At 60.4% G+C, this 57671-nt stretch carries 46 protein-coding genes and 2 pseudogenes (2 of these 48 only partly in view); 12 read left to right on the top strand and 36 right to left on the bottom strand.

Features of this window, described 5'->3' with window-relative positions:
- From HU748_RS02395 to HU748_RS02340, 12 genes are all read right to left on the bottom strand, one after another.
- Positions 1–141, bottom strand: partial view of a glycosyltransferase family 4 protein gene (locus HU748_RS02395; protein ID WP_186719055.1) — the 5' portion only. 879 nt of this gene lie to the left of the window's left edge; 141 of the gene's 1020 nt are visible here — the first part of the coding sequence; its start codon is at positions 139–141; the stop codon falls past the left edge of the window.
- On the bottom strand, positions 138–1103 hold the full coding sequence (locus HU748_RS02390) for an NAD-dependent epimerase/dehydratase family protein (protein ID WP_186719107.1): 966 nt from the start codon (positions 1101–1103) through the stop codon (positions 138–140). The genes HU748_RS02395 and HU748_RS02390 overlap by 4 nt, the downstream gene beginning before the upstream one ends.
- A 9-nt stretch (positions 1104–1112) precedes the next feature.
- Positions 1113–2240, bottom strand: coding sequence for a UDP-N-acetylglucosamine 2-epimerase (non-hydrolyzing) (gene wecB, locus HU748_RS02385; protein ID WP_186719053.1), 1128 nt, complete (start codon positions 2238–2240; stop codon positions 1113–1115).
- The gene (locus tag HU748_RS02380; RefSeq protein WP_186719051.1) at positions 2233–3243 is read right to left on the bottom strand and encodes a polysaccharide biosynthesis protein; all 1011 of its coding nucleotides are present in this window, start codon (positions 3241–3243) and stop codon (positions 2233–2235) included. The genes wecB and HU748_RS02380 overlap by 8 nt, the downstream gene beginning before the upstream one ends.
- A gap of 90 nt (positions 3244–3333) precedes the next feature.
- Positions 3334–4191 (bottom strand): SDR family oxidoreductase, encoded by an 858-nt coding sequence (locus HU748_RS02375; protein WP_186719049.1) that lies wholly within the window; start codon positions 4189–4191, stop codon positions 3334–3336.
- A gap of 2 nt (positions 4192–4193) precedes the next feature.
- A complete protein-coding gene (locus tag HU748_RS02370) occupies positions 4194–5447 on the bottom strand; it encodes a glycosyltransferase family 4 protein (protein WP_346655451.1) in 1254 nt (417 codons plus the stop codon).
- Positions 5437–6555, bottom strand: coding sequence for a glycosyltransferase family 1 protein (locus tag HU748_RS02365; RefSeq protein WP_346655453.1), 1119 nt, complete (start codon positions 6553–6555; stop codon positions 5437–5439). Before HU748_RS02365 ends, HU748_RS02370 begins: the two co-directional genes overlap by 11 nt.
- 5 nt (positions 6556–6560) lie before the next feature.
- Positions 6561–8531: an asparagine synthase (glutamine-hydrolyzing) gene (asnB, locus tag HU748_RS02360; RefSeq protein WP_186719047.1), complete on the bottom strand. Its 1971-nt coding sequence runs from the start codon at positions 8529–8531 to the stop codon at positions 6561–6563.
- A gap of 309 nt (positions 8532–8840) precedes the next feature.
- Positions 8841–9869 (bottom strand): NAD-dependent epimerase/dehydratase family protein, encoded by a 1029-nt coding sequence (locus HU748_RS02355; RefSeq protein ID WP_186719105.1) that lies wholly within the window; start codon positions 9867–9869, stop codon positions 8841–8843.
- A 56-nt stretch (positions 9870–9925) separates the two neighbouring features.
- On the bottom strand, positions 9926–11203 hold the full coding sequence (gene tviB / locus HU748_RS02350; RefSeq protein WP_186719046.1) for a Vi polysaccharide biosynthesis UDP-N-acetylglucosamine C-6 dehydrogenase TviB: 1278 nt from the start codon (positions 11201–11203) through the stop codon (positions 9926–9928).
- 338 nt (positions 11204–11541) lie between these two features.
- Positions 11542–12672 carry a hypothetical protein gene (locus HU748_RS02345; RefSeq protein ID WP_186719045.1) on the bottom strand — a complete coding sequence of 377 codons (1131 nt, stop codon included), beginning with the start codon at positions 12670–12672 and terminating at the stop codon, positions 11542–11544.
- Positions 12673–12855: 183 nt separating this feature from the next.
- Positions 12856–14082 (bottom strand): hypothetical protein, encoded by a 1227-nt coding sequence (locus HU748_RS02340; RefSeq protein WP_186719044.1) that lies wholly within the window; start codon positions 14080–14082, stop codon positions 12856–12858.
- Positions 14083–14641: 559 nt separating this feature from the next.
- On the opposite strand from HU748_RS02340, the gene HU748_RS02335 reads away from it, so the two are divergent.
- A complete protein-coding gene (locus HU748_RS02335) occupies positions 14642–15436 on the top strand; it encodes a hypothetical protein (protein WP_186719043.1) in 795 nt (264 codons plus the stop codon).
- Between the two features lie 100 nt (positions 15437–15536).
- Here HU748_RS02335 and HU748_RS02330 read toward each other — a convergent pair whose 3' ends face one another.
- From HU748_RS02330 to mtnA, 12 genes and pseudogenes are all read right to left on the bottom strand, one after another.
- On the bottom strand, positions 15537–16556 hold the full coding sequence (locus tag HU748_RS02330) for a Wzz/FepE/Etk N-terminal domain-containing protein (protein ID WP_186719041.1): 1020 nt from the start codon (positions 16554–16556) through the stop codon (positions 15537–15539).
- A gap of 568 nt (positions 16557–17124) precedes the next feature.
- Positions 17125–18177: a Wzz/FepE/Etk N-terminal domain-containing protein gene (locus HU748_RS02325; RefSeq protein WP_186719040.1), complete on the bottom strand. Its 1053-nt coding sequence runs from the start codon at positions 18175–18177 to the stop codon at positions 17125–17127.
- Positions 18178–18367: 190 nt separating this feature from the next.
- Positions 18368–19774 (bottom strand): annotated as a pseudogene (locus tag HU748_RS02320) (MBL fold metallo-hydrolase).
- Between the two features lie 102 nt (positions 19775–19876).
- Positions 19877–20140 carry a lipopolysaccharide assembly protein LapA domain-containing protein gene (locus HU748_RS02315; protein WP_186719039.1) on the bottom strand — a complete coding sequence of 88 codons (264 nt, stop codon included), beginning with the start codon at positions 20138–20140 and terminating at the stop codon, positions 19877–19879.
- A gap of 19 nt (positions 20141–20159) precedes the next feature.
- Positions 20160–20456 carry an integration host factor subunit beta gene (ihfB, locus tag HU748_RS02310; RefSeq protein ID WP_186719038.1) on the bottom strand — a complete coding sequence of 99 codons (297 nt, stop codon included), beginning with the start codon at positions 20454–20456 and terminating at the stop codon, positions 20160–20162.
- Positions 20457–20710: 254 nt separating this feature from the next.
- Complete coding sequence (gene rpsA, locus HU748_RS02305) at positions 20711–22390, bottom strand: 30S ribosomal protein S1 (RefSeq protein ID WP_054893880.1); 1680 nt, start codon at positions 22388–22390, stop codon at positions 20711–20713.
- 124 nt (positions 22391–22514) lie between these two features.
- Positions 22515–23201 carry a (d)CMP kinase gene (gene cmk / locus HU748_RS02300; RefSeq protein ID WP_054893879.1) on the bottom strand — a complete coding sequence of 229 codons (687 nt, stop codon included), beginning with the start codon at positions 23199–23201 and terminating at the stop codon, positions 22515–22517.
- Complete coding sequence (locus HU748_RS02295; RefSeq protein ID WP_186719037.1) at positions 23198–25435, bottom strand: bifunctional prephenate dehydrogenase/3-phosphoshikimate 1-carboxyvinyltransferase; 2238 nt, start codon at positions 25433–25435, stop codon at positions 23198–23200. The genes cmk and HU748_RS02295 overlap by 4 nt, the downstream gene beginning before the upstream one ends.
- Before the next feature lie 173 nt (positions 25436–25608).
- Positions 25609–26703 carry a prephenate dehydratase gene (gene pheA / locus HU748_RS02290; protein ID WP_054893877.1) on the bottom strand — a complete coding sequence of 365 codons (1095 nt, stop codon included), beginning with the start codon at positions 26701–26703 and terminating at the stop codon, positions 25609–25611.
- Positions 26703–27788: a 3-phosphoserine/phosphohydroxythreonine transaminase gene (gene serC, locus HU748_RS02285; RefSeq protein WP_186666643.1), complete on the bottom strand. Its 1086-nt coding sequence runs from the start codon at positions 27786–27788 to the stop codon at positions 26703–26705. Before serC ends, pheA begins: the two co-directional genes overlap by 1 nt.
- Positions 27789–27990: 202 nt before the next feature.
- A complete protein-coding gene (gene gyrA, locus HU748_RS02280; protein WP_186711137.1) occupies positions 27991–30753 on the bottom strand; it encodes a DNA gyrase subunit A in 2763 nt (920 codons plus the stop codon).
- Positions 30754–31011: 258 nt separating this feature from the next.
- A complete protein-coding gene (gene mtnA / locus HU748_RS02275; protein ID WP_186711138.1) occupies positions 31012–32088 on the bottom strand; it encodes an S-methyl-5-thioribose-1-phosphate isomerase in 1077 nt (358 codons plus the stop codon).
- Between the two features lie 109 nt (positions 32089–32197).
- Here mtnA and HU748_RS02270 point away from each other — a divergent pair, with 109 nt between their 5' ends.
- From HU748_RS02270 to HU748_RS02255, 4 genes are all read left to right on the top strand, one after another.
- The gene (locus HU748_RS02270; protein WP_186719036.1) at positions 32198–33523 is read left to right on the top strand and encodes a TRZ/ATZ family hydrolase; all 1326 of its coding nucleotides are present in this window, start codon (positions 32198–32200) and stop codon (positions 33521–33523) included.
- A gap of 64 nt (positions 33524–33587) precedes the next feature.
- The gene (ubiG, locus tag HU748_RS02265) at positions 33588–34286 is read left to right on the top strand and encodes a bifunctional 2-polyprenyl-6-hydroxyphenol methylase/3-demethylubiquinol 3-O-methyltransferase UbiG (RefSeq protein ID WP_112898930.1); all 699 of its coding nucleotides are present in this window, start codon (positions 33588–33590) and stop codon (positions 34284–34286) included.
- A 2-nt stretch (positions 34287–34288) separates the two neighbouring features.
- Positions 34289–34960: an N-acetylmuramic acid 6-phosphate phosphatase MupP gene (mupP, locus tag HU748_RS02260; RefSeq protein WP_186711140.1), complete on the top strand. Its 672-nt coding sequence runs from the start codon at positions 34289–34291 to the stop codon at positions 34958–34960.
- Between the two features lie 49 nt (positions 34961–35009).
- On the top strand, positions 35010–35750 hold the full coding sequence (locus HU748_RS02255) for a YciK family oxidoreductase (protein WP_186666652.1): 741 nt from the start codon (positions 35010–35012) through the stop codon (positions 35748–35750).
- 65 nt (positions 35751–35815) lie between these two features.
- Here the strand turns inward: HU748_RS02255 and HU748_RS02250 are convergent, their stop codons facing one another.
- The 7 genes from HU748_RS02250 to HU748_RS02220 all read right to left on the bottom strand — a co-directional run bounded on the left by HU748_RS02250 (position 35816) and on the right by HU748_RS02220 (position 43650).
- Positions 35816–36682 carry an iron-containing redox enzyme family protein gene (locus HU748_RS02250; protein ID WP_186666654.1) on the bottom strand — a complete coding sequence of 289 codons (867 nt, stop codon included), beginning with the start codon at positions 36680–36682 and terminating at the stop codon, positions 35816–35818.
- A gap of 45 nt (positions 36683–36727) precedes the next feature.
- Positions 36728–39184, bottom strand: a complete 2457-nt coding sequence (locus HU748_RS02245; protein WP_186719034.1) for an EAL domain-containing protein — start codon at positions 39182–39184, stop codon at positions 36728–36730.
- Positions 39185–39306: 122 nt separating this feature from the next.
- Positions 39307–41139, bottom strand: a complete 1833-nt coding sequence (locus HU748_RS02240; protein WP_186711142.1) for an ATP-binding cassette domain-containing protein — start codon at positions 41137–41139, stop codon at positions 39307–39309.
- Positions 41132–41764 carry a DsbA family protein gene (locus HU748_RS02235; RefSeq protein ID WP_186719032.1) on the bottom strand — a complete coding sequence of 211 codons (633 nt, stop codon included), beginning with the start codon at positions 41762–41764 and terminating at the stop codon, positions 41132–41134. Before HU748_RS02235 ends, HU748_RS02240 begins: the two co-directional genes overlap by 8 nt.
- 3 nt (positions 41765–41767) lie before the next feature.
- The gene (locus tag HU748_RS02230) at positions 41768–42700 is read right to left on the bottom strand and encodes a rhodanese-related sulfurtransferase (protein WP_186666658.1); all 933 of its coding nucleotides are present in this window, start codon (positions 42698–42700) and stop codon (positions 41768–41770) included.
- A gap of 118 nt (positions 42701–42818) precedes the next feature.
- Positions 42819–43115 carry a BolA family protein gene (locus HU748_RS02225; RefSeq protein WP_153772849.1) on the bottom strand — a complete coding sequence of 99 codons (297 nt, stop codon included), beginning with the start codon at positions 43113–43115 and terminating at the stop codon, positions 42819–42821.
- A gap of 10 nt (positions 43116–43125) precedes the next feature.
- Complete coding sequence (locus tag HU748_RS02220; RefSeq protein WP_151926280.1) at positions 43126–43650, bottom strand: DUF2059 domain-containing protein; 525 nt, start codon at positions 43648–43650, stop codon at positions 43126–43128.
- 157 nt (positions 43651–43807) lie between these two features.
- Here HU748_RS02220 and HU748_RS02215 point away from each other — a divergent pair, with 157 nt between their 5' ends.
- On the top strand, positions 43808–45202 hold the full coding sequence (locus tag HU748_RS02215) for a class II fumarate hydratase (RefSeq protein WP_186666659.1): 1395 nt from the start codon (positions 43808–43810) through the stop codon (positions 45200–45202).
- A 58-nt stretch (positions 45203–45260) separates the two neighbouring features.
- Here HU748_RS02215 and HU748_RS02210 read toward each other — a convergent pair whose 3' ends face one another.
- Both HU748_RS02210 and pap read right to left on the bottom strand, forming a co-directional pair.
- Positions 45261–46223, bottom strand: coding sequence for a DMT family transporter (locus tag HU748_RS02210; protein ID WP_186719028.1), 963 nt, complete (start codon positions 46221–46223; stop codon positions 45261–45263).
- Between the two features lie 135 nt (positions 46224–46358).
- A complete protein-coding gene (gene pap / locus HU748_RS02205) occupies positions 46359–47852 on the bottom strand; it encodes a polyphosphate:AMP phosphotransferase (RefSeq protein WP_186719027.1) in 1494 nt (497 codons plus the stop codon).
- 132 nt (positions 47853–47984) lie between these two features.
- Between pap and mnmC the strand changes: the two genes are divergently transcribed.
- The 5 genes from mnmC (at position 47985) to HU748_RS02180 (ending at position 55235) form a co-directional block, all read left to right on the top strand.
- Positions 47985–49970, top strand: coding sequence for a bifunctional tRNA (5-methylaminomethyl-2-thiouridine)(34)-methyltransferase MnmD/FAD-dependent 5-carboxymethylaminomethyl-2-thiouridine(34) oxidoreductase MnmC (gene mnmC, locus HU748_RS02200; RefSeq protein ID WP_186711772.1), 1986 nt, complete (start codon positions 47985–47987; stop codon positions 49968–49970).
- A gap of 123 nt (positions 49971–50093) precedes the next feature.
- Positions 50094–51881: an N-acetylglutaminylglutamine amidotransferase gene (locus HU748_RS02195; RefSeq protein ID WP_186667011.1), complete on the top strand. Its 1788-nt coding sequence runs from the start codon at positions 50094–50096 to the stop codon at positions 51879–51881.
- Positions 51882–51884: 3 nt separating this feature from the next.
- On the top strand, positions 51885–53627 hold the full coding sequence (gene ngg / locus HU748_RS02190; RefSeq protein WP_186711773.1) for an N-acetylglutaminylglutamine synthetase: 1743 nt from the start codon (positions 51885–51887) through the stop codon (positions 53625–53627).
- 83 nt (positions 53628–53710) lie between these two features.
- Entirely contained in the window at positions 53711–54895 is a 1185-nt protein-coding gene (locus tag HU748_RS02185; protein WP_186667013.1) for an osmoprotectant NAGGN system M42 family peptidase, read from the top strand.
- A 112-nt stretch (positions 54896–55007) separates the two neighbouring features.
- Positions 55008–55235, top strand: coding sequence for a YheU family protein (locus HU748_RS02180; protein WP_054893888.1), 228 nt, complete (start codon positions 55008–55010; stop codon positions 55233–55235).
- A gap of 152 nt (positions 55236–55387) precedes the next feature.
- On the opposite strand, the gene csrA is transcribed toward HU748_RS02180, so the two are convergent.
- Both csrA and HU748_RS02170 read right to left on the bottom strand, forming a co-directional pair.
- On the bottom strand, positions 55388–55576 hold the full coding sequence (gene csrA, locus HU748_RS02175) for a carbon storage regulator CsrA (RefSeq protein WP_186710158.1): 189 nt from the start codon (positions 55574–55576) through the stop codon (positions 55388–55390).
- A 131-nt stretch (positions 55577–55707) separates the two neighbouring features.
- Positions 55708–56520 carry an SDR family oxidoreductase gene (locus HU748_RS02170; RefSeq protein ID WP_186667015.1) on the bottom strand — a complete coding sequence of 271 codons (813 nt, stop codon included), beginning with the start codon at positions 56518–56520 and terminating at the stop codon, positions 55708–55710.
- A 226-nt stretch (positions 56521–56746) separates the two neighbouring features.
- On the opposite strand from HU748_RS02170, the gene HU748_RS26325 reads away from it, so the two are divergent.
- Positions 56747–56899, top strand: a complete 153-nt coding sequence (locus HU748_RS26325; RefSeq protein ID WP_065862157.1) for a DUF3309 family protein — start codon at positions 56747–56749, stop codon at positions 56897–56899.
- Between the two features lie 102 nt (positions 56900–57001).
- On the opposite strand, the pseudogene HU748_RS02165 reads toward HU748_RS26325, so the two are convergent.
- Positions 57002–57671, bottom strand: a pseudogene (locus HU748_RS02165) (transporter substrate-binding domain-containing protein); its annotated part runs 2381 nt beyond the window's last position; the annotation flags it as partial.

The raw sequence follows: 57671 nt of genomic DNA, 5'->3' as shown, positions 1-57671 counted from the left end.
GCCTCGAGGCGTTGGCACGGTATGAGAGCTGCGCGCATTGGGAACATCGATGACACTGCGCGCCAGCGCGTAACGACGCAACGCTGCCGTCATCAGCAATGACATGATCAGCGCCACTGGAAGACACCACAAAAGCATCATTTCTTGTTGTTTTCCTGATAGTACTTGGCAGCAGACCGCAGCGCGGCATCGACTGAAACGGGTGGTTGCCAACCAAGCAACTCCCGTGTCTTGCCGATATCGACCTGCAACGACCCACACAGGCGTTGCGACAAGGCGCCCTTGCCCACCGATCTTGCCCCCGTGACGAGCACCCAGGTGGGAACCGGCAGCAGACGCGCCGACCTGCCCAGCGCCTTAGCCATACGACGCAGCAGCGCCGTCGTCGACAGATCTTCACCATCACTGACCAGGAATGTCTGATTGGAGGCGGCCACATGTGTCATGCACGTGTGCACCAGGTCCACGAGATTATCCAGTGCAACCAGGCTGCGACGGTTGTCGATGGCACCGAATGGCAAGGGCACGCCTTTGTCCAACCAACGCATCATGGCCAGGAAGTTGGCTTTGACACCGGGGCCGTACACCAATACCGGGCGTATGATCACTACCTCCAGATCGCTCTGCGCGGCCAGCTCACGCAGGCCCTGCTCAGCCTCCATTTTCGACACGCCATAGGGATCGGCAGGGGCAGGTACGTCGTCCGCCCGATAAGGACGCCCAAGTTCCGTGCCCTCTCCATTGACCTTGATTGAGCTGACGAACACGAAACGCCTCACCCCCGCTGCAAGAGCTTGCCTGGCCAGGTTGAGCGTGCCTTCGACGTTGACCTTGCGAAAAGCTGCCAGGGGATCGGATTCGGTATCGTTCATCACGTGCACCCGGGCGGCGGAGTGAATGACCACGTCCACCTCCGCCAGTGCCTCCTGCCAACCATCGTTGACGGTGAAGTCAGCACAGTTCACGACGCGGGCCGTGGGCGGCAGGCTGGCGGTCTTGTCTCGTGCCGCACAGATCAATGCGCAGCCTTCGCTCACCAGGCGTTGCGCAATCGCAGAGCCGACAAAGCCGGTTGCGCCGGTAAGGAAGACACTCCTTGTCACGCCGCCCATTCAGTGTTTCCGCCACACGGTGCGATTGATGTAATCGGTATAACTCAACACCACACGCACGACCTGCTGCGATACCGGCCCCCCCTCATAATCGGCAACGACTGGAATAAGGCGACGTTCACCCTGATGCTGGCTGGTGATCACCTTGACCGCAGCGAGTACTGAATCCGCTTTCAGACCACTCATGATCAGAGTGCCCTCGTCCATGCCCTCGGGACGCTCATGCGCGTTGCGCAATGTCACCGCAGGCAGGTTCAGCAACGACGCTTCTTCGGTGATGGTGCCACTGTCAGACAGCACACAGAAAGCAGACATCTGCAGACTGATGTAATCGAGCAAGCCAAAGGGCTTCACGAAACGGATCAGCGGATCATCCAGGCTTTCGCCCAAGCTTTCTAGGCGCTTGCGAGTCCGTGGATGAGTCGACACGATCACCGGATAGCCGTACTCGCTCACCAGCGCACGCAACGTCGTCAACAAGTCACGCAGGTTTTCCGGACTGTCGACGTTCTCTTCGCGGTGGGTGCTGACGATGAAGAACTTGCCCGCATCCAGGCCGCTGCGCTCCAGTACATCAGAACGCTTGATCTTCGGCATGTAGTGATCGAGCACCTCATGCATGTGCGAGCCGGTCTTGATGATGGTTTCCGGGCGGATCCCTTCTGCAATCAGGTAACGCCGCGCGTGCTCGGTCAGCACCATGTTGATGTCCGACAGGTGATCGAGCACCTTGCGGTTCAACTCTTCAGGCACGCGCTGATCGAAGCAGCGGTTGCCCGCTTCCATATGGAATACAGGAATCTTACGACGCTTGGCCGCGATGACCGAGAGGCACGTGTTGGTATCCCCATAAAGCAGCAGCGCGTCCGGCTTCTCCAGTTCAAACACTAGGTCGGCCTTGGCGATGACCTCAGCAATGGTTTGTGCCGCGGTTTCGCCAGCAGCGCCCAGGAAATGATCGGGCTTACGAATTTCGAGGTCGTCGAAGAACACCTGGTTCAATTCGTAATCGTAGTTCTGTCCAGAATGGACCAGCACATGATGGACCTGTCGATCGAGCTCGGCGATGACCCGGCTCATCTTGATGAGTTCTGGGCGGGTGCCGACCAGCGTCATGACTTTAAGCATTCAGTTGCTCCTTGATGTAGTCGAGTTTCATGAGCAACTGCTTCACGCCTTCGACATCCAGGCGCTCTGTGTTGTGCGAGGTATAGTCGTCCAGTTCGGAGATCTTCTCCTCCCCTTCGACAAAATACTTCTTGTAGTTGAGGTCACGGTTATCCGCAGGCACGCGATAGTAGCGCCCCATGTCTTCTGCCTTGGCCATCTCTTCACGCGAGACCAGCGACTCGTAGAGCTTTTCACCGTGACGGGTACCGATAACCCGAAGTTTGCTGTCGGGAGCGAAGAGCTCGATGAGCGCCTGGGCCAGTACACCCACGGTCGATGCCGGGGCTTTCTGTACGAAAAGATCTCCCTGCTGGCCATGTTCGAAGGCGTGCAGTACCAGATCCACGGAGTCTTCCAGCGACATCAGGAAGCGCGTCATGTTGGGATCGGTCAGGGTCAGCGGCTCACCGGAGCGCATTTGATCGATGAACAGCGGAATCACCGAGCCACGCGAAGCCATGACGTTGCCGTAACGGGTGGCGCAGACTACCGTGCCGCCGACCGGAATCATGCGCGATTTGGCAACCATCAATTTTTCCGACATGGCCTTGGAGATACCCATGGCATTGATTGGGTATACCGCCTTGTCGGTCGACAGTACCACCACACGCTGAACACCACTGGCAATGGCAGCGTTAAGTACGTTTTCCGTGCCCTGCACGTTGGTGCGAACCGCCTCCATCGGGTAGAACTCGCAGGAGGGAACCTGCTTCAAAGCCGCCGCGTGGAAAATGTAATCAACGCCGACCATAGCATGCCTGAGGCTATCGTAGTCACGAACGTCGCCAATATAGAACTTGAGTTTTTCATTGGCGAACGCGATGCGCATGTCCTCCTGCTTTTTCTCATCGCGGCTAAAAATACGAATCTCTCGTACATTTGTATCGAGGAAACGCTTCAGCACGGCATTGCCGAACGAGCCAGTACCACCAGTGATCATCAAGACTTTATTATCAAACATGTTCGAATTTTCCAATTAACGTGAGCCATGCCGCTTGGGGAGATAGTCGACGGGCACAGCAGCATCCAAGCAAATTACGCAGGACAGCGACTATCGTCCTGCCCACATGATTCGAATCAGCTCAGGCCATGGCGGAGCTTCGTAACCCGTTGCCTCACGGAAACGACCACCCTCCAGCGATCGATCGATGACCAGCTTGTCATCCGGCACGATGGTGATGTCCTTGCCATACTGCGCCGCCACGATCTGCAGCAAGTCGAGCTTCGAAATCGGTTGCGCCGCAACATGGTACAGTCCACTCAGGGCTGGCCGGGGCAACACGTAATCTTTTATGACGCGGGCCAGTTCGACCGTCGGCAGCCCGGAGAAGATGGCTTTGGAGAAGCCTCTTACCTCGCCCTCCTGGGACAGAAACCAGTCAACCAGTGATTGGCTCGAGCTCAACTCATGGCCAATGATCGAGGTCCGCAGCGTGATTGCATGCGGCGCATCATGAAGCTCGCCAATGTACTTGGACTTGCCGTACAGATCTTCTGCGTCAGAGGTGTCACTCTCCAGATAGTGCCCTTGCCGCCCGGAGAAGACACAATCGGTACTGACCTGAATGAGCCGCGCATTGGCAAGCGCGCACAGGCGTGAAAGCTGGTGTGGCAACAAGGAATTGATGGGTAAGGCGGTGAGAGGGTCTTTGGCGTCGGCCAATTGCTTGATCAGACCGACACAATTGATGACGACTTCGGGACGCACGCGTTCGAACACGGCGATCAAGGCCTGGGCATCGAGCACGTCGACACCGGTGATCAAGCGGTCAAGGCTAGCCTGCGAGAAGCTTGTCAGAGCCGAAGCACTGCGCAGCGTGCCCCATACCTCGTGGTTATCGTCGTTGTCGAAAACCTTGAATACCGCGTTGCCCAGCATACCGGTAACGCCAAGAACCAAAACCCGCATAATTACTCCTGTTCACCGGACATCTTAAGCATTTTTACCAGAGACTCAACTTGATGACGCATATCGAAATGAGCGTCGAAATAGGCCCTGCCGCCACGTCCCATTTTTTCACGCTCGTCCTCACCGATTGAACGCATTCTTCGAATGGTTTGCGCCAATGCCTCGGCCTGCTCGGCCGGCGTGCTCATGCCAGCCCCTGCGTCCACCACCACCCTCGCCCCTTCCCCATCCAAGCAGGCAATGATTGGTCGACCAGCCGCCAGGTAAGCCTGTACCTTGCTGGGAATCGTCTGGGTGAAGATTTCATCGGCGTTCAGGGTAACAAGCAACGCTCCCGCGCGCTCGAAAACCTGAGGCATTGTATCCATCGGGAAACGGCCAGGCAGAATCAGGTTATCCAGCCCATGAAGGGCCTTCTGCTCCTTTAGCCAACCGAGTCTGCTACCGCTTCCCACCATGACCAGGCGAATCTGAGGCTCATCACTGAGCATGATGGCTGCATCCACGACCGTATCCAGAGCCTGAGCAGTGCCGAGATTGCCAGCGAATACGACGCAGAAATGCTCGTCTAGCGTCCGTATCAACTCTTCAGGCACTTGTGCTGTAGGCGCGACCTCGGTGGCATCGATGCTGTTGGGGTACCACACGATCTTGTCACGTCGTGCGTAACGCGCTACCGGATCAAAAAAGGCCTTGGACTGCACGAATAGCTTGTCACAGAAGGCGTAGATGCCTTTGACGAAACAACCAGCCACTTTCAGCGCCAGCGGGCTCTTGATGTAGCCAGTTGCCGCCAAGCTTTCTGGCCACAGGTCCTGCACCCAGACCGTTAATTGCGCACGCTTGATGTACTTCAAGGCAATGGCCGGAATAACCTGCGTCAATGGAGAAGGGGCAAAGACGAAAATCGCGTCGAACCTGCGCTTGCGCAAGAGGAACGGAAACGCAAACAAACCAATGAAGGCAAATGACAGGTAATTCAGCACAAGCTTCCTGGCACCGCCCTCGCCTCTGGCGTAGAGAGGCACACGAAACACATCCACTTTCTCAAGATAGCGTTCGTGCTGAACGCCCCAGAACCGGTAGCCGGGGAAAAAACGGCCCTCTGGATAATTGGGCTTTCCGGTGGCGACAACCACCTCGTGACCCTGCTCGTGAAGCAGCCTCACGACATCATTGATGATGAATGACTCGGGCCAGAAGTACTGACTGAGCACCAATACCTTCAACGGCTGGCCATGGGAATTATTTTGCATGTGCCACCAATTGGAAAATTTCCGCCCAGGTCGAGGCTGCCGTCTTGGACCAGTTGAAATTCTGGCATTGCAACGCAGCCGCATCGGCAAGGCGTTGGGCGTAATCTGAATCCGACAATACGGCGACGATCGCCCGATTGATGTCATCGGCATCGAAAGGCGAAAAATAGGCAGCCGCTTGCGCACCGAACTCCGGCATCGGCATCACGTCGGAAGACAGCACTGGCCGTCCGGCACCCAACGCTTCCAGCATGATGTTCGGGCAGTTTTCACACGAAGAAGCAAACAATGCCAGTTCGGCATGGTGGTAGTAGGCTGGAAGCTCTGCATAGGGCACTGCTCCCAAGATGATGACTCGCTCGCCTAGCCCCAGGTTATCGATCAGTTCGTGCACCCGCTCTGCACCGGGCATGTCGGACTCGCCAATCAAGGCCAGATGCACCCGATCACGATATTTGGCGGGGAGTTTTGCATAGGCACTCACGACTTCGTAATGGTGTTTGTACACGTCGAAACGGGACACGTACAACATGTAAGACTCGATTGGCAAGCGTCCGGGACGAGGCAACTGCTTGTCGAAGGTTCTGAACTCCTCGCCAATGCCATGAGGGATGGTAACAGCGTTCGGAACAGTCGTGAGATTCTCGATCACGCCACGCGCAAAATCGGAAATGAAGATCGTGAGGTCTGCACCCGACATGCTACGAAGCATAGTGTGGTACAAAAGCCAGCTGCGAATGCGCTGCAAGCCGAATGGAAGATAACCGAGCACGCGTTTATCGAAAGGGATCATGTTGCGGAACATGGTCACCACTTTGCAACCCACTGGCGCCCGGGTGGCGACCACGCCACCCGGGCAGAACAGGACATCGGCCTTCACTTTGCGCAGATAGGACGGCAGCAGTAACTTTTCCCAAGCGGTACGCACCAACGGATTGTTCAGCGAATAGCTGGGCGCATAGCGACTGATGGCCGGGTGCTCTGGCAGCTTGAGATCGGCCGGGGCCAGCACGATGATGCGAAGATTATCGTGCTGCGGAATATGCTTGAGCAAGTTTATCAGATAGGTCTGCCCGCCACCCAATCTGGCAGAAAAGGCATTGATCACGATCTTCAATTGAATACTTCCTTACCAACGTCAGCTGCCTTGAATTGCTGAGGCAGCTGTATTTCCCTGAGCCAAGCCTGAAACATCAGAACATTCCAGATGTTCACGCTTCGATCGAATTTACCCAACAGATGCTCAGTCCACATCCTGCTGACTTTATCGGTGTCCAAATAACCCTCACTGGCCAGCCGCGAAGGGTTCAGCAAGTCCTCTGCCCACGACCGAAGTGGCCCACGCAGCCAATCCCCAAGCGGGATGGAAAAGCCCGCCTTGGGCCGTTCGATCAACTGCCTGGGCACATAGCGATCAAGCACCTTCCGTAACGCCCACTTTCCGACCTTCTCACGCACAAGGAAATGTTCAGGAAGTGAGAATGCCAACTCGGCAACACGGTGATCGAGCAGCGGCGCTCTGGACTCCAGGCTTGAATACATCGTAGCCCGATCCACCTTCACGAGCAGATCATCCGGCAAATACTGATTGACGTCCCAGCGCCTCATGGCGGCAATGCTGCCATTGTCATAGGCAGGAAAACTGTCGAATCCTCCACAGGATCCGCCAATGACCAGATTGTCTTCGGGCTGCCAATGAGACATCAGACGGATATACATCTCTCCCAGGCTGCGAGCCTTCATCAACTGCCCCATACGGTTGACTCGACGCCCGTTGATCGAGCGCTGATAACGCGCTGGTAACATACCCGTGACCTTGTCCCAATCCGACGCCGATGGCATCGCGAGTAGCGAACCAGCGGCGCGGCGCAACGGCATAGGAATTTTGCTGACCTTGTTCCATAGCCCGGCAGTGATCGGATAGCGAGGATACCCGGCGAAAAGCTCATCTCCACCATCGCCAGTCAATGCTACCGTCACATGTTCACGGGTCAGCTTGGACACCAACGTCGTGGGGATCTGGGAGGAGTCAGCGAACGGCTCATCGTATATCTTGGGCAGCAACGGAATCAGAGCCGCGGCGTCCAGCGCCTTGACGTACATCTCCGTGTGGTCGGTACCCAGATGCTCAGCGACGTCGCGAGCATACGGCGCTTCATTGAACGCTTCTTCCTCGAAACCAATGGTGAACGTGCGAACCCGGCTGGAGCTCTGGGCTTGCATCAATGACACCACAAGGCTTGAGTCGACGCCGCCCGACAGAAACGCACCGACAGGGACATCAGAGAAAGACTGCAACTTCACTGCTGCGGCGAGTCGGTCATGAACCTCATTCAGTACCTCATCATCGCTAGCCTGCTCAAATACTCTTCGTGTCTCCTGGGCCACATTGGCGTCAAGCTGCCAGTAGGCACGTGGCTCATTAGCCACGCCTTGAGCTGTAACTTCAAGCATGTGCCCGGGCTGTAGCTTGTAAAGTCCTTGATAGATCGAATGAGGCGCCGGAATGTAGCCAAAGCGCATATATTCGGCGAGCACATTGCGATCAATCTCGAGGTGCTGGGAACACTGGGCTCTTATCGCCTTCAATTCGGAAGCGAAATAGAATTCGTTATGGATGCGCCCATAGTAAAGCGGCTTTTCACCAATCCTGTCCCTGGCCAGGGTCAGCACCTGATTCTGCTTATCCCATACTGCGATGGCGAACATGCCAACCGCTCGACCAAGCGAAGACTCGATGCCCCACAACTCGAATGCTGCAAGCAAAACCTCGGTGTCCGAGTGGCCACGCCAGTCGACATGACTGCCTGCGGACTCGATATCCTTGCGCAAGTCGGCGAAGTTGTAGATTTCACCATTGAAAATGATGACGTATCGCCCACTGACGGAATGCATGGGTTGGTGACCATGCGCGGACAGGTCGACAATCGCCAATCTCCGATGGCCAAGCGCCAGGCCGGTCGATGCATCCGTCCATGTACCTTGGTCATCCGGCCCGCGATGAAAAAGCGGCGCCAGCATGTGCTCCACACGCTCGACCAAGTTGCCTGTGCTTGGCGTTATCAACCCCGCGAAACCACACATGATGTCTACGACCTCTCAGAACCCGACTGCAGTGCGCCGCTCTACAGCACCCGCAGCCTGCATTTAGTACCAGCGCCGCGCATCCGGGCGTTGGTGGCCTTGAAGGAGCACCACGCCCGAATTCATTTCGCGGCTCGTGTGGAATGTCGCCGAACGGCGATCTGACCAGAAAGAACAGGAGAAAAAACCGAATCGAAGCTCGACACGCCCTTTCGATGAGTCTTCCAAACCTGTCTCACGCTGAGGGATCGTCATGCAGCTGAAGCCGAGCAGTGCCCAAAGCAATGAGCCCCTGCCTACGACGACCTATCAATCTCTGAAATATGAAACATACCAGGGCATAGCCTTGGCAATACCTTCATCGATATTGAATAGCGGAAGGTACCCCAATAGGGCCCGCGCCTTTGAAATATCAGCCTGTGAATGACGTACATCGCCCACTCGAAAATCCCGGTAAACAGGCTCTTTGTGGTAAATCACGCCGTTGCCAGCCAAGTGCTTCTTGATGGCATTGAATAGCTGATTCAAGTCTGTTCGACCGCTCACGGCAACGTTGTAGATCTGGTTGCGGGCCCTTTCGTCTTCCGCCACTGCAGCCAGCAGATTGGCCTGAATCACGTTCTCGATAAAACAGAAATCACGACTGGTCTGCCCGTCGCCGTTAACGAACACATCATCGCCACTGATCATCGCCGCCGTCCATTTTGGAATGACCGCAGCGTATGCCCCATCCGGATCCTGTCGCTTGCCGAAGACATTGAAATAGCGCAGGCCGATGGTGGTAAACCCGTAGGTTCGCGCGAAAACCTCGGCATACAACTCATTCACATACTTGGTTACGGCGTAAGGAGATAGCGGCTTGCCAATCACATCCTCTACTTTCGGCAGCCCCGGGTGGTCACCATACGTAGAGCTGCTCGCGGCATAGGTGAAACTCTTGACGCCTGCATCACGCGCGGCCACCAACATATTGAGGAAACCATCAATGTTTGCCATGTTGGTGGTGATCGGGTCAGCGATCGAACGCGGCACTGAACCCAATGCAGCCTGATGCAAGACGAAGTCGACGCCCGCACAGGCCGCGTGGCAGTCGTCCAGCTTGCGGATATCGCCTTGGATGAAAGTAAAGCGGGCCCATTGCACCGGGGAAACCTCAGTCTTGACTTCATCCAGATTGCGCTGATGTCCGGTAGCGAAGTTATCAAGCCCCACCACCTGCTGATCCAGCTTCAGCAGTGCTTCAAGCAAATTAGAGCCGATAAACCCCGCAACACCCGTAACGAGCCATTTTTTAGGCTCTTGCTGGAGCTTATTCATTGCAACTTCGTAGTTATTCATCATTTCCGCCATGCAAGTAGGTTTCCTGACAATCATCTGCGGCGCCATAGCGCACTTCACAGACGCAGATCGGAGGCCTCTGCGGCAAGGAGGTACTTGAGATCGTAAAGGACGTGTTCCGGCTTTCCGAAAGCCCGAATCTGCTCGGCGCCCATCGCCTTGAACTGATCGTGCGCAACAGCCAGGATGATACCGTCATAGGCGCCATTCTCAGGGGAAACCACCGGGGTAATACCGTACTCGTGCTCAGCCTCCGCTACGCTCACCCAAGGGTCGTAGATATCAGCGACAATGTTGTAATCAGCCAACTCCTTGACGATATCGACAACCTTGGTGTTACGCAGGTCGGGGCAGTTTTCCTTGAAGGTGAGTCCCATGATCAGTACCCGGGAGCCATCCACGTGAATCCGGCGCTTGAGCATGGCTTTGACCAGCTGAGACACTACGTAAGCGCCCATCGCGTCGTTCAACCGACGGCCAGCCAAAATGATTTCGGGATGATAGCCGATGCTCTGAGCTTTATGAGTGAGGTAATAGGGATCCACACCGATACAGTGGCCGCCCACAAGGCCTGGACGGAACGGCAGAAAATTCCACTTGGTGCCTGCGGCTTGCAGCACGGCCTCAGTGTCGATACCCATTTTGTTGAAGATCAAGGCGAGCTCATTGATCAGTGCAATATTCAGATCACGCTGAGTGTTCTCGATAACCTTTGCGGCTTCGGCCACCTTAATCGTGCTCGCCTTATGGGTTCCGGCGAGAATGATTTCCTGGTACAAAGCGTCGACTACGTCCGCCGCCTCTGGCGTCGAGCCGGCGGTCACTTTCTTGATGGTTGTTACTCGATGCTCTTTATCTCCGGGATTGATACGCTCCGGGCTGTAACCCGCAAAGAAGTCGACATTGAACGTTAAGCCAGAATACTGCTCGAGTACCGGAACACAATCTTCTTCGGTTGCCCCTGGGTAAACGGTCGACTCATAGATAACGATATCATCCGGCTTCAGTACTTCGCCGATCAGCTTCGAGGCCTTGATCAGCGGCGTCAGATCAGGACGCTTGTACTCATCGATTGGCGTCGGCACTGTTACGATGTAGACGTTACAAGATTCGAGATCTGCGGCATTTGCAGTATACGAAAGATACTCAGCACTTTTGAGCTCTGCGTCATCAACTTCTAAGGTGGCATCATGCCCTGCCCTCAGCGCCTCAATACGGGAAAGATTGATATCAAACCCCACAACGTTCCGGCGTTTGCCGAACTCAACAGCCAAGGGGAGACCGACATAACCCAGACCGATCACAGCGAGCTTGATATTTTTCAGTTCGAGCATTTTTATTTCCAGAAGTTAATCACGTACACTCATCTTTGGTACGAACCAGAAAAAGCACTCAATCCATCGAGATCCACTACTGAAAGCTCTACCTTCACCGCTTGGAAAACCGACGGATTCACAGTTTCAAGGCTCCTGACCGCTGACAGAATACATCGTACAGGCTATCGCACCGAATTTTTCATCTGTTTCAGCGCCTAACCCTACACAGAATCTGAACGCCCCGCTACCGACACCTTCAGGCGCACCGCCACAGACATCTGCAGGCTCAGCATGGCATACCATACACCCTTCGAAACGAGCCGCGACTTCTGGCACTGTCAGCGCTGAGCGAGAGATCACACGCAACCCTCATTCCTCTGCCCGTTTGCAGCGACCTGACGAGCGGCCGCCCTGAGTACGCGGCCAAAGAACCTTCCCACATTGAAAAGCATCAGCAGCAACACAAAAAACATCAGCATGTTCAAGACATACATCGCGCCATACCAAAGCCAATGCATGATCGACGCACTCAGAAGCATGTAAAGCAGATACCGAAAATAGGATCGCCCTTCACTGTGTCGATCAACCAGCAGCAAGAGCGTCATGCTAAATAGCGCATCCAGCATCACGCCCATCAAACCAAAGTTCTCAAAACCGACACCTGCCGCATGCATCCCGCCCAGCCCGTAGATATAGTACCAGTCTGCCGGGTTATCCAAGGTAATGGGTTTAATTGCGCCAAAGAAGCTATAGATGGGAGAGGGCGCCATCGAAACAACCATATCGAAATATGTTTTACCATACCTCAGATGATCGCCATACCAATGATTAGAAAGCTGATCAACCATGGGCAAAACAATAGCATTCCAAGAGTTGTAGAGCAGGTACTGGGCAATATTTCCCTCAGTCAACGGCACATCCATCCTCACCATTGAGATATACACACCGCTCATGAGAACGCCAACCGCTAATATACCAATCAGCATCAACGCCTTAAGCGAAATATATCGGCTCCAGTAAAAAATACTCCCCAGCATCATAGCAACGAACAGCACGACAAAGTCGCGATCGCCTGTCCGGGTATTAGCATATGCATAGCCGATTGCCAGCCCCCATGAAACCAGCAACAACCCAACGCGAGCACGGAGTAACGCATAGGCAAAAAATACCAGGATAGAGCAAACTGCAAATGACTCGATCCCCGTGAACACAGCGAATACCTGCTCAGGCATCAATGTCCGCGCAACGATATAAAGAATCGATACCCCACAGAAAAACCAAGCCAAGTAGCGCACCGACTCGACGCTGACAGCACGCTCTTCGTATACCTTCAGATTAACGCGCTCGGTCAAGTTGACAAAAAACAACGCCACCAGCGAGCCCACCAACCCTATTCCCCAGACGAGCGTGAAACGAAAAATGATTGTGGCATTGACATCAAACGTGTAATTACCAATAGGCCACAAGACGATCTGCTCTGCCCACATCCCCCTCATGAGAGCCAAAAAAGGAACCGAGTAGCATAAGAGATAAAGCGACACCAGGTAGCGCTTGACAGACACACAGTAGAGCAGTGCCCCCAACCACATTAGCAAACATGCAAAAATCCCAACTTCTATCACTACCCACCTCCAGCCCTTATCCCGGCATTAACGCAAAACGCCTACAAATCATCCCTGGCCAATTGCGACATCTGTACGAGAAGCCCATCGCCATCCCAGCACCAGAAGCTGCGCGATCAGAGCCAATGCAAACGCGCTGAACTGCTGATTTGCCGTCATCTCCCCCTGCACCGCATACGCGCCCACGACTGAAAAATAGGCAAGTGCGTAGACCAGCCCCGCTAGCATTACAAATCGGCTTTGATTCGCGCTGTGCATCACTTGCACCAATTGCGTCACCACCAGCCCAAGCCCACCCGCAATCAACGCGTAGGGCAGGAGATCTCCACGGGCGCAAACATGCTCGCCCAGCAAGCACAACCAGACACCCTGTGCGACATAGAGACCCAGAGGCAGTACTACAGCCACGATTGCTCCTGCGGCCAGATAGCTGGATGACTTGCCCATACCCTTGCGCATGAGCCGTACAATCAGGTAGGGGCTTAGCGAGGCAGGCACCACCGTTACCAGCACATAAAACAAGAAGAAGAGGTTGAAGTATCCCACCTCCTCCATCGACACGGCTGCCTTGCCAAAGATAATCATGCAAATGACATGCACGGGCGCACCAAACAACATTCCGCCCCAGATTGCAAAAATACCTGATTTCTGCAAGAACGCTTTGAGCGATACCACAGTCACGGGATGGCAGGCTTCAGCACGATGCGCTCGCAATATAGCCCATGCACCGTAAGCTGGCGCAAATAGCGGCATCATCGATAATACCGACAGCACCGTGACCGGCGAAGCCCCCGCCAGCGCAACAGCACCCACCAGCACGAAACCAACGCCCCCCTGAGCCAATTGAACGAGCGGCCATCGCCTGACTCCGCCCAGCGAAAACATCAGACCGGTCAGCGCAACGTTGAACACAGTGGATGACGCAAAGAGAAATGCCCACCAAGGCATCGCTGACCACTCGAAAGATACTTGCGCCCCCTGGTAAGGAAACAGCCATGCGGCAGTAATCCCCAGCAATCCAGCACCCACTGCCATCAGCAAAACAATGCTCAACAACAGGCATTGATTACCCGACACCCTTTGAGCAATACCATACCTGGAAAGCGCGATTGCGGCCCCTTCCCCAACCACGGAAGCAATCCCTGTAATGACTACATAATAATAGGAAAAGACCCCATAATCAGAAACCCCCAATAACTTTGCCAATAAGAACAGCAAGGCAAACGTCATGAGTTTATTAACCAGAAGAGCCGCTGCGTTAAACGCATTACTCATAACTAACCTCGCCCCCGGAAAACCAGGGACTCCGACCAGACTTCACTAGTGCACAGGCATCTCCGCGATGCCTGACTGTATTTCGACATCGACCTACTCCTCAAGCCCCTGCACTTTGACAGCTTCCCAGCGGCGAACTGCCTTGGCCATCGACCGCCCCCTCAGCAAAGGAACGGCCAATGATACGAAAGAGCAGCTAACGCGACAACCAATTGCCGCCTGAAGACATGGCCGCGCAGAGGGCACTCATGATCGAACGGCGTACACCCGAAAAGCCACTAGCCATTCGGAAACCTCCATGGCGAAAAACCACATACCAAGCAAAAATGCTCAAAAAAGCATAGAAAACCTGCCCTGTGTCGCCAATCTGCCTACAAATGTAGATTACAGAACCCATCGAACAATGCGACTAGCGACACATGTGGAATTGATTTTTTCAAAAAAATCCCCTTGCCCACCGAAAGACGGCTGACAGCAGAAAGTACACCCGATACCATAACGCCCTCTCAAGCGGCGCCATGATTTCGCAAGCAATAGCAATCTTCAACACGGACGGTCAATGAAAGTACTATCAGCGTTAGTTTTTTTGCAGTGTCTGTTACTCCCCGCGGCATGCAAGGCAGATCTAGCCAGCATCCTGATCAAATCCTACGCCAACTCGCTGAACTTGCCGATAACAGATGCAGTAAGAGAATACATCCACAAGAACTCCGACCACGGCGAAGGCACATGGAACCAAGCCCACGGCAACGATCACATTTACGTGATGGATCAACTGTACCGTATTGCCTCTGGCGATACGACAGCGACTCGCCCGGAACTTCTATGCGGTAATCGCGCGACAGTCATGCAGGCACTGCTACAGAATCTCGGAATACGCTCCAGAACAATCTATTTATTTTCCCGCTATTCCGGCTCCTTGATGGGTCATGTCTTCATCGAAGTCATGAACCCCGAAACCGGCGCTTGGGAAATCCATGACCCGGACTACAATGTCGCCTATGAAAACGCCAGCGGACACCGCCTGAGCGTTTCCGAAATGATTGCAGCACCCGAATTCACCGATATTTACCCTGTCAATGCCAACGCAAAAGGCTGGACAGAGACCGGCGCTGATCGCCTGATGATCGGCCAGTTTTTCAACCTGGCACACAGCCCGACGGAGGGTATGCTCTACTATAATCAACAGGCCCTAGACACCGGCCTGGTAGCCGCCGCCGAAAGCTATATCCGCAGCAATTACGGGACCGTCAATTATACTCCCGCGCTGGTGGGTCAGTTTTTGATACGCCCATTGATTGATCTGAAGAACGGGGTTTATACCACTCAAACCTCAGACACTGTGCCGCTCTGAACGTAGCGATCATGAAACCTCATGCGCTACCCCTAGCTTGGTTGGTAGCGCAAGGTTTCGGCCCCACGAATTGCCCGCCCACTCCCGCAGAAGTGCGTGCTTATCGCCTTCTGGCGAGCAAAGCCAACGCCACCAACACACCCAGCGCCAACCCAGCGAGGATACCGAAGACGATTATCATCGCTTTCCGCGGGTTGAGTGGAGTGTCTGGAGATTCCGCCAACCCATCCTGCCAGAACACATCGAAGGCCTGTGGCAACACCTCGAGCCCACGGTAGAACTTCAAAGACTCTTGTTTGGAGCGTAAACCGGCAATGAATGGGTCATCAGAACCACGCTCACGAAGGTTGCTCAACTCCGCTTCCAGCGCCTTGGCGCCACGCATGTACATCAACGAGCCCTCCATTTCACTGGAGAGGTTATTTGAAATGATGGGGGGATTCTCTAAATTCACGGAGCGCGCAACACGCAATGCCTCAGTCAACTGAGCGATTCTATCCTTACGCTGCAACTGAACGGTTTCTCGCTGAGCTGCAATTTCACGCTCAAGACTGTCAGCCTTCGCTTGCGCCTCTCCATGGGCGCCCTTGAGAATTTCCTGCTTTGCACGATCAACGGCCATCCCCGCATAGCGTGTGACCCACTCGACAGCCTGAACAGGATCCGAAAGCTGGCTAAGCACATAGAACCGGTTGGTGCTTCCCGACACCGGCACTACTTTCAGTATCTGATTAAAACGTCGATACAAGGTATCTACCGAACTCGGCGACCCCCCCGACGTTACCATGGGCAGGTAGTACTCTCGAAAGAAATCACGGCGCAACGACTCTGAATGAAGGTGTCTCAAGTAAACAGAGTAGACATCAGTTGGCTCAACGAGCGACAAGCCACTCACGCCACCACGACCATAGTTAAGTGCAGAAACATCATTCCTGCTGGGGGGATCACTATAAAGCCTGGCTTCGTATATTGGAGTGGCAAAGTAAGCATAGGCTGCCGCTAACGCAGTAACTACCAACGTAACCAGTATAATTACCAGCCTCTGCCCCCACAATTTCTTTAACAGCTCGAAAATATCGACCTCATCATCTTTACTCGAGCGCTCTGACTGACTGCGCATTTTATTATTCCATTCTCCAAATAAAAACTCGATACAGATTATTTTTTACTCAAGCAACTTTTGCCATGCCCGCCCACCACGCAGACCACTCCAACCCAGCCCCACGCTGGTCGCCACATCCGTGTGAGCTCGCCAGGCATGCGCTGGCGCAGACACGACCTGAGCGAAGGCCAGCCCTGAGATTGGTTGACAGAATAGCACGCGAGGTATTGCCACCCGCCCAATACACGCTTGCAGGTAGCGCAGCAGCTCACAGGGCAAGATACAGCAATGAGATATCAACATCGGCTGAGAAAGCACTAGAATTTTCGTAGTGCCACAGCATCACGCCTGTCGAATTTGCAAGATCAATCAACGCACGAGAAGCACCGGAAAATCGGGCCCTTGAGCCGAAAAGAGTATAATCATGGCACCAACTCTGCAAAGACTCCCCGCCTCGCAGGCAGCTTGTCATGAGATAGGAACACTTGGTCATGACCGATACAACATCCTTGTCCAGAATGACGATGAGGACGGCATTGTGACAGCTGCCCACCCAAGAAGCCAGTCACTTGGCCGCCTCACCTGATCATAAGCCCGCGCGAAGTTTTCGCTGCCCGACAACCATGTGCGCCATCGCGATCACGACACCCAGGGCAGCTCCGGCGACCAGACCAAGCACGAAGAGCCATACCTTTTTCGGCTTCACTGGCAAGTCGGGCAATTCGGCCACACCATCCTGTCGATAAACCCGCAGCCCATCGACATTTATTTCGAGTGAGCGGTAGAACTCCACAATCTTTTGCCGAGGCCGTAAGTTTCGTATAAAGGGCTCATCCGACGCGCGCTTGGTCAAGTTATCGATCTCAGCCTCAAGCGCCTCTGTTCCGCGCATATACATCAAGGAGCCGTCCATCGCACCTGACACCTCTTTCGACAGGCTGCTGGAGATGACTGGCGGCTTCCGCAGGCCTACCGAGCGCGCCACCCGCAGCGCCTCTTTCAACTGAACTATTCGATCCTCACGCTCCATCCTCGCACCCTCGAGATCAGAAACAATCGCACTCTCGAGATTGCGCGCCTTTACCAAGGCGTCCGCCTTGACGTCTTGCAACACCTGGTCTTGCGCAAGACGCCCCGCCATCTCAGCGTATTGAACGACCCATTCAGCAGCCAAGCGGGGATCAGATGAATCCATGGCAACTGCGTAACGAGAAGGGTCATCATTCGAAGCTAGCGCAATCGAAAGCGTCTTCTGGAAATTCTCGTAGCGCTCATCCTGCGATCCCGAACGCCCCCCCCCCTTCGTACCCGCAAGGTATACATTCTCGAAAAACCTCCTACGCAAGGACTCAGACTGAAGGTTACGCAGATAAACATCATAAACCTCTTTCACCGCCAAGGCATTCAGCCCCGTCTTGCCTCCTCGCCCATAATTAAGTGGCGCAATATCATTCTGCGTCGGAGGCTGTACAAAAACTCTCGCCACGTACATCGGGGTTGCCAGCTGCCCGTAGATCAACGCCGCGCCTGAAACAATAACCGTGGTTACGATGACTATGAGCTTACGCTTCCAAACACCATCAACCCAATCAACTTTAGTTCCCTGGCTATTTACTACATACTCATTTTGATCGTGCATTTATTCTGTTTTCCTCGGGTCTGACCGAATCCCTCTACCTCAGGATTAATGCCACCGCGAAAATCTGCAGGCTCTAGATTAAAGCGTAGCTGGCGTTTTTCGATCGCGTCTGGAGACTACTCAAAAAAATTAGTCGGAAGTAGAGAGGTAAATCACCAATTTAGTTCCCCGCCTTGAAGTGATTGGCGCCCTAGCCGATCACCACCTTCACCTCCTGCCCTTGCGGCAGGCACGCCTGCTTGATGGCCTCCAGCAATGCCCGCTTTGCACCTTGCCTCACCATGCACCAGCCCGCCCCTTTCGCGCGGTGAATGCCCTCCCAGCGCAAAATGAACAAGCCCCCCCTGTCCGCATGGACGGAATACCCTGTCAAACTCATGATCTTTGCTCGGACATCAAACATTCCCCATCCAGATCGACCCGCACGACCCCATCTGCACTATCACAAGCCTGGATCACCGCACCTGGCGCCCCCTGACCTGATATCCAACAAACAATACTTCAAGCCGCCGATCGCCCAACATCGCCTTGAGGTAAGCGAAAATCCTTCCGCCCGAACACATGCCGTTACCTGCAATGACACTCGCAGGCCGCCCAGTGCTGCTCAAGTAGTTGACCACCTGCTGGTGGCGAGCATGGGTGTCAATGCAGATCAGCTGTCCAAAGCTCAACGGGGTGCGCCCCTCATCCATCCGCGCCCCGGCTTCGTCACTCCAGTAATCGTGCAACCGCTGATAGGGCTGGGTGATGCGTTGAGCGAGAGGCGAGTCGAGGATGATGGGCAATTGTGACCAGCTAAAGGCAAAATCACCCGAGGTCACAGCAGGTTCGCCCATCAATGTCTTACGATGGAGAATATCTTCAAGCTCGAACAGCAACTCCTGAGTACGCCCCAGGCTGAATGCCGGAATGAGTAGCGCCCCCATTCTTCAGCGCCCGATCAACGGCAGCCTCCAGCAGCTGTATCCGATCGCTCCGATCAGCATGGAGCCGGTCACCATAGGTGCTTCCCAAAAACAGGATACCGGCGCGCTCAGGTGGCTGCACAGGGTGCAACAATGGATTGCACGGGGCGCCCAGACCACCTGAAAAAACAATGCGTGAACTTGTCTCGTCACCCGGGGAGCGCGTATCACACTCCACATAGGCCGCCCCAGCAAATGGCCAGCACGCTGCAAACGAATGGCGCAAACTACCCCCTCCTGCTCGACACCGCCACGATCAGTCGCTGCAAAAGCGCCAGGTAGCGATCAACCTGGACAGGATCATCACTGATACCCAGCTTGTAGGCATCCTTGAGCACCAGCGGCAGTAGGCGGGCAGAAGGTTCACTACAAATGATGGGACCGCGAAATCCCGCAGCTACGAGCGCAGGGATACGCCCGACATGATCCAGATGAACGTGAGTGATGATGAGCACCTGGATTCCGGCAATGTCGAAGCCGATGGGTGTAAGTTCCCCACCAAGAGGAGCGTCGCGCCCCTGTTCTAGCGCACAGTCGACCAAAAGACTGGCGAGCGGATCGAGGTAAAGTTGGTGGCAGGAACCGGTCACGCTGCGGATGCCACCATGGTGGGAAAGGGACGGAAATGTCATACGACTGCACGCTCAAGCTGGACTGAAAATGAAGCCGCTATTACTTCATTTCAAGCACCAGACGCACAGGTAACACTTCCTGATGCAGCATAGGAATTCGCCTCAATTACCACTCATTGTCGCCTGCCGCGCCGACGCTCGAATCTTGCGCTTGCTGCGCTGCACACCGTAGGCGCCGAGCAACGGACCTACCGCCAGTCCCACCACCAGTGCCGCGATCACCGGCACGGCCACCGGCACCGCCGGCGCCGACCAGCCAAACAGCACCAGCGCTACGGCCTGTTGGTTCTCCAGCACGAAGAACAACACTACAGCCGCCAGCAGCAGCATGAACAACGCCCCCACGGCGCGCTTGAAGTTACGCATCAGATTGCTCCTTCATCGCTCAGGGATGTTCGTGTTCTTCTTCATTAACCCGGTCGCGCAGCTCTTTACCCGGTTTGAAATGCGGCACGAATTTACCCTCAAGACTCACAGACTGCCCGGTCTTGGGATTACGCCCAACCCGAGGCGCACGATAATGCAGGGAAAAACTGCCAAAGCCACGGATCTCGATGCGATCTCCGGTCGCCAGGCATTGGGACATCTGTTCAAGCATGGTCTTGATGGCCAACTCTACATCCTTGGATGAGAGCAACCCCTGATGGGTGACAATACGTTCGATCAGCTCCGACTTCGTCATATTTTTCCCTTCGTTATCAAGCAGCTAGATCATTGCTTAACCAGTTTGTAGCACGCTTGGAAGGATTTGAACAGGGTGCTTCTTGACTTGATAAAAAAATTCAAGAACTAAACATTCGCAGCGCACGCTTCCAACCGCTCAAAGACCTTGCGTCGCAATCGCTGGGCAAGCCTGCCCCCACGTGCATACCAGGAAAATTTTGGACAAAAAAAGGGCGACCCGAGGGTCGCCCTTTTTTACCGATCAAACAGAACTCAGTTCTGCTTGGCCATTGCTTCGCGCAGCAGCGCAGCCATGGTGGTGTCGGCAGCAGCTTCCGGAGCGGTGTTTTTCAGGCTCTGGATAGCTTCGCGCTCTTCAGCATCGTCCTTCGACTTGATGGACAGGCTGATGACGCGGGACTTGCGATCAACGCTGATGATCTTGGCTTCGATCTCTTCGCCTTCCTTCAGGACGTTACGCGCGTCTTCAACGCGGTCACGGCTGATTTCGGAAGCTTTCAGAGTAGCTTCGATGTCGTCGGCCAGAGTGACGATGGCGCCCTTGGCGTCAACTTCCTTCACGATGCCCTTGACGATTGCACCCTTGTCGTTGACAGCAACGAAGTTGGAGAACGGATCGTCTTCCAGCTGCTTGATGCCCAGGGAGATGCGCTCGCGCTCTGGGTCAACCGACAGGATGACGGTTTCCAGCTCGTCGCCCTTCTTGAAACGACGCACGGCTTCTTCGCCGGTTTCGTTCCAGGAGATGTCGGACAGGTGAACCAGACCGTCGATGCCACCGTCCAGGCCGATGAAGATACCGAAGTCGGTGATCGACTTGATGGTACCGGTGATCTTGTCACCCTTGTTGAACTGGCCGGAGAAGTCTTCCCATGGGTTGGATTTGCACTGTTTGATACCCAGGGAGATACGACGACGCTCTTCGTCGATGTCCAGAACCATGACTTCCACTTCGTCGCCAACCTGAACGACTTTCGACGGGTGGATGTTCTTGTTGGTCCAGTCCATTTCGGAAACGTGTACCAGGCCTTCGACACCCTCTTCCAGCTCGGCGAAGCAGCCGTAGTCGGTCAGGTTGGTGACGCGAGCGGTAACACGAGTACCTTCTGGGTAGCGGGAAGTGATAGCAACCCACGGATCTTCGCCCATCTGCTTCAGACCCAGCGAAACGCGGTTGCGCTCACGGTCGAACTTCAGAACGCGAACGTCGACTTCGTCACCAACGTTGACGATTTCCGACGGGTGCTTGATGCGCTTCCAGGCCATGTCGGTGATGTGCAGCAGGCCGTCGATGCCGCCCAGGTCCACGAAGGCGCCGTAGTCGGTGAGGTTCTTGACGATACCTTTGACCTGTTGGCCTTCCTGCAGGGTTTCCAGCAGGGCTTCGCGCTCGGCGCTGTTCTCGGCTTCCAGCACGCTGCGACGGGAAACGACAACGTTGTTGCGCTTCTGGTCCAGCTTGATGACCTTGAATTCCAGCTCTTTGCCTTCCAGGTGGGTGGTGTCGCGCACTGGGCGGACATCAACCAGGGAGCCCGGCAGGAACGCACGGATGCCGTTAACGTCGACAGTGAAGCCGCCCTTAACCTTACCGTTGATAACGCCCTTGACCACTTCTTCGGCAGCGAAAGCAGCTTCCAGAACAATCCAGCACTCGGCGCGCTTGGCTTTTTCACGGGACAGCTTGGTTTCGCCAAAGCCGTCTTCGACCGCGTCCAGCGCAACGTGAACTTCGTCACCGACCTTGATGGTCAGCTCGCCAGCTTCGTTGTAGAACTGCTCGAGCGGGATGACGCCCTCGGACTTCAGACCAGCGTGAACGGTAACCCAGTCGCCGTCGATGTCGACAACGATACCGGTGATGATTGCGCCCGGCTGAAGATTGAGGGTTTTCAGGCTTTCTTCAAAGAGTTCTGCAAAGCTTTCGCTCATTTTAATTCCTGTAAATTCGGGCGAGACAGACGCCCATCGCCACATTCCAGACAATGTGGGTTTCGTTTAAGTAAAGGAAAGCGGGCAGGACGTTGACTGGTGCCCCTGCCTGCTTTCCTGGCGATCAGAGCAGGTCGCGCAATGCGAGCTCGCTTCTGATCCGTTGCAGCACCTGCTCGATGGACAACTCGGTAGAGTCCAGCTGGATTGCATCGGCCGCCGGCTTGAGCGGGGCCACTGCGCGCTGGGTGTCGCGCTCATCGCGCGCACGAATCTCATCTAGCAGACTCGACAGACTAACATCTTCGCCTTTGCCCTTCAACTGCAGGTAACGGCGGCGGGCGCGTTCCTCGGCACTGGCGGTGAGAAACACCTTCAGTGGCGCATCTGGAAACACCACGGTCCCCATGTCGCGACCGTCGGCGATCAGCCCCGGCGCCTCACGGAAGGCACGCTGACGCTGCAGCAGTGCCTCGCGCACCGCTGGCAGAGAAGCGACCATCGAGGCGCCCGCCCCTACCGTTTCGGTACGGATGACATTGCTGACATCCTCGCCCTCGAGAATGATCTGCTGCAGCTTGCCCGGCTCGGCAGCGATGAACTGCACGTCCAGATGAGCGGCAAGCGCCTTGAGCAACTCTTCGTTGGTCAGGTCGACACCATGGTTCGAGGCGTTGAACGCCAGCAGGCGATACAGCGCTCCGGAATCCAGCAGTCGCCAGCCAAGCTCGCGTGCCAGCAGGCCAGCGACCGTGCCCTTGCCCGAGCCGCTTGGCCCGTCGATGGTGATGACCGGCGCCTGCGAATTCACGACTTGCCCTCTTGCGCCACGCGGATGCCAACTTCGGCACAAAGCGCCAGGAAGTTGGGGAAGGAAGTGGCGACGTTGGCGCAGTCGTGAATACGGATCGGCGCACTGGCACGCAGCGAGGCAATACTGAATGCCATGGAGATCCGGTGATCACCGTGACCATGGACCTCACCGCCGCCGATCTGGCCGCCATCGATGATGATGCCGTCCGGGGTCGGCTCGCACTTGACACCCAGGGCGATCAGGCCATCGGCCATGACCTGGATACGGTCCGACTCCTTGACCCGCAGCTCCTCGGCACCACGCAGCACGGTGCGCCCCTCGGCGCAGGCGGCCGCGACGAACAGCACCGGGAATTCGTCGATGGCCAGCGGCACCAGGTCTTCCGGAATCTCGATACCCTTGAGCTTCGCCCCACGCACGCGCAGGTCGGCAACAGGCTCGCCGCCGACTTCACGCTGGTTCTCCAGGGTGATGTCGCCACCCATCAGCCGCAGGATGTCGATCACGCCGGTGCGGGTCGGGTTGATGCCGACGTGCTCCAGCACCAGCTCCGAACCTTCGGCGATGGACGCTGCGACCAGGAAGAAGGCCGAGGACGAGATATCGGCCGGCACTTCGATCCGAGTAGCGGTCAGCTTGCCGCCGGACTGCAGCGAAGCGACAGGGCCATTGCTCTGCACGCTGTAACCGAAGCCACGCAGCATGCGCTCGGTGTGATCGCGGGTCGGCGCCGGCTCGGTGACGGTGGTAGTGCCTTCGGCGTACAGGCCGGCCAGCAGCAGGCAGGACTTAACCTGGGCACTGGCCATCGGCAGGGTGTAATTCAGCGCCTTGAGCTTCTGGCCACCGCGAATGGTCAGCGGAGGACGCCCCTCGGGGCCGGTCTCGACCACGGCTCCCATTTCGCGCAACGGATTGGCCACGCGGTTCATCGGGCGCTTGGACAGCGAAGCGTCACCGGTCATGGTCACATCGAACGGCTGTGCGGCCAGCAGGCCCGACAGCAGGCGCATCGAGGTCCCGGAGTTACCCAGGTAGATCGGGCCAGGTGGCGGCTTCAGGCCGTGCAGGCCGACACCATGGATGGTGACGCGGCCGTGGTGCGGCCCCTCGATGACCACACCCATGTCGCGGAAGGCTTGCAAGGTCGCCAGGGCATCTTCGCCCTCGAGGAAGCCTTCGACTTCAGTGGTGCCCTCGGCCAGCGAGCCGAGCATGATCGAGCGGTGGGAAATCGATTTGTCGCCCGGTACGCGAATCCGTCCGGACACGCGGCCACCAGGTTGGGCCAGGAAGATCAGGTCGTTGGCGTTCATAGCGTCCACATAGGCCCGGCGGGCCAGGATTTTACTGAAATGCTCGCGGGCGACCCGAGCGCGGGTGAATACACCCAGCAACTGGTGCCCGTCCCCTGCATCGACCGCGTCGCGCAAGGCGTCGAGATCGCTGCGAAATGTATCCAGCGTGCGCAGGACAGCGTCGCGGTTAGCGAGGAAGATGTCATGCCACATGATCGGGTCGCTGCCGGCGATTCTCGTGAAATCGCGGAACCCTCCCGCAGCGTACCGGAAGATGTCGAGGTTTTCATTGCGTTTGGCCAGCGAATCCACCAGGCCGAACGCCAGCAGATGCGGAAGGTGGCTGGTGGCCGCCAGGACTTCGTCATGACGCTCGACCGGCATGTGCTCGACATCGGCCTCCAGCGCGCGCCACAGGCGATCGACCAGGGCCAGGGCTGCCGGATCGGTTTCGGCAAGCGGCGTAAGGATCACCTTGTGACGACGGAACAGCGCGGCATTGGAAGCCTCCACACCGCTCTGCTCGGACCCTGCGATCGGATGGCCGGGCACGAAACGCGCCAGACGCTCGCCGAACACGGCCCGCGCAGCACGCACCACATTGCCCTTGGCACTGCCGACATCGGTGATCACCGCAGCCCCCAGGTCGAGCGACGCCAGGCGAGCCAGAACCTTTTCCATGGCCAGGATCGGCACCGCCAGCTGGATCACGTCAGCACCGACACAGGCAACGGCCAGATCCTCTTCGCAGCGATCGACCACACCAAGAGCGACAGCCTGCTTGCGCGACTGGGCATCCAGGTCGACACCGACCACTTCACGGCACAGCCCGCTTTCACGCAGGCCTTTGGCGAAGGAACCACCGATCAGGCCCAGGCCGACGACGACCAGGCGATTGATGAGCGGTGCGGGTTTGTTTACAGCATTAACCACGAGTGCGAACCCTGTTCAGAACAGCAACATGTGCCAAATTACAGCCTACAGATGGGCAGGACGAACCCGAACTATAGGTCCGACGCCACTCTCACGGGCAGCGTGAAACCTGTGGGAGCGGGCTGGTCCCGCGATGGAGCGCAAAGCGCTCCCACTCACGGGCAACAATAAATTCAGAGCACCGCCTTCGGATAAGACCCCAGCACCTTCAACGCCACGGCCTCCTGGCTGATCTTCTCCAGCACCGCCTTGATCAGCGGATCACGGTGGTGGCCGACGAAGTCGATGAAGAACACGTAGGTCCACTTGCCGCTGCGCGACGGGCGGGTCTCGATGCGGGTCAGGTCGATGCCGTTATCGTGGAATGGCACCAGCAGCTCATGCAGCGCGCCTGGCTTGTTGCTCATCGAAACGATGATCGAGGTCTTGTCGTCGCCGGTCGGCGGCACTTCCTGGTTACCGATCATCAGGAACCGCGTGGAGTTGTCCGGACGGTCTTCGATCTTCTCGGCCAGACGGGTCAAACCATACAGGTTGGCTGCCATGTCACCGGCGATCGCCGCCGAATTCCACTCGCCCTTGACCCGCTTGGCCGCCTCGGCATTGCTCGAGACCGCCACGCGCTCGACGTTCGGGTAGTGCGCGTCCAGCCATTTGCGGCACTGGGCCAGCGACTGGGCGTGCGAGTAGATACGGGTGATGCTGTCGGTCTTGGTGTTCTCGCCCACCAGCAGGTGGTGGTGGATACGTAGCTCGACCTCGCCACAGATCACCATGTCGTGCTCGAGGAAGCTGTCGAGCGTGTGACTCACCGCGCCTTCGGTGGAGTTTTCCACCGGCACCACGCCGAAGTTGACAGCGCCTGCCGCCACTTCGCGGAACACTTCATCAATGGCCGCCATCGGACGACTGATCACCGCATGACCGAAATGCTTCATGGCCGCAGCCTGGGTGAAGGTGCCCTCGGGGCCGAGGTAGGCAATCTTCAACGGCTCTTCCAGGGCCAGGCACGACGACATGATTTCGCGGAACAGACGCGCCATCTCTTCGTTACCCAAGGGCCCCTTGTTGCGCTCCATGACGCGCTTGAGCACCGCGGCCTCACGCTCGGGGCGGTAGAACACCGGCTTTTCGCCTTCGGCGAGCGACGCGGTCTTGACCCGCGCCACTTCTTCGGCGCAGCGAGCGCGATCGCTGATCAGCTCGAGGATTTTCTCGTCGAGGCTGTCAATGCGAACGCGCAGGGCCTTGAGTTCCTGTTCGGACATCAGCCGTGCTCCTTCTCGAATTCGGCCATGTAGGCCACCAGAGCTTCCACCGCATCCAGCCCCAGCGCGTTGTAGATCGAGGCACGCATGCCACCGACCGAACGATGCCCCTTGAGATTGAGCAGGCCACGGGCGTCGGCACCGGCGAGGAATGCCTTGTCCAGGCGCTCGTCGGCGAGACGGAACGGCACGTTCATCCAAGAGCGGGCATTGTGGCTGATCGGGTTGGTGTAGAACTCGCTGGCGTCGATGAAACCGTACAGACGGTCTTTCTTCGCACGGTTGCGCTGCTCCATGGCCTCGACGCCGCCCTGCTCCTTGAGCCACTCGAACACCAGGCCCGACAGATACCAGGAGTAGGTGGCCGGGGTGTTGTACATCGAACCATTATCGGCCGAGATCTTGTAGTCGAGCATGGTCGGGCAGGTGCTGCGCGCGCGACCGAGCAGGTCTTCGCGCACAATGACCACCACCAGGCCGCTCGGGCCGATGTTCTTTTGCGCACCGGCGTAGATCAGGCCGTACTGCGACACGTCGATCGGGCGCGAGAGGATGTCGGACGACATGTCGACCACCAGCGGAACATCACCGGTTTCAGGCACCCAGTCGAACTGCAGGCCGCCGATGGTTTCGTTGGAGGCGTAGTGAACGTATGCAGCCCCTGGGGTCAGCTTCCACTCGTTCTGGCCAGGAATGGCCAGGTAATCATAAGGCTTGGCGCTGGCAGCGACGTTGATATTGCCGAAACGGCGCCCTTCCTCGATAGCCTTCTTCGACCAGATGCCGGTCTCGATGTAGTCGGCCGTGGCACCTTCGGGCAGCAGGTTCAGCGGGATCTCGGCGAACTGCTGGCTGGCACCACCCTGCAGGAACAGCACCTTGTAGTTCGAGGGAATGCTCAGCAGGTCACGCAGGTCTTGCTCGGCCTTTTCGGCGATCGCCACGTAGTCATCGCTGCGGTGGCTCATCTCCATCACTGACAAGCCCTTGCCGCGCCAGTCCAGCATTTCGGCCTGGGCACGCTGCAGGACAGCGTCGGGGAGCGCGGCAGGGCCTGCGCAGAAGTTAAAGGCTCGTTTGCTCACATCCACTCTCGCTCTAATAGAACAAAATCTAACCAGCTGGTTCAGCGGTAATCCTGTGGGAGCCGCGAACACCGGCGAAGCCGGTGCCATACATCGCACCGCCTGCTTCGCGGGCAAGCCCGCTCCCACAGAAACCAGACGTTGCCGTCGCTAATCAGTCAAACGGGGCGACCTTGGTCGCCCCGCTCGGGTTTACGCTTGCTTATTCCTGCGGAGCCTCTTCGGCGCCTGCAGCTTCGTCATCTGGCGCATCAGCTTCGACGCCCTCCTCGTCCGTCTCGACGATATCGTCGAGCTCGTCCTCGGACGGCTCCTGGATACGCTCCAGGCCTACCAGCGTCTCGTCGCTGGCCAGCTTGATCAGCGTAACGCCCTGGGTGTTACGGCTCAGGCTGGAGACCTCACCGACCCGTGTACGCACCAGCGTACCCTGGTCGGAAATCAGCATGATCTCCTCGCCTTCCTGAACCTGGATGGCACCGATCAGCAAGCCATTGCGCCCTTTTGTGCCCATGGCAATCACACCCTGCCCGCCACGACCACGACGCGGGAACTTGGACAGCGGGGTGCGCTTGCCGAAGCCACGCTCGGAAGCGGTGAGGATCTGCGCGCCCGACTCGGGGATCAGCATGGAAATCACTTCCTGCCCCTTGCCCAGCTTCATGCCACGCACACCGCGCGCGGTACGGCCCATCTCGCGAACCACGCTCTCGGCGAAGCGAATCACCTTGCCAGCGCTGGAGAACATCATGACTTCCTTCGCGCCATCGGTGATGGCTGCGGCGATCAAGGTGTCACCTTCCTTCAGCTTGACCGCGATCAGGCCATTGGAGCGCGGACGCGCGAACTGCACCAACGGGGTCTTCTTGACGGTACCGGAAGCGGTAGCCATGAAGATGTAGGCACCGGTTGGCTCTGCAACCAGCTCTGGAGTGTCGCCGTCTTCTTCGTCGACTTCTTCCGGCTCGATCACCTCACCCTCGAGCACCGCGTCTTCCACCTCGTCGATTTCTTCGTCGAGGTCGGCGCTCTGCTGCAGGGCCTCGAGGTCGATCTGCAGCATCGCAGTGATGCGCTCGCCGTCTTCCAGCGGCAGCAGGTTGACCATCGGGCGACCACGCGCGGCGCGGGAGGCTTCAGGGATGTCGTAGGTCTTGAGCCAGTAAACCTTGCCTTTGCTGGAGAACAGCAGCAGCGTGGCGTGGCTGTTGGCAACCAGCAGGTGCTCGATGTAGTCCTCATCCTTCACGCCGGTCGCCGACTTGCCCTTGCCGCCGCGGCGCTGGGCCTGGTAAGCGGACAATGGCTGAGTCTTGGCATAACCACCATGGGAAATGGTCACCACACGCTCTTCTTCCGGGATCATGTCGCCGTAGTTGAGGTCGTGACGGGCATCGAGGATCTGGGTACGACGGGCATCGCCGTACTCGGCGCGAATCGCTTCAAGCTCTTCGCGGATCACTTCCATCAGGCGCTGGGCACTGTTGAGGATGCGGATCAGCTCGCCGATCTGCTCGAGGATCTCCTGGTACTCGGCCAGCAGCTTCTCATGCTCCAGACCGGTCAGGCGGTGCAGACGCAGGTCGAGGATGGCCTGGGCCTGTTCAGGCGACAGCCAGTACTTGCCATCACGCAGGCCATACTGCTCCGGCAGGTCTTCCGGACGGCACGAGTCGGCGCCAGCGCGCTCGACCATGACCTGCACTGCACTGGACTCCCACGGCGTACCGACCAGGGCTTCCTTGGCTTCCGACGGCGTTGGCGAGGCCTTGATCAGGGCAATGACCGGATCGATGTTGGACAGCGCAACAGCCTGGCCTTCAAGAATGTGCCCACGCTCGCGCGCCTTGCGCAGCTCGAACACGGTGCGACGGGTGACCACTTCGCGGCGGTGACGAACGAAGGCCTCGAGCAGGTCTTTCAGGTTCAGCAACCGCGGACGACCGTCGATCAATGCGACAACGTTGATGCCGAACACGCTCTGCAGCTGGGTCTGCTGATAGAGGTTGTTGAGCACCACTTCAGGCACCTCGCCGCGACGCAGCTCGATGACGATGCGCATGCCGTCCTTGTCGGACTCGTCACGCAGCTCGGTGATGCCTTCGATCTTCTTCTCTTTGACCAGCTCGGCGATCTTCTCGATCAGACGCGCCTTGTTCAGCTGATACGGCAGCTCGGTCACGACGATCTGCTGACGACCACCCACCTTGTCGATGTCCTCGACCTCGGAGCGGGCGCGCATATAGATGCGGCCGCGGCCGGTGCGGTAGGCCTCGATGATGCCCTGGCGGCCGTTGATGATGCCGGCGGTCGGGAAGTCCGGGCCAGGGATGAACTGCATCAGCTCATCGACGGTGACCTCGGGGTTGTCGATCAGCGCCAGGCAACCATCGATGACTTCGCCCAGGTTGTGCGGCGGGATGTTGGTGGCCATGCCCACGGCGATGCCGCTGGAACCGTTGACCAGCAGGTTGGGGATCCTGGTCGGCATGACCGCCGGGATCTGCTCGGTGCCGTCGTAGTTGGGCACCCAGTCGACCGTTTCCTTGTGCAGGTCGGCCAGAAGCTCGTGAGCCAGCTTGGTCATGCGCACTTCGGTGTATCGCATGGCCGCAGCGTTGTCGCCGTCCACCGAACCGAAGTTGCCCTGACCGTCGACCAGCAGGTAGCGCAGCGAGAACGGCTGCGCCATGCGCACGATGGTGTCGTACACGGCAGTGTCGCCGTGCGGGTGGTATTTACCGATGACGTCACCGACCACACGGGCGGACTTCTTGTACGGCTTGTTCCAGTCGTTGCCCAGTTCGCTCATCGCGTACAGGACGCGGCGATGCACGGGCTTCAAGCCGTCACGCGCATCGGGCAGCGCTCGCCCGACAATCACGCTCATCGCGTAGTCGAGGTAGGACTGTCTCAGTTCGTCTTCGATATTGACCGGGAGGATTTCTTTGGCCAGTTCGCCCATGAGAAGCCTGATTCCTTTTTCTGGTGAAACTTCGCCATATCCATCGGTGGACGAACGAAGCTCGTCGCCGCAGCGTTCGACAGTGCGACGACATACGACAAATCAATGAGTTGTGCCCAGGATCTGCGCAATGAAGACCGCGGAAAAGAGCGGCCTTGGAAACTGTCGAATGGTATCACAAAGGGTTGGCGGGTGGGAGATAGGGCAGGATGCCGCTGAAGCGGAAAGTCCAGACCGCCATCGCCCCCGCGAAAACACTCAATGCAAGCGCTTGCGGCACATCAACTGGGCGATTTTGGCGGCATCCGGTCGCTCGACAATACCCTTCTCGGTCACGATCACGTCGATCAGATCCGCAGGAGTCACATCGAAAACGGTATTGAACACCTCGACATCTGCACCGACTCGCTTCCCAGCCACTTCCAGCAGCTCGTCCGCCTCACGTTCTTCAAGAGGGATGTCATCACCGCTGGCGAGGTTGAGGTCAATGCTGGTGCTCGATGCCACCACCATGAAACGTACGCCATGGTGCATGGCCGAGACTGCCAACTGGTATGTGCCGATCTTGCTCGCCACGTCACCATTGGCCGCGATGCAGTCGGCACCGACCACAACCCAGGTGATGCCTTTGGTCTTCATCAGGTGCGCCAGCGCCGAGTCCGCACACAGCGTGACCGGTATCCCCTCATGGGACAGCTCCCAGGCCGTCAGGCGCGATCCGTGCAACCAGGGACGGGTTTCGGCGGCATAGATGCGCTCGACCATCCCTTCCAGATAAGCGGCATGGATCACCCCCAACGCCGTCCCGAAACCACCGCTGGCCAAGGCACCAGCATTGCCGTAGGTCAGCAAGGTCTGCTCGCTGCCCTGGTGGCGACGGATCTGCTCGATACCGTTTTGCGCCATGGTCAGGTTGGCTTCGCGATCGCTGTCGTGGATCGCCACGGCTTCGGCTTCCATGACTGCGAGCACATCCTCGTCGGGGCGCAGCCGCTGCAGGCGCTCGCGCATGCGATTGAGCGCCCAGAACAGGTTGGCAGCTGTCGGGCGCGCCTCGGCCAGCTCGAGGAAGTCCTCTTCCAGCGCCTGCTCCCAGTCATCGTCCTCGGCCAGGCGTTGACGCAACGCAAGCACCAGCCCATAGGCAGCACTGATGCCGATGGCTGCCGCACCGCGCACCGCCATGCCGCGGATCGCCTGAACCACAGAGGCCACATCGGCGCAGGCCAGCCAGTGCTCGCGGGTCGGCAGCAGACGCTGGTCGAGCAGATGCAGGGTGCCATCACGCCACTGGATGCTGGTCACCTTCTCCGCCGCCAAAAGTCGCTCGCGCATCGCCTCTCCCCGCAATTCACTGATCAAAAGCGGACGATTATAGCGAGCCTCGGGCGCAGACGCTCGGGTATACTGCGCGTTCCATTTAACGGAACCCGGTAGCCTGCCTATGCCTTCAGCCTCCTCGCCGCTCGACCTGCTGCTCGCACCCCGCTGGCTGGTGCCCGTGGAGCCGGCCGGCGTAGTGCTCGAAGGGCATGCCCTGGGCATCCGGGACGGGCTGATTGCCTGGATCGGCCCCCGCGAGCGGGCGCCGCAGGCACTGGAGGTGCGCGAGCTGCCCGACTGCGTGCTCACCCCAGGGCTGGTCAACGCCCACGGGCACGCCGCCATGACCCTGTTCCGCGGCCTGGCCGACGACCTGCCGCTGATGACCTGGCTGCAGGAGCACATCTGGCCGGCCGAAGGGCGCTGGGTCGACGAAGCCTTCGTGCGCGACGGCACCGACCTGGCGATCGCCGAGCAGCTCAAGGGCGGCATCACCTGCTTCGCCGACATGTACTTTTTCCCCCGCGAGGCCTGTGACCGCGTGCACCGCAGCGGCATCCGCGCCCAGGTGGCCGTGCCGTTGCTGGACTTCCCCATCCCCGGTGCGCGCAGCCCCGACGAGGCCCTGCACCTGGCCATCGAGCTGTTCGGCGACCTGCGCCATCACCCGCGCATCAGCGTCGCCCTCGGGCCCCATGCGCCGTATACGGTCAATGACCAGAACCTGGAGAAGATCCGGGTCATCGCCGACCAGCTCGACGCGCCGCTGCACATGCACATCCACGAAACCGCCGCAGAGGTCGAGCGGGCGGTGGCCGAGCACGGCGAACGCCCGCTGGCGCGCCTGGCACGCCTCGGCCTGCTGGGCCCGCGCCTGCAGGCGGTCCACATGACCCAGATCAGCGACGACGACCTGGCCCTGCTGGTAGAAAGCAACACCAGCGTGGTGCACTGCCCGGAGTCCAACCTCAAGCTGGCCAGCGGCTTCTGCCCGGTCGAACGCCTGTGGCAGGCCGGGGTCAACGTCGCCGTAGGCACCGATGGCGCCGCCAGCAACAACGACCTCGACCTGCTTGGCGAAACCCGGACCGCCGCATTGCTGGCCAAGGCCGTCGCAGGTTCGGCCACGGCCCTGGACGCCCACCGCGCCCTGCGCATGGCCACGCTCAACGGCGCACGCGCCCTGGGGCTGGAGGCCAGCATTGGCTCGCTGGAGGCGGGCAAGGCTGCGGACATCACCGCCTTCGACCTATCGGGCCTGGCCCAGCAACCTGTGCATGACCCTGTTTCGCAACTGATCTACGCCACCGGCCGCGACTGCGTGCGCCACGTCTGGGTCGCGGGCCACCACCTGCTCGACGACGGGCGCCTGACCCAAATGGACGAAGCCGCGCTGATCGACACCGCCCGCACCTGGGGAGCGCGTATTCGCGCTGGCAAAGAATGACCGGCCGGCAGCTGCGGCTGCCGCTTGAGACACCTTTTATCGAAGTTTTCAGAGGATCTGTTCAATGAGCAACGTCGACCGCGCCGAAATCGCCAAGTTCGAGGCCTTGGCCCACCGCTGGTGGGATCGCGAGAGCGAGTTCAAGCCCCTGCACGAGATCAACCCGCTGCGAGTCAACTGGATAGACGAGCGCGCCAGCCTCGCCGGCAAGAAGGTGCTGGACGTCGGCTGCGGCGGCGGCATCCTCAGCGAGGCGATGGCCCAGCGCGGTGCTACCGTGACCGGCATCGACATGGGCGAGGCGCCACTGGCTGTGGCGCGCCTGCACCAACTGGAGTCGGGAGTCGAGGTCGAGTACCGGCAGATCACCGCCGAAGCGCTGGCAGAAGAGCTGCCTGGCCAGTTCGACGTGGTCACCTGCCTGGAAATGCTCGAACACGTGCCCGATCCTTCCTCGGTGATCCGCGCCTGCCATCGCCTGGTCAAGCCCGGCGGCCAGGTGTTCTTCTCCACCATCAACCGCAACCCCAAGGCCTATCTGCTGGCGATCATCGGCGCCGAGTACATCCTCAAGATGCTGCCGCGCGGCACCCACGACTTCAAGAAATTCATCCGGCCCTCCGAGCTCGGCGCCTGGAGCCGTGTGGCCGGCCTCGAAGTGAAGGACATCATCGGCCTCACCTACAACCCGCTGACCAAGCACTACAAGCTGGCCAGCGACGTCGATGTCAACTACATGATCCAGACCCTGCGCGAGGAATGAGCATGCGCCTGCGAGCAGTACTCTTCGACATGGACGGCACCCTGCTGGACACCGCGCCGGACTTCATCGCCATCTGCCAGGCCATGCTCGCCGAGCGCGGCCTGCCGGCCGTGGACGACCAGTTGATCCGCGGCGTGATCTCGGGCGGCGCGCGGGCGATGGTCGCCGCCACTTTCGCCATGGACCCGGACGCCGAAGGCTTCGAGGCCCTGCGCCTGGAATTTCTCGAACGTTACCAACGCGATTGCGCGGTCCACAGCAAGCTGTTCGAGGGCATGGCCGAACTGCTGGACGACATCGAGAAAGGCAACCTGCTGTGGGGTGTGGTCACCAACAAGCCGGTGCGCTTCGCCGAGCCGATCATGCAGCAGCTTGGCCTGGCCGAGCGTTCGGCGCTGCTGATCTGCCCCGATCACGTGAAGAACAGCAAGCCCGACCCCGAGCCGCTGATCCTCGCCTGCAAGACGCTTGACCTGGATCCGGCCAGCGTACTGTTCGTCGGCGACGATCTGCGTGACATCGAATCCGGTCGCGATGCCGGCACCCGCACCGCCGCCGTGCGCTACGGTTATATTCATCCAGAGGACAATCCCAACAACTGGGGTGCCGACGTGGTGGTGGACCACCCGCTGGACCTGCGCAAGGTGATCGACAGTGCGTTGTGCGGCTGCTGAGTTGTAAGAGCTGGCAGCACACACAGGGATAAAAAACAGGGAAATTTCAATGTTCGACTACACCGCCCGTCCCGACCTGCTCAAGGGTCGGGTCATTCTTGTCACCGGCGCCGGGCGCGGCATCGGCGCGGCTGCCGCCAAGGCTTACGCAGCACTTGGGGCCACCGTGCTGCTGCTGGGCAAGACCGAGGCCAACCTCAACGAGGTCTACGACCAGATCGAAGCTGCCGGCCACCCACAACCGGTGGTGATTCCGTTCAACCTGGAAACCGCCCTGCCCCATCAGTACGACGAACTGGCGGTGATGGTCGAAGAGCAGTTCGGGCGCCTCGACGGCCTGCTCAACAACGCGTCGATCATCGGCCCACGTACGCCGCTGGAGCAGTTGTCGGGCGACAACTTCATGCGCGTGATGCACATCAACGTCAACGCGACATTCATGCTGACCAGCACACTGCTGCCGCTGCTGAAGTTGTCCGAGGACGCCTCGGTGGTGTTCACCTCGTCGAGCGTCGGGCGCAAGGGCCGGGCCTACTGGGGCGCCTATGGCGTGTCGAAATTCGCCACCGAAGGCCTGATGCAGACCCTGGCCGACGAGCTGGAAGGCGTGGCGCCGGTGCGTGCCAACAGCATCAACCCGGGCGCCACGCGCACGGCGATGCGGGCGCTGGCCTATCCCAGCGAGAACCCGCAGGACAATCCGCTGCCCGAAGACATCATGCCGGTGTACCTGTACCTGATGGGCCCGGACAGCAGCGGCGTGAATGGACAGGCGTTCAACGCGCAGTAAAATCACAGGGACACTTCGCAGCGCTGAACAGCCTGGAAGTGTCCCTTACCCGCTACGACTCCATCTTATCCCGCTAGCGCACGAGCATTAGCCCGTTTTTTCACAGGCTGCTCACGCTGCTTTACAGGCTTGTTCAGTTCCACCTGCTCCACCGGCTTGAGCACAGGCTGCTCATGCTCACTCTCGGATCTCAGGCAACGCTCCAGGAACAGGTACATGCAGTCGTAGCTCTTGCAGATGGCCTTGCGCAGTTGCGCCTGCAATTCCTCGGAAGGGCTCTCGCCCACCAGCGTGCAAATGATCTCCAGCGCCTCCCACGGGTGCGCATCGTCGTACTCGGCGTGCAGGTCCAGCCACCTCATGGCCGCCTTGGATTCCTTGTCACCCTGCTGGATAAAAGACCGCGCGTAGTCCGTCTCGGGATAGACCTTTGCCGACCACTCGCCCGTCGCCCCTTCGATCGCGTAGTTGGTCGCGGCCATCGCAATGGCCAGCGACTCGGTCGCACAGACACGCCAGCACCAATCGTTCAAGCCGTTCAGCTCGGGGGGGACATCCTGGGCCTGCAAGTCCTTCAAGCTAATATCGTGCGCCTTGCACCATTTGACCCAATGGTCGGCATGGTTGAGCTCAACGCGGATATTGCGTATCAACCAGCGCCGCGCCATATCCTCGCCCTGGCTGCGGCCGTAGCGGGTCTTGGTGAGGTTTTGGGCCATGTATAACGAAAACTGTTCGACCACCGGCCAACCACCGACCAAGTACTGACGGATGGTCTTCTTGCTCAGTTTGCCGTCGCTCAAGCGCTGGTAGATCTCATGCTCCACCACCCTTCGCTTGCTCTCGGCACAATCCGAGATCATTTTCTGCGCCCAGTCGGGGTAGCTCTTGGGGTCCATCAATGGACCGATCCGTACGAATGCGTCAATCACTGTCAGCTCCTTGATTCCTTGTGATTTTCCGGACGACTACTACTGTCAGCGGAAGGACCCTGGCGCCCGGTGCAACAAGGGCCTTACTGCAATCCGTTGTCGCTGGAGGCTGTCACAGGTGAACACCTGCGGCCGCTCGATCAGATAACCCTGGGCGAAGTCCACGCCGATCTCCTGCAGCGCCTGCTCGATCAACGGTGTTTCGACAAACTCGGCGATGGTGCGCTTACCCATGACATGGCCGATATGGTTGATCACCTCCACCATAGCCCTGTTAATGGGATCGTCGAGCATATCCTTGACGAAACTTCCGTCGATCTTCAGGAAGTCTACTGGTAAATGCTTCAAATAGGCGAATGACGACATCCCGGCGCAGAAATCGTCGAGGGAGAACTTGCAGCCCAAACCTTTCAATTCGTTGATGAAGCGAATGGCGCTTCCCAAATTGGCGATTGCGCTGGTCTCGGTTATTTCGAAACAAATCATGTGCGGGGGGATCTGGAACTCGGAAAACAACCGCTGCAAATACTCCAAGAACTTGTCGTCGCCAATACTCGTACCCGACAGATTGATCGCGCACATCGCCAGCGGTCGGCTGCGACCTTCGTCCAGCGCCTGGCGAATCACCAGGAACACATTGCGCACCACCCAGCGATCGAGCGCGGTCATCAGGCCATAGCGCTCGGCGGCTGGGATGAAACTGTCCGGCAGGATGGTCCGACCGCTCTCGTCATGCAGGCGCAGGAGAATCTCGAGGTGTCCGGCGCCCATGTCTGGTTTGAGGGGGGCGATTTCCTGGGCATACAGGCAGAAGCGGTTTTCCTCGAGCGCAACGTGCAGGCGCTGGATCCAGGCCATCTCGCCAAAGCGCATCGACAACTCGCTGTCGTCGGCATGGTAGACCTGCACACGGTTGCGCCCCTTCTCCTTGGCCATGTAGCAGGCCATGTCGGCAGCACGCAGCGAGGTCTCAAGCGTGCCGGGCGAATGGGCAATGTGTACCAGGCCAATACTCACGGTGGTGACGAAGGGCCGTCCCTTCCAGACGAAATGCAGGCTCTGCACGGTCTGGCGCAAGTGCTCGGCAATCCGCTCAGCCTGGTCGGGCGGACAGTTTTCCAGCAATACGCCGAATTCGTCACCGCCCAGCCGGGCCAGGGTGTCACCTTCACGCAGGCCTGCCTGCAGCACAGCGCAGATATGGCGCAGCAACTCATCGCCCGCGGCATGCCCGCAGGTATCGTTGACCAGCTTGAACTGGTCGAGGTCCAGGAACATCAGGGAGTGGCGTCCCGACTGACGGGCCAAGGTGTTGAGCGCCTGCTCCAGGCGATACTCGAACTCACGGCGGTTGGCAAGGCCCGTCAGGGCATCGTGGGTCGCCTGCCATGACAGGTTGGCGATGTACTGCCGCTCCTGGGTCATGTCATGCAGGGCGAGGACGATGCCGCTGATCTGACCGTCGGTGTGGATGGGCGACCCCACCAGGTTGACCGACACCGTACTGCCATCCAGGCGCTGGATCAGCCGGGCATGCTCGGCCCCGCCCTTGAGGCTGCCGCTGAGCACCTGCTCGACCAGAGTCAGGCTGTCCCGCTCGGCATTTTCATCGAGCAGGCTGAACAGCGCCGCCAGCGGCAAGCCATGGGCCTGGGAAGCCTGCCAGTGGGTCAACTGCTCCGCGGCAGGGTTCATGTAGACGATGCACCCCTCGACATCGGTGGTGATCACCGCATCGCCGATCGACTCCAGGGTGGTCTGTGCCCGCTCACGCTCTACCTGCAAAGCGCTGGCAAACGCCTGGCGCTGGGACAGCAACCTTGCAGAACGGCGCCAGGCCAGGGCGATGAGAATCAACGCCGTGAGCAGGTTGGTGACCATCAACACCCGCAGCAGCACCCGCGAGCCTTCGCCCAAGGCATCGCTGAATGCCTTGGCGGCCGGCGTCACGCCCTCGTTGATCGAGACGATACGCGCTTTCCAGTCCGCCACCTCACGCTCACTGGCCAGCCCCCGGACGAAGGCCTCACGCATCTGCTGCGCCAGGACATCCAGTTGCCGCAGGTATTCGTCACCCGTGTTCCAGTAGCCGATGGCATTCTGCATGTAACTGATCTGACGGAAGTTGCGGTAGAACCAGATGATCCGATTGACGTCGTCCGGATGGTTACCGCCCTGCAGGATCCCGCGCCGTGCGGCCTCAAGGTCCGGCACAGGCTGGTCGAGGGCCACCCGTAGCTCACGGTCGCCCTGGGGTATGGCAATGGCCTGGCGATAGCGCTGGAAGATGCGTTCGTCCTGGCTTTCGGCATACAGATTGAGGTAATAGATGGCGTCTTTCTGTGCCTTGGACCACAGGCTTTCGCCGGCCACGTACGCACGCATGGCCGAAAGCGAATAAAGACTGAGGCTGCCCAGCAGCACCTGGAAAACCACCACTGCGACGAAGGGCCAGATGATTCCCAGCAACCTTGGCGCCTCGAGAGTCCGATTTCCCTTCATGTAGTCCCTGTCTCAGAGCGGATATGGCACGAATCGACCCAGACAAGCACAGCGTAGGCCATTTGCCATAATTGCGCGGAGCTTTTTGTCGCAGCCAGTGCGCCTGTTGGCGCGCCGCGCGATCAGGACTGCTGCAGATGCCCGTACAGCTTGGCGTACAAGCCGCCTTCGGCGATCAACTGCTGGTGGCCGCCGTCTTCGGCCACATGCCCACCGTCGAACACCAGCACCCGATCGGCCTGTTTCACCGCCGACAGGCGATGGGCAATGATCAAGGTGGTACGGCCACTGAGGAAACGCGCCAAGGCCTGGTGCAGGTTGTATTCGGTGGCCGCATCGAGGGCCGAGGTGGCCTCGTCGAGGATCACCACCTTCGGCTCGGCCAGGACCATGCGGGCAATCGCCAAACGTTGACGCTGACCGCCGGACAGCCGCACCCCCGAACGCCCGACCACACTGTCCAGCCCCTGAGGCAGCGCGGCGATGGTGGCATCAAGCTGGGCAATGCGCAGCGCCTGCCAGCAGGCGTCGTCACTGCACTCGCGGCCCATGGTCAGGTTGGCGCGCACACTGTCGTTGAACAACGAGGGATGCTGCAGCACCACCGCGACATGCTCACGCAGGGTCTCCAGCCCGATCTCCTGGAGGCTCGCACCGCCAAAACGGATGGTTCCGGCCTGGGCGCTGTACAACCCCAGCAGCAGCTGTACCAGCGTGCTCTTGCCACCGCCGCTGGCTCCAACGATGGCCACCTTCTCGCCCGGTGCGATGGACAGGTCCAGGTGCTCGAGCACCGGCTCATCGGCATAGGCGAAGCGCAGGTCGCGCACCTCGATACCCACTGTCGCGTGCCCAGCGAACGGATCACAGGCGGCCGGATACTGCGGCTCGTCCTCTCGCGACAGCAATTCGTTGAGCCGACTCAGCGCACCACCGGCCGCGTAGTAGGCGTACTGCAGGTTGAGCAATTGCTCCACCGGGCCGATCATGAACCACAGGTAGCTGAACACGGCCAGCATCTGCCCGATCGACAGGTCGGAGAACAGCACGGTGAGCATCGCCGCGGCACGGAAAATGTCGATGCCGAACTGGAACAGCAGGCCGCTGGCCCGACCACTGGCGTCGCTCTTCCACTGCGAGGCCACTGCATAGTCGCGCACTTCCCGGGCACGTACTCCCAGGCGCCCGAGAAAATAGCCCTGGCGGTTACCGGCGCGGATTTCCTGGATGGCGTCGAGGGTTTCGCTCAGCGCCTGGGTGAAACGCCCGGTGCTGTCGTTCTCGAGCTTCTTCAGGTGCTTGACCCGCTTGCCCAGCTGCACGGTGAAATAGATCACCAGCGGGTTGAACAGCAGGATCAGCAGCGCCAGCTTCCAGTGCATCCAGATCAGGATCGCCGCAGTGCCGGTAAGCGTCAGCATGGCCACCAGGAAGCGGCTGAGGGTTTCGCCAACGAACTTGTCCAGGGTATCCAGGTCGGTGACCAGATGCGTGGTCACCGTGCCACTGCCCAGGCTTTCATACTCCTTGAGCGAGATTCGCTTGAGCCGCTCGATCAGGCGGATTCGCAGGCGGTACACGATATCCTTGGCCAATCCGGCGAACTGCCTGGCCTGGATCACGCCGAAGGCCAGCGAGGCCAGGCGCAGGCTGAGGGTCGCAACCAGCATCAAGCCGATGTAACCGGCCGCCACCTGCCAATCGGTCGGCAGGAACTGGTTCATCCATTTCAAGGCGGCATCGCCATGACCCAGCAGCACTTCATCGACCAGCAAGGGCAGCAGCAAGGGAATCGGCACGCTGCAGAGAGCAGCGAGCACGGCAACCAGGTTGGCGGTCCACAAGGCCTTCTTGTGGTGCAGGGCCAGGCGGCGGATTTCCGCCCAGCTCAGACGATCGTGCGCAACGGGGGGCTTCCCCGGCACAGGGTCGCTAGACCCTGGCAGATCAAGCACAGGCGGCCTGCTGCAGCCAGCGGCCCAGCAACGGCTGCAGGCGATCGAGCGACTGATAGCCGTTGGTCAGCAAGGCCAGTTGACCATCGCGCTCAGCCAGCAGGGTCGGGAAGCCGGCGATACCCAGGTCCTGAACCCAGGCAAAGTCGGCTGTCGTGGTCGTGCGGGTCTCGACACTTGCGAACGCTGCAGAAAACCGTTCACGGTCGAAGCCTGCCTGCTCGGCCAGGTCCACCAACTGCGGGGCACGGGTGACATCCAGGCCCTGCTCGTAGAACGAGCCCTGGATCAGCTTGAGCAGCGCCCAACCGCGCTCGGCATCGAGTTCACGCGCCGTGACCAAGGCGCGGCAGGCCGGCTCGGTGTCATAGACGAAGCCGTCAGGCATGGCGCCTTCGAAGCGAAACGTCTGACCAGTGGCTTCGGCGACCGCCTGCCAATGCTCGAGGATGTACTTGCGCGTCGAGGCATCCAGCGCGCTGCTGCCACTGCGCAGGCCACCCAACACCAGGCGCGTCTGCACACCGGCTTCCCGTGCCTGGGCGATCAACGCCTCGGCCACGGGAGCGAAACCCCAGCACCAGGAACACATCGGGTCCATCACATGGAGCAGGCGTGCAGTCATGCATCAGGCCTCGGCTTTGTAGTTGTAACCGATCGGGTGCGGCAAGTTGCGCGCCTTGGCCAGCTCGATCTGCTTCTGCCGGTCGATGGCGCTGCGCCGGGTCTTTTCGCTAAGAGTGTCCCAGCAGTGCGGGCAGCTCACCCCGGGCGAATAGTGCTCGGACGCACGGTCATCCGCGTTGATCGGATGGCGGCAGGCATGGCACTGGTCGTAATCGCCCTCGGACAGGTCGTGACGCACGGTGACCCGGTTGTCGAAGACGAAGCAGTCGCCGTCCCAGAGGCTTTCTTCCTGAGCCACTTCCTCGAAGTATTTCAGGACCCCGCCCTTAAGATGATAGACCTCCTCGAAGCCTTCACCGAGCATGTAGCTGGACGCTTTTTCACAGCGAATGCCGCCGGTGCAGAACATCGCGACCTTCTTGTGCTTGCTCGGGTCGAAGTTGGCCTTGATGTAGTCGGGGAACTCGCGGAAGGTCTCGGTCTTCGGATCGATGGCGCCCTTGAAGGTGCCGATCGCCACTTCATAGTCATTGCGGGTGTCGATCAGCAGCACTTCGGGGTCGCTGATCAGCGCGTTCCAGTCCTTGGGCTCGACGTAGGTGCCGACCTGCTTGTTGGGATCGACGCCCGGCACACCGAGGGTGACGATCTCTTTCTTGAGCTTGACCTTGGTGCGGTAGAACGGCTGCTCGTCGCAGTACGATTCTTTATGGTCGACATCCGCCAGGCGCGGGTCGTTGCGCAGCCAGGCCAGCAGGCCGTCGATACCTTCGCGGGTACCGGAGACCGTGCCGTTGATGCCCTCGAGGGCCAGCAGCAACGTGCCTTTGACGTCGTTTTCCAGCAGGGTCTTGAGCAATGGCTCGCGCAGGTCGAGGTAGTCTTCGAGGGTGACGAACTTGTAGAGCGCCGCCACGACGATCGGTTGGGACATGAAACAGAATCTCCTGGTGGTTGCCCTCGTAAGGGGCGGACCGGGTTTGACGAAAAGCGAGGGGGCCGCAAAAGCGGCCCCCGGATGACGCGGATTCTACCAGAACGACGGAAAGGTTTCAGTGCCCGCCGCCGGCACACACCGGCGAAGCAGGCGCCGCCCCTACCTGCGCCCATTCTTCAGGCGTGTAGGTATGAATGGCCAGGGCATGAATCTCGCCCATCAGCTCGCCCATGGTGGCGTAGACCTTCTGGTGACGCTTGACGCTGTTCAGGCCGGCGAACTGCTCGCTGACCAGCACCGCCTTGTAATGCGTCTCCTGCCCGCGACTGTGCATGTGGCTTTCGTTCAGCACCTGCAGGTGCTGATCGCCAAGCGGTGCCAGTTGCTGCTCGATGCGTTGCTGCATGCTCATCGATTCAGGCTCACTTCTTCGCCGGGGCCGCGGCCTTGCCAGCGTTCGGGTCCAGCTCTTTGGTCATGTCGTCCAGCAGCTTGTTCACCACCGGCACTGCAGGCTCCAGGCTCTGCTGGGTCAGCTGGGCCGACTGCTGGGTGACCTTGGGCATTTCGCGCAGGACTTTCTTGCCCAGCGGCGACTCGTAGAACTTGACCAGATCGTTGAGCTCCTGCTCGGTGAAGGTCGCGGTGTACAGGTTGACCATCTGCGGCTTGAGCTTCTTCCAGCCGATGGCATTGTCCAGGGCCGCGTTGGCCTTGGCCTGATAGCTGTCGAGCACGGATTTCTTCGCGGCCGGGGCCTTGGTCTGCTCGAAGCGCTGGGCGAACATCTGCTGGACCTGCATGTACACCGGGGTGCCCAGCTTGTCGGCATTGGCCAGGGTCAGGAATTTCTCGGCGGCGGCGTTGTGGCTCGGGGTGGCAGCGAGGACCTGGCCGCTGGCACAGGCCAGGGCGACAGCGGCAAAAAGGACACGGAGGCGGGTCATTGCAATTCCTTCATGAGAGGGTGAGGCGGATACCTCAGAGTAGAGCATTCTGCGCCGCAGAGGGCACTGTGCTCAAGTGACAAGACGAGCGATTGACCGCCCGGGTGGATCAGGGCCTAAACTGCGATTTCTGACTGAACAAAGGAGTGAGCGCAGCATGAGCCGTATCGAGACAGACAGCCTGGGCCCGGTCGAAGTTCCAGAGGACGCTTACTGGGGCGCACAGACCCAGCGTTCGCTGATCAACTTCGCCATCGGCAAGGAGCGCATGCCCCTGGCTGTCCTGCACGCCCTGGCGCTGGTCAAGAAAGCTGCGGCGCGGGTCAACGACCGCAACGGCGACCTGCCAGCCGACATTGCCCGACTGATCGAACAGGCCGCCGACGAAGTGCTCGACGGCAAACACGACGATCAGTTCCCGCTGGTGGTCTGGCAGACCGGTAGCGGCACCCAGAGCAACATGAACGTCAACGAGGTGATCGCCGGCCGCGCCAACGAACTGGCCGGCAAGGGCCGTGGCGGCAAACTGCCTGTACACCCGAACGATCACGTCAACCGCTCGCAGAGCTCCAACGACTGCTTCCCCACGGCCATGAGCATCGCCGCCGCCCAGGCCGTGCATGGCAAGTTGCTGCCGGCCATCGCCGAGCTCTCGTCGGGCCTGGCAGAACTGTCGGCGCGCCACTCGAACCTGGTCAAGACTGGCCGCACGCACATGATGGACGCCACGCCCATCACCTTCGGCCAGGAAGTCTCGGCCTTCGTTGCACAGCTCGACTACGCCCAGCGGGCAATCCGCGCCACCCTTCCGGCAGTCTGCGAGCTGGCCCAGGGCGGCACTGCCGTGGGCACCGGCCTCAACGCCCCGCACGGTTTTGCCGAAGCCATCGCCGCGGAGCTGGCAGCGCTGTCCGGCCTGCCGTTCGTCACCGCACCGAACAAATTCGCCGCCCTCGCCGGCCATGAGCCGCTGACCAGCCTGGCGGGCGCGCTCAAGACCCTGGCCGTGGCTCTGATGAAGATCGCCAACGACCTGCGTCTGCTGGGTTCCGGCCCGCGTGCAGGGCTTGCCGAAGTGCGCCTGCCGGCCAACGAGCCAGGCAGCTCGATCATGCCGGGCAAGGTCAACCCTACTCAATGCGAAGCGCTGTCGATGCTGGCCTGCCAGGTACTGGGCAACGATGCGGCGATCGGCTTCGCGGCCAGCCAGGGGCACTTGCAGTTGAACGTGTTCAAGCCGGTGATCATCCACAACCTGCTGCAGTCGATCGAACTGCTGGCCGATGGCTGTCGCAACTTCCAGGAGCACTGCGTGGCCGGCATCGAGCCGGACGCCGAGCAGATGGCCGCCCACCTGGAGCGCGGGCTGATGCTGGTGACGGCGCTGAACCCGCACATCGGCTACGACAAGGCGGCGGAAATCGCCAAGAAGGCCTACAGCGAGGGCAAGACCCTGCGCGAGGCAGCGCTGGAGCTCAAGTACCTGACCAACGAGCAGTTCGATCAGTGGGTGCGCCCGGAAAACATGCTGGCACCGGGGGCCAAGGGCTGATCCTGAGCCGATAGGGGCCTCTTCGCGGGCTTGCCCGCGAAGAGGCCACCGCCGATTATCAGCGAACCTCTGCCACCCTGGCCCGCCGCGCCCGCCACCCCGCCACCAGCGAAGGCCCCAGCGCCACCAGTGCCGACCCTGCCACCACCGTCACCGCCCCGGCATAGCCCAGCGCATTGATCTGTTCGGCATGCACGTACTCAGGCCACACCCAGGCCGACAGTGCCACCGCAACAAAGGTGACCAGTGGCGTCAGTGCCAAGGTCGCACTCACCCGCGATGCTTCCCAATGCGCCAAGGCCTCGGCAAATGCGCCATAGGCGACCAGGGTGTTCAGGCAGCACGCCAGCAGCAACCAGCCTTGTACAGCCGTCAGTTGCAGCGCCTCCAGCGGATGCACCCAGGGCGTCAGCAGCGCCGCACAGCACAGGTAGATCACCATCATCACCTGCTGCGAGTGCCAGACCGACAGCAGTTGCTTCTGGCTCAAGGCATAGAACACCCAGATGCTGGTGGCCAGGATGATCGTCAGTACACCGGTGGTGTAGGCCCCAAGTGATGTCAGCAGTTCGTCCAGGCGCTGGTTGAAGAACAGCGCGAAACCGGCCAGCAGCACCAGCAACCCGATACCCTGGCCCAAGCTGAAACGCTCCTTGAACACGAACACACTGGCCACCAGCAACAGCACCGGCCCCAGTTGCACCACCAGTTGCGCGGTGCCCGGGCTGAGCAGTTTGAGACCGACCAGGTACAGCACATAATTGCCCATCAGCCCACACACGGCCACCGCTACCAGGCCAAAGCCCTTGCGCCCCAGGCGCTGGAACGGCGGCAGGCGCCGGTTCGCGGCCAGCCAGGCGAACAACAGGCCGCCGGAGACCAGCAGCCGATACCAGGTGACCGTGATCGGGTCCATCACCTGCAGTACCTGCTTGAGCTTGATCGGCAGAATGCCCCACAACAGCGCGGTCAGCAGTGCCAGGAACAGCCCATGGACCCAGCGTCCGGAAGAAATGTGCATAGCGTCCTCGATCAATGCCCTGAGTGGGGTGACTGAAGTCTAAGGGCTGCAAAGGTGGGGCTGGCAGAAAGTGGCGGGAAAAGAATTCATCGGGTCATTCCCGCGGGGCATGGCTGCCCCGCGGCGCGAGGGGCGTTACTTCTTGTGCTTGGCGAACGCCGCCTCCAGTGCATCGTTGATGGTGCGCAGCACCTTGACCCGCGCCCAGCGCTTGTCGTTGGCCTCCACCAGTGTCCAGGGGGCTATCTCGGTGCTGGTACGATCGACCATGTCGCCCACAGCCTCGGCGTACACATCCCACTTGTCGCGGTTGCGCCAGTCTTCCTCGGTAATCTTGTAGCGCTTGAACGGGATCTCTTCACGTTCCTCGAAACGCTGCAACTGTGTCTCTTGGTCGATTGCCAGCCAGAACTTCACGACCACGATGCCCGCGTTGCTCAACTGCTCCTCGAAATCATTGATCTCGCCATAGGCGCGCATCCAGTCGGCCGGGGTGCAGAACCCTTCGACCCGCTCGACCAGTACCCTGCCATACCAGGAGCGGTCGAAGATGGTGAACTTGCCGCGCGCCGGCACATGTCGCCAAAAGCGCCACAAATAAGGCTGGGCGCGCTCCTCCTCGGTGGGTGCGGCGATCGGTACGATACGGTACTGACGCGGGTCCAGCGCAGCAGCCACCCGGCGGATCGCTCCTCCTTTACCTGCAGCATCGTTGCCTTCGAACACCGCGATGAGGGCATGCTCACGCATGCGCTTGTGCCGCAGCAGCCCGGCCAGGCGCGCCTGCTCGGCGACCAGCTGCTTCTGGTAGTCGTGCTTGTCGAGGCGCTGGGTGAGATCCAGGGCACCGAGCAGGCTCAACTGATCGATACTGCGCCCAAATGGCGCGACATTGCCCTGGTGCTTGCCCTTCGGCGCGCTGGCCAGCGCCGACTGCAGACTTTCAAGCAGAATGCGCCCCACCGCCAGCGCCCGGTAGTACGGATCGACACCTTCGATCACATGCCAAGGCGCGTAGTCGCGGCTGGTGCGGCGCAGCACCCGCTCGCCAAAGCGCACGAAGCGGTCGTAGGTCTGCGACTGCTGCCAGTCCAGCGGGCTGATCCGCCAGCTGTGCAACGGGTCGTCGCGCAGGGCCTTAAGCCGGGTCTTCATCTGCTTCTTGGAGAGATGGAACCAGAACTTGATGATCAGCGCGCCTTCGTCACAAAGCATCTGCTCAAGGCGCTCGGCGCCAGTAATGGCCTGGTCCAGCACCGCATCCTTGAAGCGGCCATGCACCCGCCCCTGAATCATCTGGCTGTACCAATTACCGAAGAACACGCCCATGCGCCCCTTGGGCGGCAGGGCGCGCCAGTAGCGCCACGCCGGCGGACGAGCCAGCTCCTCATCGGTCTGCTGGTCGAAGGTCAGCACTTCGATCATCCGCGGGTCCATCCACTCGTTGAGCAGCTTCACCGTCTCGCCCTTGCCGGCGCCCTCAATGCCGTTGATCAGCACGATGACCGGAAAGCGCGCCTGCTGCTTGAGCTCGAACTGGGCCTCCAGCAACGCCTCGCGCAGGGCCGGCACCTCGGCCTCGTAGGTATCCTTGTCGATGCTGTGACCGATCTCCGCAGATTCGAACATGACTCACTCCTTCGATGGATAAGCAAGAGTAGCGGATTGCACGCCAGTCTTGCGCCCTCTTCACCACGGCGGATACAGCGTCGGCGACGCAGATGGCATAAAATCTCCGCCTCACTGCCAGCCGAACAGACCATGCCTGATACCCCACTCCCCCAGCACGCCCAGATCGACTGGGACGACCAGGGCCGCCCTCACTCGCGGCAATACGACGACGTCTACTTCTCGAAGAACGAGGGCGTGCACGAAACGGTATACGTCTTCCTCGAACGCAACCACCTGGCCCGGCGCTTCGCCGAGCTTGCGCCACACGCCTGCCTGGTGATCGGCGAGACCGGTTTTGGTACCGGCATGAACTTCTTCTGTGCCTGGCAACTGTTCGCAGAAAAAGCCCACCCCGAGGCCCGGCTGCACTTCGTCAGTGTCGAGAAGTACCCGCTGAGCCGCGCCGACCTGGCCCGCGCTGCAGCGCTGTGGCCGGAGCTTGCGCCCTACAGCGAACCCTTGCTGGCGCAGTACGTGGCAGTGCACCCGGGCTTCCAGCAATTCAGCTTCGAACAGGGCCGGATCACCCTCACCCTGCTGGTCGGTGACGTGCTGGAACAGTTGCCTCAGCTCGACGCGCCCATCGACGCCTGGTTTCTGGACGGTTTCGCTCCGGCGAAGAACCCGGACATGTGGACGCCGGAACTGTTCGCGCAACTGGCGCGGCTGTCACGCCCCGGCACCACGCTGGGGACTTTTACCACCACCGGCTGGGTACGCCGTGGCCTGGCGGCCGCCGGTTTTGCGATCAAGAAAGTGCCGGGGCTGGGCAAGAAGTGGGAAGTGATGGGGGGAGAATTCGTCGGCTGGCCTGAAGACCTGCCGACACCGCCGCAACCCACCCCCTGGTATGCACGCCCCGCCCCCGTGAACGGCCCCCGTCGCGCACTGGTCATCGGCGCCGGGCTGGCCGGTTGCGCCAGCGCCGCCAGCCTGGCCGCACGCGGTTGGCAGGTCGAGGTGCTGGAGCGCCACGACGCCCCGGCCCGAGAGGCTTCCGGCAACCCCCAGGGCGTGCTGTACCTCAAGCTCTCGGCGCATGGCACTGCCTTGTCGCAGATGATTCTCGCCGGGTTCGGCTACACCCGCCGTTGGCTAGAACGCCTGCAGCGTGGCCGTGACTGGGACGACTGCGGCGTGCTGCAACTGGCCTTCGACACCAAGGAAGCCGAGCGCCAGGCCAAGCTGGCCAGCGCCTTTGACAGCAGCCTGCTGCAGTGCCTGGATCGCGAGCAGGCCGAAGCGGTCGCCGGGGTCGCCCTGGCCAGCGGTGGGCTGTTCTACCCCGAGGGTGGCTGGGTACACCCGCCCGCACTGTGCCACGCGCAACTGCAACACCCACGCATTCGCCTGCTCAACCATCATCACGTGATCGCGCTGCGCCGCATCGACGGTCTGTGGCAGGCCTGGGACGGCGAACAATTACTGGCCAGTGCGCCGCTGGTGGTACTGGCCGGCGCCGCTGAGATATGCAACTTCGAGGCATGCGCCGAGCTGCCGCTCAAGCGTATCCGCGGACAGATCACCCGCCTGCCACTGACCGAGCGCAGCCAGGCGCTAGGCACCGTGGTCTGCGCCGACGGCTACGTCGCCCCGGCGCGCGACGGCGAGCATACCCTCGGCGCCAGTTTCGACTTCCATAGCCTCGACCTCGCCCCCACTGCCGGCGAGCACGCAAGCAATCTTGGCCTGCTGGAGGCGATTTCTGCCGACCTGGCGCAGCGCCTCGATACGAGCGCACTGGATCCGGCGCAACTGCAGGGGCGTGCAGCGTTCCGTTGCACCAGCCCGGATTACCTGCCGATCGTCGGGCCGCTGGCCGACCCTGCTGCGTTCAGCACGACCTATTCAATGCTGGCCAAGGATGCCCGACAGGTCCCGGCCATCGACTGCCCCTGGCTGGAAGGCCTGTACGTCAACAGCGGCCATGGCTCACGCGGCCTGATCACTGCGCCTCTGAGCGGCGAGCTGATCGCTGCCTGGGCCAGTGGCGAACCACTGCCGGTGCCTCGGGCTGTGGCCGAGGCCTGTCATCCAAACCGGTTCACGCTGCGCAAGCTGATTCGCGGCAAATGAAACGGCACCCACCCGTCCCATATAACAGATTGATCTAAAACTCCCGCAAATCCCCTGGGTCAGTTCCTTAAGGTGCCCCATGTGGGGGCACTCTTTCCCCAACGGCAAAACCGGTAAGGACTTATGTGCGGATTAGCAGGAGAGTTACGTTTCACCCCCATCGACCAAGCCCCCCGCCCGGCGGATCTCGCCGCGGTGGAGCGCATCACCCACCATCTGGCGCCACGCGGCCCTGATGCCTGGGGCTTCCATAGCCAGGGGCCGATCGCCCTCGGCCATCGGCGCCTGAAGATCATGGACCTGTCCGACGGCTCGGCGCAGCCGATGGTCGATAACACCCTCGGCCTGTCCCTGGCCTTCAACGGCGCCATCTACAACTTCCCGGAGCTGCGCCAGGAACTGCAGGACCTGGGTTACAGGTTCTGGTCCGACGGCGACACCGAAGTGCTGCTCAAGGGCTACCACGCCTGGGGCGCCGCGCTGCTGCCCAAGCTCAACGGCATGTTTGCCCTGGCCATCTGGGAACGCGACAACCAGCGCCTGTTCCTGGCCCGCGACCGCCTCGGCGTCAAGCCGCTGTACCTGTCGCGCAACGGCGAGCGCCTGCGCTTCGCCTCGACCCTGCCGGCGCTGCTCAAGGGCGGCGACATCGACCCGATGATCGATCCGGTGGCGCTCAACCACTACCTCAACTTCCACGCCGTGGTGCCCGCCCCGCGCACGATGCTGGCCAACGTGCAGAAGCTCGAGCCCGGCACCTGGATGCGCATCGACCGCCACGGTGAAGTCGAGCGCCAGACCTGGTGGCAGCTGCATTACGGCCCGCACCCGGACGAGCAGGACCTCGATCTCGAAGGCTGGACCACCCGCGTGCTCGATGCCACCCGCGATGCCGTGGCGATCCGCCAGCGCGCGGCTGTGGATGTCGGCGTGCTGCTGTCAGGCGGTGTCGACTCCAGTCTGCTGGTCGGCCTGCTGCGCGAGGTCGGTGTGGACGACCTGTCGACGTTCTCCATCGGTTTTGAGGATGCCGGCGGCGAACGTGGCGACGAGTTCCAGTACTCGGACCTGATCGCCAAGCACTACGGCACCCGCCACCACCAGCTGCGCATCGCCGAACACGAGATCATCGAGCAATTGCCGGCCGCCTTCCGCGCCATGAGCGAGCCGATGGTCAGCCACGACTGCATCGCCTTCTATCTGCTCTCGCGTGAAGTCGCCAAGCACTGCAAGGGCGTGCAGAGCGGCCAGGGCGCCGACGAATTGTTCGCCGGTTACCACTGGTATCCGCAGGTCGATGGCGCCGAGGATGCCTTCGGCGCCTATCGCAAGGCGTTCTTCGACCGTAGCCACGACGAATACCGCGACACCGTGCAGGCCCCCTGGTTGCTGGACAACGATGCCGCTGGCGATTTCGTCCGCGAGCACTTCGCTCGCCCCGGTGCAACCCATGCGGTGGACAAGGCCCTGCGCCTGGACAGCACGGTGATGCTGGTCGACGACCCGGTCAAGCGTGTCGACAACATGACCATGGCCTGGGGGCTGGAGGCACGTACGCCGTTCCTCGACTATCGCCTGGTCGAACTTTCTGCGCGTATCCCGGCGCGCTTCAAGCTGCCCGACGGTGGCAAGCAGGTGCTCAAGCAGGCGGCGCGACGGGTCATTCCCCATGAAGTCATCGACCGCAAGAAGGGCTACTTCCCCGTACCCGGCCTCAAGCACCTGGAGGGCGCGACCCTTGGCTGGGTACGCGAACTGCTGACCGACCCGAGCCAGGACCGCGGCCTGTTCAACCCGGCGATGCTCGACCGCCTGCTGAGCAACCCGCATGGCCAACTGACCCCGCTGCGCGGTTCCAAGCTGTGGCAATTGGCGGCCCTGAACCTGTGGCTCAGCGAACAAGGAATCTGACCGATGAAAGCCCATAGTGCCTATGGCCAGCGCCTGCTGCGCGGCCAGGCGCCCTCCTACGAACGCCTGCAGGCCCGCCTGGCGGGCGACGGCAGCGACCCGCACGACCAACCGCGTGCGGTGCACTGCGGCTGGGGGCGGTTGCTGATCGGCCACACCTACCCTGACCCTGCACAACTTGCCGAGGCCATGCTCGACGAACAGCCCGGCGAACGTGACATCGCCCTGTACGTGGCGGCCCCCCAGCAGTTGCTGGCCCAGGCGCCGCAACAGCTGTTTCTCGACCCCTCCGACACCCTGCGCCTGTGGTTCACCGACTACCGCCCGGCGCAGCGCGTATTCCGCGGGTTTCGCATCCGCCGCGCGCAAGCCGAAGGCGACTGGCAAGCAATCAACACGCTGTACCAGGCGCGCGGCATGATGCCGGTCAATCCCGAGCTGCTCACCCCGCGCCACCTGGGTGGCCCGGTGTACTGGATGGCCGAGGACGAAGACACCGGCGCGGTGATCGGCAGCGTCATGGGGCTGAACCACAGCAAGGCTTTCGACGACCCCGAGCACGGCAGCAGCCTGTGGTGCCTGGCCGTCTCCCCGCAGTGCAGCCGTCCGGGTGTCGGCGAAGTGCTGGTGCGCCATCTGGTGGAGCACTTCATGAGCCGCGGCCTGGCTTACCTCGACCTGTCGGTGATGCACGACAACCGCCAGGCCAAGCGGCTTTACCAGAAGCTGGGCTTTCGCAACCTGCCCACCTTCGCCGTCAAGCGCAGGAATGGCATCAACCAGGAACTGTTCCTCGGCCCTGGCCCTGAAGCCGGGCTCAATCCCTACGCGCGGATCATCGTCAACGAAGCCCTGCGCCGTGGTATCGAAGTCCAGGTGGACGACGCCAGCGCCGGGCTGTTCACCCTGAGCCTGGGCGGGCGCAGGATTCGCTGTCGCGAATCACTGAGTGACTTGACCAGCGCCGTGACCATGACCCTGTGCCAGGACAAGCGCCTGACCCGCAAGGTGCTGCACGATGCCGGGCTGCAAGTGCCTGCCCAGCAGTTGGCGGGCAACGCCGACGACAACCTGGCCTTTCTCGAAGAGCATGGCGCCGTGGTGGTCAAGCCGGTGGATGGCGAGCAGGGCCAGGGTGTCGCGGTCAACCTCACCGAATACGACGAGATCAGCCAGGCTGTGGAGCACGCCCGGCGTTTCGACAGCCGCGTGCTGCTCGAGAGCTTCCACGCCGGTTTCGACCTGCGCATCCTTGTGATCGGCTTCGAGGTGGTGGCCGCCGCCATTCGCCATCCGGCCGAGGTGATCGGCGACGGCAAGCACACCATAAAGGCGCTGATCGAAGCCCAGAGCCGCCGTCGCCAGGCCGCAACCGGGGGTGAAAGCCGCATCCCGATGGATGAGGAAACCGAGCGCACCCTGCGCGCCTGCGGGCTGGGCTTTGAAGACGTATTACCCGCAGGCCAGCGCCTGGCGGTGCGGCGCACGGCAAACCTGCACACGGGCGGCACCCTGGAAGATGTCACCGAACAGTTGCACCCGGTGCTCGCCGATGCGGCGGTGAGGGCTGCGCGGGCGCTGGAGATTCCGGTGGTGGGCCTGGACCTGATGGTGCGCGATGCGCAGCAGCCAGACTACGTGATCATCGAAGCCAACGAACGGGCCGGGCTGGCCAACCATGAACCGCAGCCGACTGCGGAGCGGTTCGTGGATCTGCTGTTCCCGCATAGCCAGGCCCTGGCCTGAATCGCTGCTGGCCTTTTCGCGGGCAAGCCCTTGTGGAATGGGCTTGCCCGCGAAAAAGCCAGCAAAGACCCCAAGGAGTACCCATGTCCGAACGACTCCCCGAACCCGACCTGGACTACCTCAAGCGCGTCCTCCTGGAGATGCTTGCCATCCCCAGTCCAACCGGCTTCACCGATACCATCGTGCGCTACGTAGCCGAGCGCCTGGACGAACTGGGCATCCCCTTCGAGCTGACCCGCCGTGGCACCATCCGCGCCACGCTCAAGGGCCGTCAGAGTTCGCCCGATCGCGCCGTCTCGGCACACCTGGACACCATCGGCGCCAGCGTGCGGCAGTTGCAGGACAATGGCCGCCTGGCCCTGTCGGCGGTGGGGCACTGGTCCAGCCGCTTCGCCGAAGGCAGCCGGGTCAGCGTGTTCACCGACACCGGCGTGTTTCGCGGCAGCGTGCTGCCGTTGATGGCCAGCGGGCACGCTTTCAACACCGCCATCGACCAGATGCCGATCAGTTGGGAACACGTTGAGGTGCGCCTGGACGCCTACTGCGCTACCCGCGCCGATTGCGAGGCGCTGGGCATTGGCATCGGTGATTTCGTCGCCTTCGACCCGCTACCGGAATTCACCGACAGCGGCCATATCAGCGCCCGTCACCTGGACGACAAAGCCGGCGTGGCGGCATTGCTCGCAGCCCTCAAGGCTGTGGTGGAAAGTGGCCGCCAACCGCTGATCGACTGCCATCCGCTGTTCACCATCACCGAGGAAACCGGGTCCGGGGCCGCAGGCGCGCTGCCTTGGGATGTCAGCGAGTTCGTCGGCATCGACATCGCCCCGGTGGCGCCGGGGCAGGCGTCCAGCGAGCATGCGGTAAGCGTGGCGATGCAGGACTCTTCAGGGCCGTACGACTACCACCTGTCCCGTCATCTGCTCAAGCTCGCGAGCGACCAGGAGTTGCCGGTACGCCGCGACCTGTTCCGCTACTACTTCAGCGACGCCCACTCGGCGGTCACGGCCGGGCACGATATCCGCACTGCGCTGGTGGCGTTCGGTTGCGACGCCACTCACGGTTACGAGCGCACCCACATCGACAGCCTGGCTGCACTGAGTCGCCTGTTGTCGGCGTACCTGCTCAGCCCGCCCGTGTTCGCCAGCGACTCGCAACCGGCCAATACTTCTCTGGAGCGTTTCAGTCATCAACTGGAGCATGATGCGCAAATGGAGAGCGATACCCGGGTGCCAGCGGTGGATAGCCTGGTGGGCAACAAGAGCTGATCCTGGCGGCGGCGTCTACGCGGGTGACCCCGCCCAGACGTCGCCGGCAATTAACGTCCCTGCCCCACTTTCAAGTAGCATGCAGCCCAACCTGCCCAACCCGATAGCCATCATGCTGATCCCCTACGACCAACTCGAAGCCGACACCCTCACCCGCCTGATCGAAGACTTCGTCACCCGCGACGGCACCGACAACGGCGACGACACCCCACTGGAAACCCGCGTGCTGCGCGTGCGCCAGGCCTTGGCCAAGGGCCAGGCGTTCATTCTCTTCGATCTGGAAAGCCAGCAGTGCCAGTTACTGGCCAAGCATGATGTGCCACGGGAGCTTCTGGACTAGGGTCTGCCTGAAATGTATCTGCACTCGCCCATACTGCGTTGAAACGGGGCTCGGAACGCTCATGTACTCCAGTACAGTCGTGCGCGACCCCGGGCGTTCCTCCCCCCGTTTCGCCTTGTCTGGCCTTCGCGCAGACACATTTCAGACAGCCCCTAAGCCGAAGTGCTGCGCTCCAGCTCCTGCTCCTTGATACGCTTGTGAATCTCCGAGCGGTGCACCACCACCTCACGCGGTGCACTGATCCCGAAGCGCACTACCCCGCCTTCTACGGCCATCACCTTGATGCGGATGTTCTCGCCGATGGTGATGACCTCGCCGATTTCGCGTCCGATTACCAGCATGCTCCGATCCTCCAGATCGAGGGAAAACCCGAGCCTGCGCTGGGGTTCCGGCCTATTCAATCATTCACCCATGAAAAAGACCGGACCTACCTAGCAAGGTAAAAACGCCTACAGACCGACACCACAAAAACCTAGTGACCCGAGCGCGCCTTGGCTCGCATCTTCACCGCCATGGCGGCCATTTCGTCATACAACACCTGCGGGGCTTCGCACTTCAGGCGCCAGGCGTCGCGCCCGGCCTCGTGCGGCAGGATCAGGAACTCACCGGCATCGACCTGGGCATGGATGTAGTCGGCGATGTCGGCAGCGGTGATCGGCGAGCCCTCCAGCAGCTTGCCGACCTGCGCCTTCATCGCAGGATTCGGCCCGCGGAAGGAGTCGAGCAGATTGGTCTGGAAGAACGACGGGCACACCACATGCACCCCCACCTCTAGCTGGCGCAACTCCACCAGCAGGCTTTCCGACAGCGCCAGCACTCCGGCCTTGGCGACGTTGTAGTTGCTCATCCCCGGCCCTTGCATCAACGCCGCCATCGAGGCGATGTTGATGATGCGCCCCTTGCTGCGCTCGAGCAGTGGCAGAAACGCCTTGCAGCCCTTGACCACGCCCATCAGGTTGACTGCGATCTGCCAGTCCCAATCCTCGAGCGACAGCTCGGCGAAAAACCCGCCCGAGGCGACGCCTGCGTTATTGACGATCACATCGATGCCGCCGAATTGCTCCTCGCAAGCTTGGGCCAGGGCGGTGAGCTGGCTGTAGTCACGCACGTCGCAACGCTGCACGAAACCACTGCCGCCTGCGGCACGTACCAGCTCCAGGGTTTCGCGCAGGCCTGCATCGCTGACATCGGCCAGCGCCAGGCGCCAACCCTCTCGAGCCCAGCGCAGGGCGATCTCGCGTCCCAGGCCGGAACCTGCGCCTGTGATCATGATGCGGTTTTGCATGGTGACGGGCCTTGTGACGACTGAATTGCAACCGAGTCTAATCAACGTCGGCCAGCCAGGCAGGGTCCATCAGGATAGTGAATGGATGGGCATGACCCATTGGTCAGTATCGATCCTGCGAAGAAGCCGCACACCAATGGAATCTTTCCCAAGCGGCACCAGTCCGAATCTACAAGAGGCCAGCAGTTCCAGGCCCTTGCCCCTCAATCACGCAAGGACTTCGCCCATGACCACGATCCTCATCATCATTCTGATCCTGCTGCTGATCGGTGGCTTACCGGTCTTCCCCCATTCGCGCAGTTGGGGCTATGGCCCGTCCGGCATCGTCGGCGCTGTACTGGTGGTGCTGCTGGTGCTGTTGCTGCTCGGGATGATATGACGCCACCGCCATGCCGCCAGCGGCGGCGTGGCGCTCGAGCTGGCGATCCAGTTGCTGCATCGCTGTGCGCAAGGCGCGCACATCTGCGCCCAATTTCACCGGTGCAGGGGACGGCTCGGCGCAGGTCCGTTCGAGGCGTTCGCACAACGTCACCAAGGTGCGGGCGCGCACGATGCGCGCAGCGCCCTTGACCCGATGGGCCAGTTGCGCAAGCGCCCGCGGCTGGTGCCTGAACGCCTGCAGACGCTCGAGGTCGCTGCGATTGCTACTGCGCAAATCGGCCAGCAAGGCATTGAGCGCAGCCTGATCCTTGCCCACCAGACGCGTCAAATGGGCCATGTCCAGGATCGGTTGCCCGCATGCGGTCGCTCGCGAGGGTGGACGACAGGCCGTCAGCACCCGCTCCAGGTCTTGCAGCCCCAGCGGTTTGAACAGGCAAGCGTCCATGCCCGCCGCCCGGCAGCGGTTTCGCTCATCGGCCAGGGCGCTGGCCGTGAGCCCGATGACCCGACAGCGCGGACGCTCGCTGCGCCGCTCATGTTCGCGGATTGCCCGCGCCAGCGCCTGCCCACCGAGGCGTGGCATGCTGCAATCGCTGATCACCACATCGAAATGCTCCTTGAGCCACAAGCGCAAGGCCTGCGTGCCATCTTCGGCGACGCGGGCCTGATGGCCGAGGTAATCGAGCTGCTGCGCCAGCAGCAGACGGTTGGCCGGATAGTCATCGACCACCAGCACCCGCAATCTGGCGAAGTGCGCCATGGCTGTGGGC

The organism is Pseudomonas sp. RW3S2, from assembly GCF_014268955.1.
In the GTDB taxonomy this organism is placed as follows: domain Bacteria; phylum Pseudomonadota; class Gammaproteobacteria; order Pseudomonadales; family Pseudomonadaceae; genus Aquipseudomonas; species Aquipseudomonas wayambapalatensis.
The sequence above is the reverse complement of the archived record's forward strand: the minus strand, read 5'-3'. Positions and strand labels throughout refer to the sequence as shown.

Coding starts and splice junctions, on each gene's coding strand:
- wecB (WP_186719053.1), bottom strand. CDS start 2,240: ATGCTTAAAGTCATGACGCTGGTCGGCACCCGCCCAGAACTCATCAAG.
- HU748_RS02380 (WP_186719051.1), bottom strand. CDS start 3,243: ATGTTTGATAATAAAGTCTTGATGATCACTGGTGGTACTGGCTCGTTC.
- HU748_RS02375 (WP_186719049.1), bottom strand. CDS start 4,191: ATGCGGGTTTTGGTTCTTGGCGTTACCGGTATGCTGGGCAACGCGGTA.
- HU748_RS02370 (WP_346655451.1), bottom strand. CDS start 5,447: ATGCAAAATAATTCCCATGGCCAGCCGTTGAAGGTATTGGTGCTCAGT.
- asnB (WP_186719047.1), bottom strand. CDS start 8,531: ATGTGTGGTTTCGCGGGGTTGATAACGCCAAGCACAGGCAACTTGGTC.
- HU748_RS02355 (WP_186719105.1), bottom strand. CDS start 9,869: ATGAATAACTACGAAGTTGCAATGAATAAGCTCCAGCAAGAGCCTAAA.
- tviB (WP_186719046.1), bottom strand. CDS start 11,203: ATGCTCGAACTGAAAAATATCAAGCTCGCTGTGATCGGTCTGGGTTAT.
- HU748_RS02345 (WP_186719045.1), bottom strand. CDS start 12,672: ATGTGGGCAGAGCAGATCGTCTTGTGGCCTATTGGTAATTACACGTTT.
- HU748_RS02340 (WP_186719044.1), bottom strand. CDS start 14,082: ATGAGTAATGCGTTTAACGCAGCGGCTCTTCTGGTTAATAAACTCATG.
- HU748_RS02335 (WP_186719043.1), top strand. CDS start 14,642: ATGAAAGTACTATCAGCGTTAGTTTTTTTGCAGTGTCTGTTACTCCCC.
- HU748_RS02330 (WP_186719041.1), bottom strand. CDS start 16,556: ATGCGCAGTCAGTCAGAGCGCTCGAGTAAAGATGATGAGGTCGATATT.
- HU748_RS02325 (WP_186719040.1), bottom strand. CDS start 18,177: ATGCACGATCAAAATGAGTATGTAGTAAATAGCCAGGGAACTAAAGTT.
- HU748_RS02315 (WP_186719039.1), bottom strand. CDS start 20,140: ATGCGTAACTTCAAGCGCGCCGTGGGGGCGTTGTTCATGCTGCTGCTG.
- ihfB (WP_186719038.1), bottom strand. CDS start 20,456: ATGACGAAGTCGGAGCTGATCGAACGTATTGTCACCCATCAGGGGTTG.
- rpsA (WP_054893880.1), bottom strand. CDS start 22,390: ATGAGCGAAAGCTTTGCAGAACTCTTTGAAGAAAGCCTGAAAACCCTC.
- pheA (WP_054893877.1), bottom strand. CDS start 26,703: ATGTCCGAACAGGAACTCAAGGCCCTGCGCGTTCGCATTGACAGCCTC.
- gyrA (WP_186711137.1), bottom strand. CDS start 30,753: ATGGGCGAACTGGCCAAAGAAATCCTCCCGGTCAATATCGAAGACGAA.
- mtnA (WP_186711138.1), bottom strand. CDS start 32,088: ATGCGCGAGCGACTTTTGGCGGCGGAGAAGGTGACCAGCATCCAGTGG.
- HU748_RS02270 (WP_186719036.1), top strand. CDS start 32,198: ATGCCTTCAGCCTCCTCGCCGCTCGACCTGCTGCTCGCACCCCGCTGG.
- ubiG (WP_112898930.1), top strand. CDS start 33,588: ATGAGCAACGTCGACCGCGCCGAAATCGCCAAGTTCGAGGCCTTGGCC.
- mupP (WP_186711140.1), top strand. CDS start 34,289: ATGCGCCTGCGAGCAGTACTCTTCGACATGGACGGCACCCTGCTGGAC.
- HU748_RS02255 (WP_186666652.1), top strand. CDS start 35,010: ATGTTCGACTACACCGCCCGTCCCGACCTGCTCAAGGGTCGGGTCATT.
- HU748_RS02245 (WP_186719034.1), bottom strand. CDS start 39,184: ATGAAGGGAAATCGGACTCTCGAGGCGCCAAGGTTGCTGGGAATCATC.
- HU748_RS02235 (WP_186719032.1), bottom strand. CDS start 41,764: ATGACTGCACGCCTGCTCCATGTGATGGACCCGATGTGTTCCTGGTGC.
- HU748_RS02230 (WP_186666658.1), bottom strand. CDS start 42,700: ATGTCCCAACCGATCGTCGTGGCGGCGCTCTACAAGTTCGTCACCCTC.
- HU748_RS02225 (WP_153772849.1), bottom strand. CDS start 43,115: ATGAGCATGCAGCAACGCATCGAGCAGCAACTGGCACCGCTTGGCGAT.
- HU748_RS02220 (WP_151926280.1), bottom strand. CDS start 43,650: ATGACCCGCCTCCGTGTCCTTTTTGCCGCTGTCGCCCTGGCCTGTGCC.
- HU748_RS02215 (WP_186666659.1), top strand. CDS start 43,808: ATGAGCCGTATCGAGACAGACAGCCTGGGCCCGGTCGAAGTTCCAGAG.
- HU748_RS02210 (WP_186719028.1), bottom strand. CDS start 46,223: ATGCACATTTCTTCCGGACGCTGGGTCCATGGGCTGTTCCTGGCACTG.
- pap (WP_186719027.1), bottom strand. CDS start 47,852: ATGTTCGAATCTGCGGAGATCGGTCACAGCATCGACAAGGATACCTAC.
- mnmC (WP_186711772.1), top strand. CDS start 47,985: ATGCCTGATACCCCACTCCCCCAGCACGCCCAGATCGACTGGGACGAC.
- HU748_RS02195 (WP_186667011.1), top strand. CDS start 50,094: ATGTGCGGATTAGCAGGAGAGTTACGTTTCACCCCCATCGACCAAGCC.
- ngg (WP_186711773.1), top strand. CDS start 51,885: ATGAAAGCCCATAGTGCCTATGGCCAGCGCCTGCTGCGCGGCCAGGCG.
- HU748_RS02185 (WP_186667013.1), top strand. CDS start 53,711: ATGTCCGAACGACTCCCCGAACCCGACCTGGACTACCTCAAGCGCGTC.
- HU748_RS02180 (WP_054893888.1), top strand. CDS start 55,008: ATGCTGATCCCCTACGACCAACTCGAAGCCGACACCCTCACCCGCCTG.
- csrA (WP_186710158.1), bottom strand. CDS start 55,576: ATGCTGGTAATCGGACGCGAAATCGGCGAGGTCATCACCATCGGCGAG.
- HU748_RS02170 (WP_186667015.1), bottom strand. CDS start 56,520: ATGCAAAACCGCATCATGATCACAGGCGCAGGTTCCGGCCTGGGACGC.
- HU748_RS26325 (WP_065862157.1), top strand. CDS start 56,747: ATGACCACGATCCTCATCATCATTCTGATCCTGCTGCTGATCGGTGGC.